Origin of the sequence: Pseudomonas sp. TNT2022 ID1044, assembly GCF_028656895.1 — a bacterium.
GTDB lineage: Bacteria > Pseudomonadota > Gammaproteobacteria > Pseudomonadales > Pseudomonadaceae > Aquipseudomonas > Aquipseudomonas reinekei.
This window is the reverse complement of sequence record NZ_JAMDHB010000001.1, coordinates 288,176-345,846: the sequence shown is the minus strand read 5'-3', so window position 1 is coordinate 345,846 and position 57,671 is coordinate 288,176. Positions and strand designations below refer to the sequence as shown.

Below are 57,671 nucleotides of genomic sequence, written 5' to 3'. Positions count from 1 at the left end.
TGGTGTACCCATGATCCCTAAGCCCAAATCTGAAGCCTGGTTACTCTGCGCAGTCAAAGCGAACCCATACCAACATTGCAATCTGCTTGAGTCCGAGTCAGGCAATGATCGCAGCATGAACCCGCTGAAAGACCAATTGGGGGTCGCGCTTGCTGCGGAAAACAGCACTCAGCAAATAAATCAACGTGTCATCAGCGGCGAGATAGATGCCCAGCGTATTGACATGAACTCCTTCAACGAATTCAAGAATGCCTTACAAATTGCCGTGCATAAGGCGATGAGGCAAGAGAGAGATCTCGTGTGACCAAGGGGTCAAGTCGCTCCGCATCGCTCGGACCAATACATAGGGAAAGTCCATGAACACTGGCAACATCAAGCGGTACGCCCCCAAGGCGCGTACCGCCTTTATCGCCGCAATGACCAAGCGCGCGGCGCTGTTTGGCATCCGCGAATCCAGCATCCCCAGTATGGGCATCGAGCCGCTGGAGCAGAAGGGCGATCTGGCCCTGATCGGCAATCGGCCTTTCCCTGCCAGCATCATCCGGCCTCGCGCCGCGTTGGTAAAAAAGGTCGAGCAAATGGGCTTTGCCCAGGCCATGGAGCAGGCGGCTTACAGCTGGTTCAACCGCCTGTGCGCCATCCGTTTCATGGAGCTCAAGGGCTACCTCGACCACGGCCGCCGGGTTCTCAGCCACCCGGAGCAATCCGGAAGCTTCCAGATCCTCAATGACTGTCTGGATATCGAGCTGGAAGGCCTAGACCACCAGCGCATTGCCGAACTTAAACTCGACGGCACTAAGGATGAAGAGCTGTACCGCGAGCTGCTGCTTGCCCAGTGCCATGCGCTGCACAAGGCCATGCCGTTCCTCTTCGAGGCGGTCGATGACGCCACCGAGCTGCTGCTACCGGACAACCTGACCAAGACCGATTCGCTGATCCGTGAGCTGGTGAGCGCCATTCCCGAGCAGGACTGGCAGGACGTCGAGATCATCGGCTGGCTGTACCAGTTCTACATCTCCGAGAAGAAGGACCAGGTCATCGGCAAGGTGGTGAAGAGCGAGGACATCCCCGCCGCCACCCAGCTGTTCACCCCCAACTGGATCGTTCAGTACTTGGTGCAGAACTCCTTGGGTCGCCAGTGGCTACAGGCCTATCCGGACTCGCCGCTCAGGGCCAAGATGCCCTACTACATTGAATCGGCCGAGCAGACACCGGAAGTGCAGATCCAGTTGGCCGCCATTACACCGGACAGCATCGACCCGAAGAGCATCAAGGTGCTCGACCCCGCCTGCGGCTCCGGTCATATTTTGGTCGTGGCCTATAAGGTACTCAAGGAAATTTACACCGAGCGCGGCCACCGCAGCCGCGATATCCCGAAGCTGATCCTGGAGCACAACCTGTTCGGCCTGGACATCGACGACCGTGCTGGCCAGCTCGCTGGCTTCGCCCTAATGATGCTGGCTCGCGAAGATGATCGCGGGATCTTCGGCCGCACGGTCAATCTCAACGTCCTGTCCCTGCAGGAAAGCCACCATCTCGATCTCGCCAGCCTGTGGCAAGCGCTTAACCTTACCAACGACTGGCAACGTGGCCATTCTCAGAGTTTGTTCGACAATGAACAAACCGATCTCAACATTGCTCAGGCCGACAACCGCTACCAATTGCTGCAAAGAACCTTGGCACGCTTTACCCAGGCTAGAACCGTCGGCTCGCTGATCGAGGTCGCGGTGGAGGATGCTGAGCCTCTTTCCGAGTTGCTGGAGCAACTGCGACAGCTTGGTCGCGAAGGCGACTCCATTCAGAAGCCGACGGCCAAGCAGTTGATTCCTTATGTACAGCAGGCTTGGATGTTGGCCCAGCGCTACGATGCAGTTATAGCGAATCCTCCGTATATGAGCAGTAAGGGAATGAATGCCGATCTAAAATCTTTTGCGGGTAAAAACTTCCCCAGTAGCAAAGCAGATCTATTTGCCGTTTTTATGGAGCGTACTTTCGGCTTACTAAATTCTAACGGCTATAACGCGCAAGTAAATATGCAAAGCTGGATGTTTCTTTCTAGCTACGAAAAGCTTCGCGAATGGTTGCTCAGCTGTAAAACCATCACCAACTTAATGCACATTGGATATAATAGTTTCCCAGAGTTAAACTCTAAAGTCGTTCAGTGCTGCGCCTGGGTATTTAGCAATCTAAAAGTAGAAAACTTCAACGGCAAATATATAGACCTCAATTCAGCTCCGCAATCAGCAAACAAAGCAATTGTATTTAAAGAGATTTCTACAGCCAAGATATACACGAATCGTGTAGATAATTTCAAAGAGATCCCCGGAAAACCATTCGCTTACTGGACAAGCACAACAGCAAGACGATGCTTCAGTTTATACCCACTGCTATCGACTGAAATTTCCGCCAAACAAGGCTTGGCTACCACTAATAATGATTTCTTCACACGCAGATGGTATGAAGTTTCCTACGACCACATTGGATTTGGCTGCGATAGCAGAGACACAGCTGCACTTTCAAAAAAAAGATGGTTTCCGATGGATAAAGGTGGAAATTTTAGAAAGTGGTATGGAAATAATGAGTTCTTGGTTGACTGGGAAAATGACGGAGAAAGAATCAAGTCGAATATAAACACCAAGTACCCATACCTAAATGGAAATCCAGACTTCGTTGCAAAAAACGCATCGGAATATTTCAAGGAGGGAGTTACATGGAGCAAGATAACCTCCGGAAGCTTTTCTTGCCGATACTCCCCCGCAGGGGCCATATTTAGCGATGCTGGAATGAAGGTCATTTGCGCCGGTGATCAAGCGTTGTTTTATCAAGGCTTGCTCTCGTCGAAAGTTTTTTCTTATTTTCTTTCGTGCCTCAGTGAAACATTAAACTATGAAGCAGGAAATATTGGTCGCGTTCCGGTGTCAAAGGTTGACGAAATGGATCTGTGGCTAAGATTGATTGATCTTGCAAAAAGCGACTGGGACAATTGTGAGATATCAGTGGACTTTGTACGCCCAGAACTAATTAAGCGTACAAAAAAACAGTCACCTCTTCCCCTTGTGTACAATGAAATACGTACAGAATGGCGCATTTTGACGAAAGAAATGCAAACTCTAGAAGAGAGGAATAACTCGATCTTTATAGAGCGTTATGGCCTTGGCGACGAATTAAATCACAATGTTCTTGTTAATGAAGTAACTTTGTTTTGCAATCCAGAGTATCGCTATGGTAGTAGCGCAACAGAGAAAGAGCTTGAGGCAAGACTGCAATCCGATACATTATCTGAGCTGATTAGCTACACTATTGGCTGTATCATGGGGCGTTACTCCCTCGATCGCGAAGGACTGGTCTACGCTCATACCAGCAACAAGAGCTTTGCCGAACTGGTCGCCGAAGGCGTATATAAATCCTTCCCCGCTGACAGCGACGGCATTCTGCCGCTGACTGATCTTGAATGGTTCGCCGACGACGCCACCAACCGCTTCCGCGAGTTTGTCCGCACCGTCTGGGGCGATGAGCACATGCAGGAAAACCTCGACTTTGTCGCCGAGAGCCTTTGTCTTCACGCCATCAAGTCGCTAAAAGGTAAATCCAGTGGCGAGTCGTCGCTGGACACGATCCGCCGCTACTTGAGCACCCAGTTCTTCAAAGACCACCTCAAGACCTACAAGAAGCGTCCCATCTACTGGCTGTTCAGCTCCGGCAAGCATAAGGCCTTCGAGTGCCTGGTCTACCTGCACCGCTACAACGAAGGCACCCTTGCGCGGATGCGTACAGAGTACGTCATCCCATTGACTGCCAAGCTCAACACCTACACTAACAAGCTAGCCACGGACATCGAAAACGAATCCGTCACCTCCGAGAAAAAGCGCCTGGAAAAAGAACTCGCCACCCTGCACAACCAACAAGCCGAACTCGCCACCTTCGACGAAAAACTCCGCCACTACGCCGACCAACGCATTAGTCTGGATCTGAATGAGGGTGTGAAGGTGAACTACGGGAAGTTTGGCGACTTGCTGGCTGAGGTGAAGGCTATTACCGGTGGCGCTAGTGATTAATTTTGCACTGGTTTGTGCGTACACCCTCGATTCTTGGATGAGCATTCAATGAACACCAACAACATCAAACCCTACGCTCCCAAGGCGCGTACCGCCTTTATCGCCGCAATGACCAAGCGCGCGGCGCTGTTTGGCATCCGTGAATCCAGCATCCCCAGTATGGGCATCGAGCCGCTGGAGCAGAAGGGCGATATGGCCCTGATCGGCAATCGGCCTTTCCCTGCCAGCATCATCCGGCCTCGCGCCGCGTTGGTAAAAAAGGTCGAGCAAATGGGCTTTGCCCAGGCCATGGAGCAGGCGGCTTATAGCTGGTTCAACCGCCTGTGCGCCATCCGTTTCATGGAGCTCAAGGGCTACCTCGACCACGGCCGCCGGGTTCTCAGCCACCCGGAGCAATCCGGAAGCTTCCAGATCCTCAATGACTGTCTGGATATCGAGCTGGAAGGCCTAGACCACCAGCGCATTGCCGAACTTAAACTCGACGGCACTAAGGATGAAGAGCTGTACCGCGAGCTGCTGCTTGCCCAGTGCCATGCGCTGCACAAGGCCATGCCGTTCCTCTTCGAGGCGGTCGATGACGCCACCGAGCTGCTGCTACCGGACAACCTGACCAAGACCGATTCGCTGATCCGTGAGCTGGTCAGTACCATTCCCGAAGAGGACTGGGCCAACATCGAAATCATCGGCTGGCTGTACCAGTTCTACATCTCCGAGAAGAAAGACCAGATCATCGGCAACGTGGTCAAGTCGGAGGACATTCCGGCGGCGACCCAGCTGTTCACGCCTAACTGGATAGTCAAGTACATGGTGCAGAACTCGCTGGGCGCGCAGTGGCTGGCGACCTATCCCGACTCGCCGCTCAAGACGCAGATGGAGTACTACATTGAGCCCGCCGAGCAGACTGACGAGGTCAAGGCGCAACTTGCCGCCATCACCCCCGAAAGCCTCAACCCCGAAGAGCTAACCCTGATCGACCCGGCCAGTGGTTCTGGGCACATCTTGGTAGAAGCCTACGACCTGTTCAAAGCCATCTACTTGGAGCGCGGTTACCGTCAGCGCGACGTGGCGCAGCTGATCCTGCAGAAAAACCTGTTCGGCCTCGACATCGACGGACGCGCCGCCCAGTTGACCGGCTTTGCCCTGATGATGAAGGGCCGTGCTGATGACCGTCGACTGTTCGAGCGAGGAGTAAAGCTCAATGTGATGGCGCTGGTGGATAGCACGGACTTCGATGCCGAAGTGCTGGCTAACGGCGTTAAGCTGGTGGACTACAGGCTGCAGCTGGGCGACCTAACGGAGCTAAAGCGACTGTTAGAGCACGCCACGACCTTTGGCTCGTTGATTCAGGTGCCTGAAGAGTTGGCGAAGAAGTTACCGGCGCTTAAACAGCTGTGCGAGGCGACCAGCCAGGATCTGTTTGTCGCGGATGAGCTCAAGCACCTGGGGCCGCTGGTGCAGCAGGCTGAGTTGCTGGCGGCGCAGTGCGATGCGGTGGTGGCAAATCCGCCGTATATGGGGAGCAAGTACCACTGTTCGTTGCTCAAGAGATTCGCGAAAGACCACTTTCCGGATGCTAAGAATGACCTCTTCGCCTGTTTCGTTGAGCGTGGTTATTCGCTGGCGAAGAAAACTGGGCGAACCGCTATGGTCACAATGCAGACTTGGATGTTTCTTTCGTCGTTTCAGAACATGCGCGAGCGACTTCTTCGAGAAAAGTCGATCACTACTATGACGCAGATTGGCTACAACAGCTTTCCAACTCTTAATTCAAAAATTGCGCAGGCAACAGTGTTCTCGACATTGAATCGCCGGCTAAGGAATTACCTGGGTTCCTTTGTTGATCTCAATAGCGCACCGCAGTCTGCGGACAAGGAAGCGGTTTTTCTAAAACGCGGCAGGATCAATTGCTTTGAGGTCTCAGCAGAAGACTTCAGTTTGATCCCCGGGAGTCCCGTGGCGTATTGGGTGAGCGAGCAGGTGAGGAAGCTTTATGACGGAAACCGACTCCTGGGTGACGTCGCGCCTTCTCGACCAGGTTTATCAACAACCAACAATGATAAATTTCTTAGGAATTGGTGCGAGGTATCCGTCTCGAAGATTGGATTCGCCTGCCCAAGCAGAGACGTGGCATTGAAGAGCGGATGCACGTGGTTCCCTCACAATAAAGGAGGTGACTCCCGAAAGTGGTACGGAAACAACGAAATCGTTGTCAATTGGCGTAATGATGGTGAGGCGATTCGATCGGCGGCTGAAGGGTCAAGCGGCGGCCGTATCGTAAGTTTGGAGTTTTATTTTCATGAGTCCATTTCGGCCTCGGCAATAACTTCCGGGACGAACGGTTATCGATTCTATCCGGAGGGAGCGCTCTTCGATGTGAACTTTAGAAGTATTTTCGGTCTTTCCAAATCTGCCCAAATGCAATGCCTTGGTCTATTGAATTCTTCGCTTGTTGTCAAGTTTCTCGGCTTCCTTAGCCCTACAGTTGCAATGAATAAGTACGACCTTGATAGAATCCCCTATATGCAACCTGCAGCGTCTTCGATTGAGGTTGTTGGTCGATTGATTTCAATTTCAACTATCGACTGGAACGCATACGAGCGCTCCTGGGGCTTCCAATACCTCCCGATCCTGAAGGGATCCACCGAGCTCAGACCTACACTTGAATCCAGCTACACCACCTGGATAACCCAGAACCGAGACACCATTGCCGAGATGCAAAGCCTCGAAGAGCAGAACAACCACCTCTTCATCGACGCCTACGGCCTGGCGGACGAGCTCACCCCCGATGTCCCCATCGAGCAGATCACCCTCACGGTGAACCCCGCCTACCGCTACAGCGGTAAGCTCAGCGAAGGCGAACTGTGGACGCGCTTTCGCGAAGACAGCATGCAGGAGCTGGTCTCCTACGCCATCGGCTGCATGCTGGGACGCTACAGCCTGGATGAACCCGGCCTGATCTATGCCCATAGCGGCAACCAGGGCTTTGACCCCGGCCGCTACTCCACCTTGCCAGCCGAAGCCGACGGCATCCTCCCGCTCACCGATAAAGAGTGGTTTGCCGATGATACGGCCAATCGCCTGATTGAGTTTGTATCGGTGGCTTGGGATAAGGCCCACCTCGAAGCCAACCTGCGCTTTCTCGCGGACAACCTCTCGCCGAAAAAGACCGAGTCAAGCCGCGAGACCTTACGCCGCTACCTCTGCGACAATTTCTTCAAAGATCACCTGCAAATGTACAAAAAGCGCCCAATCTACTGGCTGTTCAGCAGCGGCAAGCAAAAGGCCTTCCAGTGCCTGGTCTATCTGCACCGCTACAACGAAGGCACCCTGGCGCGCATGCGTACAGAATACGTCATCCCGCTAACCGCCAAGTTCAACACCTATGCCAATAAGCTTGAGCAGGACATCGAGGCCAGTACCAGCACTGCCGAGAAAAAACGCTTGGAAAAAGAGCTCGCCACCCTGCACAACCAACAAGCCGAACTCGCCACCTTCGACGAAAAGCTCCGCCACCATGCCGACCAGCGCATCAACTTGGATCTGGACGATGGCGTGAAGGTGAACTACGGCAAGTTTGGAGATTTGTTGGCTGAAGTTAAGGCTGTAACGGGCGACAAGGGCGACTGACCACCCGCATGGAGCACTACCGATGGCACTAAAAGCATTCCGCGGCAGACCCTTCGAGCATACGCACGAGAATCGAGCCTTCAACGAGCTGTTTGATTTGCTCGACGAACACTGTTCGGTTTCTGGACAGGACTGGTACCTGCTGGGCAATTTCTATGTGGGCAGCCGTGAACTGGATGCCATGGTGATCAAGTCAAATGCGGTGATCATCCTCGACTTTAAGGAGTTCCGAGGAAAATTACAGCTTTCTGAAGAGGGCCCTTGGCTGATTGAGGATGAGGAAACGGGTAGCAATGTCCAAGTAAAGGGCGGCGCCAGCGTCAATCCGCTGCGCCAGTTGCGTATCAATAAAGGGGTCATGCTTGATTTTTTGGGTCGCAATTTTACTGACCTTAATGCGACCTGCAACTGGCGGCATGTCGCAGCTCTGGTAGCCTTTCAGGGGCCGATCGAATTTGATCATCGCCACTTACCCGGTTCGATAAAGCCCTGGTTCCATATCAGCGATATGGGACGGATCGTTCGCGATTTGGACGCCATTGTCAGCAGGGAGATCTTTCTCTCGAGCGAAAACTTGGAACGCCTCACTGCTCAGCTTGGTATTGATCCTTTTGTTCCGGCAGGCGCTCCCAAGCTCAGGCAATTGAATGGCCGGGCGGCTTCAGGACCTGACGAAAGCAAATTGACTCAGCAGCAGAGTCAGGCACTAGGCGAGTTTTCGACCTGGCTGAAATCTAGCAGCGGCGTATTTCGTCTCGCTGGTATGGCCTCAACTGGCAAACGCTTCATCTTCCAGCACCTAGTAGGCGCCTTGGAAGAAGCCGGTATCGAATTGCTTCTATTGACCCCAAGTGCACGGATTTCCTCGACCTATCATCACCCTTTAGCTCAGCCCGTCTCTATCTATACTTGGCTGTACAGCCAACAACCCAATCGTTTTGAGATCAAAGACGGTCGCAAAGTAGGGATTCACGAGATAAGAGAGGATCACCTTTTACATGGAAAAATCCCTGTATTGGTGGATGCCCATCTGCTGAGTGACGAAGAGTTTGATGTGGGGGACCGGCGTTATGGCTCAGGTCGACTGATTCATGACTTTCTCTCGGTTATTGCACAGCAAAAAGCGCCTTTTGTGGTTATCGGCGATCCCTATCAGATGTCTAGAGGATCACTGCAGCGCTCCCTGATCAACGGCAATATGCTGGAGCAGTTGGGGCTCAACGTTGTCAGCTACCTGTTGACCGAACAGATTCTAGATGACGGAAATGACGCGCTAAGCAAGCTGCAGGCGCACCTCGTGAATAGCTTAGACAAAGACCGCTTCAATAAGCTGCCACGCCTGTCAGGCAAGCGTCTTGATATTCTTGAAAACGTCAATTCAAGGGGCTGGGTGCCGGACATATCCAATGTCCGCGCTGAGTCCATCCTGGTTTGTGGCACTCATGAGCAAGCCGCCAAGGTCAATGGCGCGGTGAAAACAAAGATTCTGGGGCATCTCAGTCCGACCAAATTAGCGGCGGGTGACCGGATTGACTTTCACAACCGCACGCCGATCTTGCCGTCCGAGCCTGATGCATTCAATCAAAGTACTATTCGCTGGGTCAGCTCCGGCGAGATCGGTCTTGTCGACTTTGTTGAAGACACAATGGAAACCCACCTGATTCAACTTCGTGGGCGCGAAGAGAAAATCAGCCTTCATTTCCAGCGCGCCAGATGCCGAATTCCAAGCTTTGGAGAGGTGGAGTTCCGTTATTTTGTCGATTACTTTGAAGCTGAACGACCTGACATAACTGGCGACCAGTATCTCGCGCTTCAAGTATTGGCTAGGCAGCTTGCCAAACCAGTGCTTGAGCTGCGTAAGAAACAACTACCGGACAAGAGTGATCCCCTTTACAAGCAAGCAAGGGCGGAGTACGACAGGTTTGAGTATCAGATTTTGCAAACACAAGGATATTCGTCTGCCGCGCTGATCCGTCCGGCCCACGCATTAACCGTGCATCGCGCTCAGGGACGTCACTGGCCGAGTGTCTGGGTTAATGCCTCACGCAGCGCCTCCAGTGAAAAGCCCAATAACTCGGACTATTTCCGCTGGCTGTATACCGCCTCCGTTGGTGCTGACGAGACCTTCACTGTCCGACAGATGCCCTTTCTCAGCCCCCTGAGTAATGCAGTCGTGAGCCGCGCCCATGACTTCGGAATTGGTACCTTCCCGCTCAAGCACGGTCTGTTTTATGACTCATCTCGTCAGCCTACAGAACAGGAAGCCTCGAAGGTTATGCCGTCGGGTTTCAGCGAAATGGCATTGCGCCCGCTGTTTCTTGAGCTAAGCGAACGACTTGCCGATTCAGACTGGAGCCTTAGCGACTGGCGACAGTACAGCTATCAGGTGGTCATCTCGCTCTCTTACCAAACAGCCGCTACAAGCATTCGAGTCAGGCTGCATTACGACAAAAAACTTGCCGTTACCAACGTGGTTTTTCTCGACGGCAGCAATAGTGAAAAGGAAACCATCAGCAGGCTTCTGATGAAGCCTTTCAAGCCACAAAGCGAACCCCTGACTGAAGCTGTCGAGGCACTTCAGGAACGGCTGGCTGCCCACAGGTTCGTGATAGTCGGCGGGGCTGAAACCAGTTATCGAGTGCAGTTGACTCTCGCAGTTGAAAACGACGCCGCTGAAATCCAAGTTAATGCTGACAAAGAAGGAATGATCAGCTCAATCCGAGTCTTAAAAGCGTCCTCAGAAAGCATCGTGCAACAGCTGGAGAAGGCAATGGCGGTGCAGTCATGAGTATTTTTGATGATATTCGGGATCACAAATCGCGTGAGGACTTGGAGGGTGCCTGGCAGGTAGGTTCCAAGGCATTGGAGCAAGATTCTGGTAACGTGTTCCTGAAGACTTCGCTGTTTTGGGTGATTTATGCAGAGCTGAAAAAGCTTCTGGAGCCTATCAAAACACGAGACAACAATATGCCCCATCCCAATGAGCAGCGGATGATTGATCTATGGGCTTCACGCATTCACACGCTCCAATTAGAGCTCCCCAGTGAAAATATTGATTTTCGTCTGTGGAATCTTTTCCGTGAGACCGGAAAATTCTGCGATCCAATCTGTCTCTTCATTTTGCAACGCGGCAGGGCACTGTTTAGTCCAGACGATCACAAACCATTCAGCACAGAAAAAGGAGAGTCACCCAGCGTTGTACTGCGACTGGCACGCATGGTGGCCGTCAATTACCTGCACAAAGGCCTAGACAGTCCCCTTCCTGTAAGTCGAGTCGTCGCATTTTTAAAGTACGCCTTGGATAAAGCAGAAGACTCACCGCAAGGGAAAATATGGCTTGAATACGATAAAGCCAGGATTTTTGTAACTGCCGGCGAGATCGTGAGGGCAAGAGAGGCCTATCTATCTGTGCTTAAAAACAAGCGCGGCGAATCCTGGGCATGGTTTGGCTTGGCCAAGACCTATGAAAACGACCCGGAAAAAGCTATTTGCCTAGTCTCTTTCGGCTTAACCTGCGCTCACGACCCCAAGTTCAGCATCCCCGGACTGGTGCGACTGGCGGAGTTACTTGCCCAGACAGGCGTGCATGATTACGCCTCAAAGGCACTGATAAAACTGACAAAAATCTACAGCGATAATGGCTGGCCGCTTAAAGACAGCATCGTTGAGCTCACGTCATCTGCATGGTTTGACGCATCGCTGGATACTAGTGATCTTGATGCTCATGTAGAGGAACTGGCAATAGGTGCCAATCAGTACGCCATGGCCAAACCGACCTACTTGTCAGGTGTACTTCTTTCAGTACACGAGTCAGGTAAAGGCGCCACAATTTATATCCACAGAGATCTTAAATTTTCTGCGCGAAAGGCTGTATTCGAAAATCGAAAAATCCCTAAGCTTGGAACTCTTGTGAAGATCTTTTGCGACATGGGCTCTGAGAGTCAGGATGTTGTTTCGGTTGAGAACATACAGGTGATTGAGACTCAGGATATCCGTTCATTCAAAGGCAGCTTGAAAGTAAGCGAAAAAGGATTTGGCTTTGTAAATGGCGACATTTTTGTCCCACCAGGTCTGGTTGAAGGCGTACATAGGGACGCAGAGGTTGCCGGCGCAGCCGTCATGTCTTTTGACAAAACCAAGAACAAATACGGGTGGAAAGCTATCACTCTGCTTAACGAAATCGGCTCACCAAACTCAGCCGAACTCGGACCATTGCAGGGCCGGCCATGAATTATAACTATGGCGACAATCTAGGCTTCGCCAGAAATAAATCGCCGGACGTTTTTAAGGAGTACATCTACGCCGAAAAAAACGTACATATCCACCCCTATGTCACGCTCAGCAGGCTCCGAACTATTTATGAGAAGTATACCGATGACATCATTGAGGCCTTACACATCCCATGCCGAGTTTCCGCGCCTTTACAGGAGCAATTGAAGCTTCTCAGAGGGAAAATCCCCGATAACTTCCTGCGCAAACTTGAGGCCATCAGGCCAATTTGCAATTCGGCCGTTCACGAACTGATGACTTCGGGGGATAACAGCAGAGATGAAATCACCAAAACTGCAATGGACGGCTTACGGCTTGCCCGTGACTACGCACATTGGTTTTATGAAAAGGTGGAGAAACACTCCGATCTGAGTCAGGTTGGTGAGTTCGTCGCGCCACCACTCAGCTCTCTTGAAGACGAGCTGCGCTATGCCCATGACGGTGATGGCTGGGCGGCACTTATGGTCGCCAAGCGGCATTTTGCACTAACGCTAGAATCAGCCGAATCAGCCGAATCAGCCGAATCAGCCGAATCATCATTTCACCGTAGGCTCGCGGACACGTTCCTGCAGCACGCCTGTGACAAAGGTTTGTACGAAGCAAGGCGCTTTAAATCCACGCAACTGATCTATAGCGCCGCATCCATGGACGATATCAAGGCCGGCATCGCGATCATTGACGAGTTGATCGACCAGGGAGACGTAGAGGGTCTGTATTGTGACAAAGCCTGCGCTTTTTCAGCGATGAATAGACAACTGACTGGCGTCAGCATTGCGCGCAAAGGTGTAGAGGCAGGGGACCCCTACGCAATGAACTTGCTAGCCCAATGGGCCGGATACCCCGATAAAAAAATAAGCATGACCGATGAGGAGCGCACGAAGCTTCTGGAAAAAAGTCTGGGTATCGCCTTCAACTGCGAGGCGGCCTACTACCTTTCGACGTACTACCAATCACAAGGCAAAGTCAGCGAAGCTATTGCTCTGCTCGAGCAAGCTATACGCTACGGCGAGGATAAACGAGGCTTGGTCGAGTTTGCGCTCGGCTCTATGTTGATAGAGCAGGACAATGATATAGAAAGGGGCTTCGAGCTACTTGCTTACTATGCCAGCAAATCCTATTGGAACGCTCTAAATACTGCAGAGAAGCTAGTCGATATTAGTCGCTATGCCGAGGCCCTAGCGTTTTTCAAAATAGCAGTCACACATGCTACGGATCTGGAAATCCGAGAGGGCATCGCCCACTTCACTGCTGTCAGGGACGCGCTGCAAGAACACGAAAACCTTCAAGACGCTGATTTAAATTTTCTTATTGCATGCTTAGGCGATTGAGTTAATGGACACGCAACAACTGACCCAAGGCCTAAAACAGGCACTCTTCGTTGAGAACCACCGCATCGTGTTTTGGTACGACCCTGAGCAGGGCTTCACGGATGAACTCGGCCAGCTTGATCTGCCTGGCGTTCAGGTGTTAAACATGCAGGGGCATTCCACCTTCGGTACCAAGCTCAAGCTGGAGCTTGAGGACACTGTAGGTAAGTACTTGCTCTATTTCCCATGCGCCGAACCAGACGCGAATGATGACTGGCTGCTGGACATTAAGCTGTACTCGCGCAGTTTCTACGCTGACAAGGTATCACTGATATTCAATGACCTGGGCTTGCACCAGCAGGTGCTCCGTGAACATCTAGCCAAGCGTGAGCGCTTCCTTAGCAGCAAGGCTCGTCTAGCTAGCCTGAAGCGTTTGATCCAACCAACTGACACTGAGCATGAGTTGGATCTGGCGATGATTGCCGTTGTGCTGGGTGCAAATGGCAGTGACGTCATGACGCTGCTTTGCACCTTGGCTGATGGTGCCGTACGTGACGATTTGGGTCTTGAGCAGAATCCAGCGGTCATCGATGAACTGTACAAGTTTGGCCTGATGCCTGCGTTGCTGCAGGCCCTGCGTGACGAGGTAGGCTATCCGGCCTCCATCGAGGAAATCAGTGGTGATAAACCCTTCCGCTTTGGGCATTTCCTAATTCGACTGCTGGCAACCGGATTCTGCGAAAGCATCGGCGATTTACCCAGCTGGGCCTCAGCGATTGCTATTCCCTCAGCCAGCGCACGCGCTACTTCACGTGCACTGCTTTCCCGCTGGCGTGACAGCTCACGGTTTTACCAAGCCTACGATGAGATTTCCGGCTGGGTCGGTGAGGCCCTGCACATCACCCAGAAGATTGGTGAAATTTCGTTGGAGAGCTTGGCCAATGTTGCGACCTTCGAAGCCGTCGAGCGGCAGATCATTGTCGACCTGACCAAGGCTATTCCGGAGGCAGATCCGCGTGACCTTAGTCTGTTTTCGAAGATCATCTCCGAGCGACTGGATAACTACTGGGCGACTCGCCATAAGGACGATGAGACCCGCCGTAAGTACCGGCTGCTATACACGGCGCTGTCGGCTGCAATCAACCTGTTTACGCAGCGTCACCAGCACGCTGCAGGTTTCCACTTCGCCAGTACCGAGGCGCTGTACAAAGCCTATGAGAGCGAGTTGTACCGTTTTGACACGGCTTATCGCCATTATTTCGCCGCCTCTCAGCGCGCCCACGTCGAGTTGCTGAAGAAGCTCGATGAGGCCGTCGAGCAGTGCTATGCGTATTGGTATCTCGATCAGCTCGCACGCTCCTGGGGCGACCGTGTTGAGGCCGAACAGCGCTTGGAACACTGGAAAATACCTGGCGTTCCTAACCAGCAGAATTTCTATGAGCGTTGGGTAGCGCCCTTGTTGGAGGGGCATCGTAGCAAGCGCGTTGTAGTGATCATCAGCGATGCCTTCCGCTATGAAGCCGCCGTCGAGCTGTGCCAGCGCATCAATGAAAAGCGCTACAGCAAGGCCAGCCTGAATAGCCAGTTAGGCGTATTGCCGAGTTACACCACATTGGGCATGGCTTCCCTGTTGCCACACCAGACGCTGGAGTATCGCGAAGGCAGTGATGGTGTGTTCGTAGATGGACTCAATACTGGCAACACCATCGCTCGCGACAAGGTTCTTGCCCAGCATGGCGGTATGGCCGTGACGGCACTGCAGGTCAAAGAGTGGTCCCGTGACGCTGGGCGTGAAGCGCTTAAGGATCAGCAGTTGGTTTACGTCTATCACAACGTGATCGATGACCGCAGTGACAAGGGCGGTGGCTCCGAGGTGGATACCTTCCACCACGTCGAGTTCGCCATTGAGGAGCTGACCGAGCTGACCCGCAAGATCCTCATGCACTTCAACACCAGCACGGTGTTGATCACGGCCGATCATGGGTTCCTCTTCCAGCAGAGCAAGCTTGAGGCGGCGGATCGCACCTCACTCGCAGAGAAGCCGGATAGTGCGATCAAGAGTAAGAAACGCTATGTCATTGGCCATACGCTGCCTGCTGCCAAGGATGTCTGGCAGGGATCGACCAAGCAGACCGCGGGCACAACATCGGACACGCAGTTCTGGATACCCAAAGGCGCGAATCGTTTCCACTTTGTCGGCGGTGCACGCTTCGTCCATGGCGGGGCCATGCCTCAGGAAATCGTTGTGCCTGTGCTGACGGTCAACCAGTTACGCGGTGAGAAAGCGGAGAAACGCACCAAACGCAAAGTCGGGGTGATCTCACCGAAATCAGCCCTGAAGATGGTCACCAATATCCAGCGCTTTGACCTGATCCAGACCGAGTCGGTCAGCGAGCAGGTGCTGCCAGTAACGGTTGCTGTGGCGATCTACGAAGGGGAGCAGCCGGTCTCCAGTGAGGAGGTTGTGACGTTCGACTGCGCGACGGATTCCATGAGCGAGCGCCTTAAACAGGTACGCCTGTCACTATCAGGCAGCGACTTCGACCGGCAGAAAGATTACTTCCTGGTGATCCGCGATAAAGATCTGAACACTGAGCTTGAACGCTACCGTGTGACGATTGATCTGGCCTTCACCGACGACTTTTTTTGAGAGCACGAGACTAAATGGAAACCCAAGTGGATAAAGATCTCGATCAGTTGCTCAACGAGCACTTCGCCGGTCGCGTGGTGCGCAAGGATCTGACCAAGCTGATAAAGGAAGGTGCGAACGTACCGGTTTACGTCCTTGAATACCTGCTGGGTATGTACTGCGCGTCCGATGACTCAGAGGTGATCGAACAGGGCCTGAAGAACGTCAAGACGGTTTTAGCGGAGAACTATGTTCGCCCGGATGAGGCCGAGAAGGTCAAGTCTCTAGTTCGCGAGCGCGGTACGTACAAGGTGATTGACCGGGTCACCGTGCGATTGAATGAGAAAAAAGATCGCTACGAAGCCTCTTTCAGCAACCTCGGCATCAAGGACGCTGAGATCTCTGCCGGCATCGTCAAGGAATATGAAAAGCTCCTTGTGGGCGGCATCTGGGTGATCGCAACCCTGAGCTATTACCACGAGGAAGGCCAATCGGGGTCGCCTTTTGGCGTCACGCTGCTCAAGCCGATCCAAATGCCGAACATGAACATGCAGGAGCTGTTCGCAGGGCGTGCAGCGCTGAATACACTGCAATGGCGCGAAGCTTTGATCCGCTCCATCGGCATGGAGCCCTCGACCCTAGATGAGTCCGTGCAGTGGCATTTACTGGCCCGCATGGTTCCCTTCGTGGAGAACAACTACAACGTCTGCGAACTCGGCCCACGCGGTACAGGCAAGAGCCATATCTACAAGGAGTGCTCACCGAACAGCATGCTGGTGTCCGGCGGCCAAACCACCGTCGCTAACCTGTTCTACAACATGAGCAGTCGCCGCATCGGTCTGGTCGGTCTTTGGGATGTGGTGGCCTTCGATGAGGTGGCCGGCATCAACTTCAAGGACAAGGACGGCGTGCAGATCATGAAGGATTTCATGGCCTCCGGTTCTTTTGGTCGCGGTCGCGAGCAGATGGAAGCCTCAGCCTCCATGGTCTTCGTCGGTAACATTAACCAGAGCGTTGAATCACTGGTAAAAACCAGCCATCTGCTGGCTCCGTTCCCTGAGCAGATGATCGACGCAGCCTTTTTCGACAGATTCCACGCCTACATTCCTGGCTGGGAAATCCCGAAAATGCGCCCGGAATTTTTCACTAACAGGTACGGACTAATCGTCGATTACCTGGCTGAATTTTTCCGCGAAATGCGCAAGCGCAGCTTCGCCGACGCCATCGACAAACACTTCAAACTGGGTAACAACCTAAACCAGCGCGATGTGATCGCAGTACGCAAAACAGTATCCGGTCTGCTCAAGCTGCTTTACCCGCACGATGTGTTCACCAAAGAGGACGTGCGCCAGTGCCTCGAATACGCACTTCAGGTCCGCCGACGCGTGAAAGAACAGCTAAAGAAGATCGGCGGAATGGAGTTCTACGATGTTCATTTTAGCTACATCGACAACGAAACCCTCGAAGAACACTTCGTCACCGTGAAAGAGCAAGGCGGTGGTGGTCTTATCCCTGAAGGGCCAGGAAAGCCCGGTTTTATCCACACTATAGGCTTGAGCGGCAAAGGTATGCCTGGGCTGTATCGGATCGAACTGCAGGTGACCGAGGGTACCGGCAAGCTAGCTACCTCAGGTCTATGGAACTCCAGCTCTGCCAAAGAACAGGTGAAAATTGCCTTTGACTACTTCAAGGCCAACGCCTCGCGCATCAGCGCCTCGGCTAAGGTATTGGAGCACGACTTCCATTTACATGTGGTTGAACTGCAAAACACCGGCCCACTTACTCATATGGCACTACCCAGCCTAGTAGCTTTTGCTTCCGGGCTAATGGGCAGGCCTGCGCAAGGTCAAATGATCGTGCTCGGTGATATGAGCTTGGGCGGCAGCATCACGCCAGTTGAAAGTATCGCCGAGTGCCTGCAAGTGGCTTTCGACGCGGGAGGAAAGCGCGTTGCGCTTCCTATGAGCAGTGCCAAGGACATCCCCAGCATTCCAGCTGAACTGTTCACCAAGTTTCAGACCAGCTTTTATGGCGAACCTGTAGAGGCTGTATTTAAGGCAATGGGCGTGGATTGAAGCGAGTCCATCTATCAGTCCGCTTGCGACTTTGAGGCGGGCTGCTTGCCCCTCCTCGAGGGCCATGTCCTGAAAATATCACGGTAAACCGTTACCTCGCCATTGAGTAGGTGGGGTTTATGGAGCGCATACAATGAATGCAGTATAGGGACAGAAATTTTTTGCGCGTTGCTACTGCAATTGGAGGTATTCAGCTTTATGAGCGACACATTCTTGACTAGAAAAATAAAAGATCTATCAACCATGAAGCCCCCCAGAAGCCTCTATGGATACATCCATTTCATGGGGATTGACCGCAAAGAATTCACCGATTACAGAGAGTGGTTACAGTACTGTGAGCTTTACAAAGCCATGGTTGCCCTTCAAGGCTCAGATGGCTTCGAAGTACTAGCGGCTCGAGTGATTGCCTTTGTAGAAGAAAGCCGACCAAAGGCAGCGAAAACAACCCCTTCACCTACTCAGGCTCGTACCCCCAAGAAGAAGCGCCGCATGAATAGCGAAGAGCGCCGGCGCTTGAGCGAAGAGGAGTTACACCTTCTGAGTTTGGAGGCAAAGAGTAAAACGGAACGTTTTCTCGCAAAAGAACTCCGTAGAGCTAAACCCATTCCAAGCAAAATGATTGAAGACTGGAACGCATTACCGAAAATTGGTCTCGGTATTGAGAGCACGATGCTACCTCTGCCGAAAACTAGACGGGACCAAGTTACATTAGATGCTCACACAACCTCTGCTACTCATCAAAATACCACGCCTCATATCTTGTACGTCCCTGGATGGACAATGGCACAAGATGAAGACTAGCCATGTTTATTCGTTTTTTTCTTTATTTTCAAGGTATTAGAATAATCTCCCTAGCACATCTGGCGCCCAATTCATGATAATCAGCTCACCTGTCACTTCGGCCCTCCCCTGTCGCTGCTTGGGACTTGAACTGTACCCTTCACGACACCAAAGGCTTACGCCTGTTCCTGCTCAGTAATGCTGGCGACATTGAAGTGCTCGCCCCTTCGGTAATACGAGCACGTGCGCGAAACGCTTCGTCGAGCAGCGAGTGTATACGCGGGCGATTAATTGCTCGGACCGCAGATCCGATGCAATTGCGTAAGTGCATTGGACATGACTACCCAAACGTGCTGCCACTGACTAGACATAGGCATTCGGGATGTCGGGTGGACGCCTGGAAGGCTGAGTTTCATGGATTTTGCCCATCCGCCAGTCAAAATGATGGCAATGAGCCGCACTGGGTGATTGAATCCACGCGAAGCGCCAAACATCCCATGCCTACCCAGCACCCGATTCGAGATCGTAAATCATGGAAGAACTTTGCTTGGACTCACACAGTGTCGATTTGACCGCAGCAACGCTGGCTAGCAAATTCGTAGGCGATATTTCTGGTGTTTTCAGGGTGCCTGGATACCAACGTGGCTACCGTTGGGACACTACGGATGTGGACCGCCTGCTGAACGACATCTGGCAGGCGTTGAAAACCGCAGAACTGGACCAGCCCTATAACCTACAGCCCATTGTGGTCAAACAGCACTCACGAGGCTCTACGGCGCAGACATGTCAATGGGAATTGGTCGATGGGCAGCAGCGCTTGACCACGATCTACCTGATACTGCTCTACATGCATAAAACGGGTTTGAACAAGGCCCAGCTGCCCTATTCACTGCACTACGAAACCCGCCCAGGGAGCGCAACATTTCTCGAAAGGCTCGGCGATGAGGAGCTGGACGACTACGACAGCAACATCGATTACTTCCACTTGCACAGGGCGTACCGCTGTATTGGCAAGTGGTTCGATGCCCACGGCGCCCGCATTCAATTCGCGGCTAACAAATTCTATGAAGCGCTGTTCGAGAAAGTAGCGGTGATCTGGTACCAAGCCCCTCAGGACATGGATGCCACGGCCCTGTTCACTCGATTGAACGTCGGCAGGATACCGCTGACGGACGCGGAGTTGGTCAAAGCGTTGCTACTGTCCAGGATCAAGGTCGAGCATGCCCATCGAGCCGCCGAGGTCGCCAGCCAATGGGACATCATCGAGCGCGATCTCCATGCTCCCGAGCTGTGGGGTTTCATCTGTGGCAATTCGCCGAAGGTTGCCGACCGCTACCCGACCAGGATCAGCCTTTTGCTCGATTCCCTGGTACCCGGCAGCCAGTCACGCAAGTCAACGCGCTACCATACCTTCGAGTCTCTGCGGCAGGATATCGAAGCCGACCCTCTAGCATTCTGGCTGCAGGTTCTCAACCTTCATGACCTGATGCTTGGCTGGTTCAACAACCGCAACCTGTTTCATAAGGTGGGTTATCTGGTACTCACAGGGATGGACTTCGGAGAACTGGCTCGCTTGTCCGCAAATCAAAGCAAGCGTCAATTCGAACAGGACCTGGATCACCGCATCAGAAAGTCGTTGGACCTCAAGGCTTCGGACGTGGAAGCGCTCAGCTATGACGACCGAAAGGACTACGACAAGTTGCTGCACCTGCTGTTACTGGTGAATGTCGAAACCATGCGCCGGGTCCCACACGCCAACCAACGCTTCCCCTTCCACATGCACACCGATACTGCATGGTCGCTGGAGCACATCCATGCGCAGGATGCCGAGAACCTGACCAAGGCCGAACAATGGCAAACCTGGTTAAGGCTGCATTTGACCGCGCTCAATGAGCTGGCTCCCAATACCGTCCCGCAACAGTCGCAGCTGCTGGAAGATCTAAAGATAGCGCTTGAGCAGGTCGGCACTGCGCAGAACTTCGGCAATACCTTTCAAGACTTGGCCAGTCGTGTCGTCGCCGCTTTCAATGCGCCCGACGAGCAGACTGCCTCCGCTCATGGCCTGCATTCCATCGCCAACCTAGCCCTGCTGTCGAGGTCGGACAACAGCCTGCTGAGCAACGCGGTGTTCGAGGCCAAGCGGCAAATGCTACTGGATGTAGACCGCAAGGGAGGCTACATACCGGTCTGCACGCGCAATGTCTTCCTCAAGTACTACACCCCGGCGAACGCGCACCAGAACCATTTCTGGGGCCCACAGGATCGCAATCATTACCTCGATACAATCCTCGAGATCGCAAAGCCCTATTTCCTGAACGAAGAGAAAATGGCATGAACCACACGCTCACGTCGTACATTTCACTCTTCGACAATAACTTGCATGCAACTCATGGAATCCGAAGAATCGAAATTCCGCTGATCCAGCGCGATTATGCACAAGGCCGCCATGGTGCATCGGTGGAGCGAATCCGCAAGGACTTCGTCGATGCCTTACATGATGCCGTCATGCATGACGACCGCCCTATTAGCCTGGATTTCATCTATGGCGATGTCGTGGACGGCACCCTCTACCCCTTGGATGGCCAACAGCGCCTGACCACGCTGTACCTGCTGCACTGGTACCTGAGCTGGCAGGCCGGCGAACCCATCGAAGGGCAAGCATGGCGCAACTTTACCTACGCCACCCGCGCCAGTGCCCGTCAGTTCTGCGAGGCATTGGCCAACTATCGACCACCCGCCAGCGAAACCGACCTGAAGGGTTGGGTTGTCGATCAACCTTGGTACTTTCACGGCTGGCAACATGACTCCAGTATCCGCGCCATGCTAGTCATGCTGCAGGCGCTGGAACAGCGCTTTGCCGGCGCCAGCAGCGAAGCATTCGCTGCTGCCTGGGAACGTCTTGCCGCGACCGACCATCCGGCAATTAGCTTCCACCTACTGCCGGTGGTGAAGAACAAGCTCAATGACGACCTCTATATCAAGATGAACTCTCGTGGCAAGCCGCTGACACCGTTCGAAAACTTCAAAGCGCATTTCGAGACGCTGCTCAAAAGCGCTTGTCCTGCACAAGCCGACGATTTCGCACACAGGGTTGATACCGTGTGGACGGATGTCATCTGGGATTACAAGGACGCTGATCAGCTTATTGATGATCAATTCATGCGCTACTTCCGTTTTGTGTTTGACCTTTGCGCCTGGCGCGAGGGCAATCGCACCGACAGCAAGGCCAGCCTCGATCAGTTGGCACAAAGCCTGTTTGCCAGCGACCAAGCGAAGGCGGTCGAGCACCTGAACTTCCTGTTCGCAGCCTTCGATGTCTGGGTCAAACTGGACACGAGGAATACCTTCAACAGCTGGCTGCGTACAGCCGACGCTCGATCCTCATCTGCCCTGCTACTGTTCAATCCTCTGCGCTCCCAGCCCGACCAGAGCCGCATCGACCTCTTCGGTGGTTGCTGCCGGCATTACGGGGATGCCGAGTGGAGTCAATCTCATAGCCTTCTGCTCTACGCAGTGCTATTGCATCGCATGCACAAAACCGCTGATTTCCCTGAACAGTTACGTGTCGTGCGCAACCTGATCGAAGCGTCCGGTGGCGGTGAAATGCGCGCACAGAACATGCCCGCCTTATTGGAAGATGTGCGCCGTGTCATCGTCGACGGAACCCTGGACGGCGTATCGACCTTCAATCAGAAGCAGATAGCGAACGAAAAGGACAAGATCAGCTTCCTTGCCGCCCACCCGTCGCTGCGCGAAGTGGTCTACCGACTGGAAGACAACATCGTGCTGCACGGCGCACTGGCCGTGTTTGACCTCGACCCAGCCCAGGACCCTGCAATTTTTGCCCAACGTGCCTTAGCGTTTCTCACCTTGTTCGAAGATGTGCACTGTTGGCCACAGTTGACCGGCGCACTTCTCTCACTGGGCGATTATTCGCGCAAGCAGGATCGTTATGGCGGCTACCGATTTTTCGATTTCGGCTCGCCGCGCAGCGAAGCAGTCTGGCGAGATCTGCTTGCGAACAGAAAAAGTCCCGAGTTGATACAACCCCTTACCCAACTACTCGATCAGGTCGCGCAAAGCGGTAACGATCTCGCCGTGCTCAAAGAGATTCAGCAGGCGTTCCTCGCCGCGTGCGAACGCGACCATGTGCTGGACTGGCGTTATTACCTGGTCAAGTACCCGCGCATGCGTGAAGGTAACTCGGGCCGCTATGCCATCAGCCAACGTGGCTACAGCATCTGCATGCTGAACTTGACAGTCATGCGCAGTTACTACCGCGACCCCTATCTCTCGGCGGTGGCGACCACGAGCGGCTTGAAGATTCCAGACAACAACCTCTGGTTTATTGGATACGAAACCCTGCGTCGCTGGCTGGAACGAACGGGTGGTACTGTCGCCATCGAAAGTGTCGACGATGGCTGGAAACTCGAAAACTTACCTGACGACCCTGAACTCGTACGGAATATGGAGGACTTACGTGCAAGCTTCAACATCGGCAGTGACCAGATATATCGAGTGCCACAGGAAAACGGCATAGATGCTACTGACCGGATCATGCTGGGTGCCAAGTTGCTCCTTGCACTGGATGAGCTCGGTCTCTAGCGGCAGGATCGGCTCAAGGGTTAGCCGGTTTCTGATTATTAAGATTGTTGACGATGGTTGTCCAAATGTCTGCTTTGCCAAAAGCCGACATCTGCCCCCGACTGATCAGGGACAGAGCAAGTGGACTTTCCGCACCGGAGATTCATTGGTCACGTTGGTGCTATAACGCAGCAATGTTGCTAGGGGCCTCCCGCCCCATTACTAATGAGGATAGATTGATGACCTGGCCCACGAAGCAACGTCCCCTCCGCGGTAGAGCAGCCCTGACTCAATCAGGGGTTTGAAATGTAGGTAACGTCATTGCACAGCTCGCCGTTGCAGCCCTCAACCAATGGAATTCCAAACAGTATTTCAGCATAAAAAAATATTAAATTTCTCTTTTAAATCAATAACATAGAACACAAACTCAGATTACCCCGGCCCATCACTTCAACGGTGGGTTGGTGCCAGCTCAGGCCGAGAAAAACTTAACGTCATGTCCGGAATTAGCTGACCACTACAAACCGGCTTGAGCACCAGTTTTCGAAATACTGGCTTAGCCCATTGATTCACCCTTACAATTCCACTCTAACCAAGGAGTGAAATCGGATGGCGTTTTACATCGAAGGTATGGGTGAGGCTGTGATTAGCCTTCAAAATGAGGAGTTTCGGGTTGACTCCGACACCTTGAAGCAAGGTGATACTGTTCAGACAAGTCAACAAGCCTATGATGAGGACGACGTCGACTTCGAAACTTCGTTCTTCGCTACATCGCGGGGTGAAAACACCGAAGCAAAGCAGCTCTTCACATGGAAGGTGGAGTACACCCAACATTTCAGTACTGGCAAGCTACTTATTAACGCCACTGAATGTGTAACTCCAGGCGTACTAATGATAAAAGACCTCGGTTTCAGTGTAGCCGTGGATGAAAATGAGTAATTAAAAGGAAGTTTGCACCGGGCGCTTTACTTTAAGCGCCCATAGCCTCAGCCATTGCATGCACTTACGATGGATGGGCGCACAGCTACATCGAATCTATTCAATGTAACGAGCTTCGAGAAAGCTTACTTTGCCAGTCGCTTCGAGCTTTGCCTGACTACCCAGTTCGGGCCTGCCTCCGAACACCAGAAAAATCGACCTCTCACAACACTCATCATGCGACGATCTCCGCTCCAGCATTGCAACGTGATGGGTTCGCGCTTGCGCCGCCTCCTGAGACCATCTGACTGGCGCCTCCCACCTTCACTGCTGCGACAGGTACGGGAACTCTGCCGGCTGCAGGACGAAAACACCCACCGTAAGCAGTTGGTGATCGGACTCGCCCTAATTTGTCATATCCTTCTGGTGGCGATCAGAAAAAAATCTGAAGACAGCTCGTCGTGTCGATGTCAGCCAGTGCCCCCCAAGAGAAAGTTCGCGAAAAGGAAAAAATCGCAGCCAATACAATCAGAACTGATCAGCCTTGACAGGTTTCAACGCGACGAAGCCCCGAATGGCACTTTACGAGCTTTTTGCTAACGGTGACCCAACGGTGACCAAAATGATCAAAGCCCGAAAACAACAAAGCCCGGTCGTTTCCGAACCGGGCTAAGTCATTGAAAAATATGGTCGGGACGGAGTGATTCGAACACTCGACCCCTAGCACCCCATGCTAGTGCGCTACCGGACTGCGCTACGCCCCGACTAGGCGTGAAACTGATTCCTCAACCTCGAGGAACGCTCAAGAATATATCGCAAGCTTTTGAAAACTGGAAGTATTTAAAAGCAGGAATTTATTTCTTGAGGACCACCAGAACATCTTCGAGCTCGGCGATCATCTGGCGGATCATTTGCTTGTATTGGGTGGTGTCGTCTTTGGCTTCATCGCCGGACAAACGCAAGCGTGCGCCGCCGATGGTGAACCCTTGATCGTAAAGGAGCGCGCGGATCTGCCGGATCATCAGCACATCCTGGCGCTGATAATACCGGCGGTTTCCGCGGCGTTTGACGGGGTTGAGTTGAGGAAACTCCTGCTCCCAGTAGCGCAATACGTGCGGTTTTACCGCACACAGCTCGCTAACTTCACCAATGGTGAAGTAGCGTTTGCCTGGGATGACGGGTAGCTCGTCGTTATGACTTGGTTCCAGCATAAGCCTCAACTCGGGCCTTCAACTTCTGCCCTGGACGAAAGGTGACCACACGGCGAGCCGTGATCGGGATTTCTTCTCCCGTTTTCGGATTGCGGCCAGGCCGCTGGCGTTTGTCCCGAAGGTCGAAATTGCCGAAACCGGACAATTTGACTTGTTCGTTGTCTTCAAGAGCGTGCCTGATTTCCTCGAAAAACAGTTCAACCAATTCCTTGGCTTCCCGCTTGTTCAGGCCCAGCTCTTCATACAGACGTTCCGCCATCTCAGCTTTCGTCAAAGCCCCCATACGTCACTTCCTTAACGTGGCGTCCAACCTTTGTTCGAGCGAGGTGAGGATGTTTTGCGTCGTGTTATTCACCTCATCGTCATTAAGAGTGCGCGATGGATGCTGCCAGGTCAAGCCAACTGCGATGCTTTTTCTATCAGGATCAATACCTTTACCCTGATATACGTCAAATAGCCTGAGGTCTGTCAGCCATTCGCCTGCATTTTCACGGATTACGTCCAATACAGCCGAGGCTGCAACGTCTTTGTGCGCAATCAGTGCAAGGTCACGACGCACTTCAGGAAAGCGCGACAACTCGTGGAATCTAGGCATTTTGCCGGACGCCACTTCCGCCAGAACCAGCTCGAAAACAAACACCGGACGATCCAGACCCAGGGTTTTCGACAATTCAGGGTGGATAGCACCGACAAAGCCCACCAGACGACCTTCGCGTTCGATGCGCGCGGTTTGACCCGGGTGCAACGCCGGGTGTTTGCCCGGCACGAACGTGAATGCATCCAGAGCACCAGCGAAGCCCAGCACCGCTTCCACGTCAGCCTTGACGTCGAAGAAGTCCACGGTGTCGCGACCCTGCGCCCAGCCTTCCGGCAGTCGGCTACCGCAAACCACACCCGCGAGCATCGGCTCTTGTTTCAGACCTTCGAGCTGGCCGACGAAACGCAGACCGCTTTCGAACAGACGCACGCGGTCCTGTTGACGATTCAGGTTGTGCTGAAGCGCCTTGACCAGACCGGGCCACAGCGACGAACGCATGGCAGCCATGTCGTTGGAAATCGGATTGGCCAGCAGCAACGGCTCTACACCCGGATTAAACAGCTCGAACTGTTTCGGATCGATGAAGCTGTAGGTGATCGCTTCCTGATAACCACGGGCGACCAACAGACGACGCAGTTCCGGCAGGTCACTACGCGCTTCTGCCTTGGCTTGCGGCGCCAGACGCGCTTGCGGGTAACGAACCGGCAGACGGTTGTAGCCGTACAGACGCGCCAGCTCTTCGATCAGATCGACTTCCAGGCTGATGTCGAAGCGATGGCTTGGCACTTCTACGCGCCACTGCCCAGCCCCGTCAGCGGTAATGGTCAGGCCCAGACCGCTGAGCAGACGCTCAACTTCAGCCGAGTCCATTTCCATTCCCAGCATCTGGGTGATGCGTTGAGCGCGCAGGGTCACCGGCGCAATCGACGGCAGGTGCTGTTCGCTCACGGTTTCGATGATCGGGCCGGCTTCGCCACCGGTGATTTCCAGCAGCAGGCCAGTGGCGCGCTCCATGGCTTCACGGGCGAGCTGCCAGTCCACGCCGCGCTCGTAGCGATGCGATGCATCGGTGTGCAGGCCGTAGGAACGGGCCTTGCCAGCGACGGCGATCTGATCGAAGAACGCACTTTCCAGGAAGATATCGCGAGTTGTCTCGGTGTTGACGCCGCTGTGCTCGCCACCCATGACGCCAGCGATGGCCAGTGCGCGGGTGTGGTCAGCAATCACCAGCGTATCGCTACGCAGGCTGACTTCCTGACCGTCGAGCAGCACGAGCTTCTCGCCTTCTTCGGCCATGCGCACGCGGATGCCGCCATTGATTTCGGCAAGATCAAAAGCGTGCAGCGGCTGACCCAGTTCGAGCATCACGTAGTTGGTGATGTCGACGGCTGCATCGATACTACGCACGTCAGCACGACGCAGGCGCTCTACCATCCACAGCGGCGTAGGCCTGGACAGGTCGACATTACGGATCACACGCCCCAGGTAGCGCGGGCAGGCAGCAGGCGCCAGCACTTCAACCGAACGTACTTCGTCGTGGACAGCCGGAACGCTGGCAACCACTGGACGCGTGACCTTGGCGGCATACAGCGCGCCGACTTCACGGGCCAGACCGGCCAGCGACAGGCAGTCACCGCGGTTCGGGGTCAAGTCGACCTCAATGCTGGCGTCTTCCAGGTTCAGGTATTCACGAATGTCCTGGCCCACTGGCGCATCGGCCGGCAGTTCCATCAGGCCATCGTTACCCTCGCCTACTTGCAGTTCGGCTTGCGAGCACAGCATACCGTTGGACTCAACGCCCCGCAGCTTGGCTTTCTTGATCTTGAAGTCGCCCGGCAGTTCGGCACCGATGGTGGCGAACGGAATCTTCAGGCCAGGGCGCACGTTTGGCGCACCGCACACGACCTGGAAGGTTTCCGAACCATTGCTGACCTGGCAAACACGCAGCTTGTCGGCGTCCGGGTGCTGCTCGGTGCTAAGCACCTCGCCCACGATCACACCGCTGAATACACCGGCGGCCGGCGTCACGCTATCGACCTCAAGACCGGCCATCGACAGACGAGCAACCAGCTCATCGCGACTTACCTGCGGGCTAACCCAGCCACGCAGCCATTGTTCACTGAATTTCATCCTGCTCTCCTAAGAATTCGTTACGACTAGCGAAATTGCGCGAGGAACCGCAAGTCGTTGTCGAAGAACAGACGCAAGTCGTTCACGCCGTAACGCAGCATGGCCAGACGCTCAACGCCCATGCCGAAGGCGAAGCCCGAAAACTCCTCCGGGTCGATCCCGGACATACGCAGCACGTTCGGGTGCACCATGCCGCAGCCCATGACTTCCAGCCAGCCAGTCTGCTTGCAGACACGGCAGCCTTTGCCGCTGCACATCACGCATTCCATGTCGACTTCGGCGGATGGCTCGGTGAACGGGAAGTACGAAGGACGGAAACGCACAGCCAGTTCTTTCTCGAAGAACACCCGCAGGAATTCTTCGATGGTGCCTTTAAGGTCGGCAAAATTGATGTCGCGATCTACCAGCAGGCCTTCGACCTGGTGGAACATCGGCGAGTGGGTGATATCCGAGTCGCTACGGTACACACGGCCTGGGCAGACGATGCGGATCGGCGGCTGTTTTGACTCCATGGTGCGGACCTGTACCGGCGAGGTATGGGTGCGCAACAACATGTTGGCATTGAAATAGAAGGTATCGTGCATCGACCGGGCCGGGTGATGGCCTGGGATGTTGAGCGCTTCGAAGTTGTGATAATCGTCTTCGACCTCAGGGCCTTCGGCAATGCCGTAGCCAATGTGGGTGAAGAATTGTTCGATGCGTTCCAGAGTGCGGGTAACCGGATGCAGACCACCGGAGGTCTGACCGCGGCCCGGCAGGGTCACGTCAATGGACTCGGCGGACAGTTTGGCAGCCAGGTCGGCCTCTTCAAACAACGCCTTGCGCGCATTGAGAACGTCTGTGACACGCTCCTTGGCAACGTTGATCAGCGCACCGACTTGCGGACGCTCTTCTGCCGGCAAATTCCCCAAGGTCTTCATCACCTGAGTCAATTCACCTTTCTTGCCAAGGTAGTGAACCCGGATTTGCTCCAGGGCATTGATATCTTCAGCGCTTTGCACAGCCTCTAGTGCTTGAGAGACGAGCGCATCCAGGTTTTCCATGTACAGACTCCAGATACAAAATAGGGGAAGAGCTTGAAGGCTCTTCCCCTATTTATGACGTTTAACACCTGGCCCCACAGAGGTGAGGCCGGGTGACTGTCGGGGGTACTTAAGCCAAGGTGGCTTTAGCTTTCTCGACAATCGCAGCAAACGCCGCTTTTTCGTTCACTGCCAGATCAGCCAGAACCTTACGGTCGATCTCGATGGACGCTTTTTTCAGGCCGGCGATGAAACGGCTGTAGGACAGACCGTTGATACGAGCACCAGCGTTGATACGAGCGATCCACAGAGCGCGGAACTGACGTTTTTTCTGACGACGGTCACGGTAGGCGTATTGGCCTGCCTTGATTACCGCTTGCTTGGCAACACGGAATACGCGGGAGCGTGCGCCGTAGTAGCCTTTAGCAAGTTTCAGAATTTTTTTGTGACGCTTACGGGCAATGACGCCACGCTTTACACGAGCCATGAGTTACTTCCTCTATTCTTGACTAAAATTAACGAAGGCGCAGCATGCGCTCGACTTTTGCCACGTCAGACGGATGCAGCAAGCTGCTACCGCGCAGTTGACGCTTACGCTTGGTCGACATTTTGGTCAGGATGTGGCTCTTGAAAGCGTGCTTGTGCTTGATACCGTTAGCAGTTTTCAGAAACCGCTTAGCAGCACCACTTTTGGTCTTCATTTTTGGCATGTTCGGATACTCCGCATTCAGTTGATAAACATAATCAGAAGGCCTGCCGTGCCCTGTTGATTACTTCTTCTTTTTCGGGGCGATGACCATAATCAGCTGGCGTCCTTCCATCTTAGGATGCTGTTCGACCGAACCGTACTCGAGCAAGTCACCTTCAACTCGCTTGAGGAGTTCCATCCCCAGCTCCTGGTGGGCCATCTCACGGCCGCGGAATCGCAAGGATACCTTGGCCCTGTCCCCGTCACTCAGGAAACGTACCAGGTTGCGCAGTTTTACCTGGTAATCCCCTTCCTCCGTCCCTGGACGAAACTTGATTTCTTTTACCTGAATCTGCTTCTGGTTTTTCTTCGCTGCCGCAATCTGCTTCTTCTTTTCGAAGATCGATTTGCCGTAGTCCATCACCCGGCAAACTGGCGGGACTGCGTCGGCGGAGATTTCTACCAGATCAAGCTTGGCTTCTTCAGCAATACGAAGCGCTTCATCAATCGAGACGATGCCAATCTGCTCGCCGTCAGCGCCAATTAACCGAACCTCGCGTGCCGAGATATTCTCGTTGATCGGGGCTTTCGGTGCAGCTCGTTTATCTTGTCTCATTTCACGCTTAATAATAATTACTCCGAATCTTGGCGACCACGCCGGGAAACCGCTTGCGCGAGGAACTCGGCGAACTGGGCGACGGGCATCGAGCCCAGGTCAGCACCTTCACGAGTACGCACAGCGACAGTCTGCATCTCGACTTCCTTATCCCCAATAACCAAGAGATAGGGAACCTTGAGCAAGGTATGCTCGCGGATTTTAAAGCCGATCTTTTCATTTCTCAAGTCAGACTTGGCACGAAACCCGCTTTCGTTGAGAGTTTTTTCTACTTCGGCAACAAAATCTGCCTGTTTATCAGTGATATTCATGATCACTGCCTGGGTCGGAGCCAGCCACGCAGGGAATGCACCCTCGTAGTGCTCGATCAGAATTCCGACGAATCGTTCGAAGGAGCCCAGGATCGCCCGATGCAACATAACCGGATGCTTGCGGCTGTTGTCTTCGGAGACATATTCGGCGCCCAAACGGACAGGCAGGTTAAAATCGAGCTGCAGGGTACCACACTGCCAGACGCGGCCGAGGCAATCTTTCAGCGAGAACTCAATCTTGGGACCGTAGAATGCACCCTCGCCCGGCTGCAGGTCGTACGGCAGGCCAGCACTATCAAGGGCTGCAGCCAATGCTGCTTCGGCGCGATCCCACAATTCGTCGGAGCCAACGCGTTTTTCCGGACGAGTGGACAGCTTCATCTCGACGTCTTTGAAGCCGAAATCAGCGTAGACGTCCATTGTCAGCTTGATGAACGCAGCGGACTCGGCCTGCATCTGCTCTTCAGTGCAGAAGATGTGGGCGTCGTCCTGAGTGAACGCACGCACGCGCATGATGCCGTGCAACGCACCCGATGGCTCGTTACGGTGGCAGGCACCGAATTCGGCCAGACGCATCGGCAACTCGCGGTAACTCTTCAGGCCCTGGTTGAACACCTGCACGTGGCAAGGGCAGTTCATTGGCTTGATGGCGTAGTCGCGGTTTTCCGACTGAGTGGTGAACATGTTGTCAGCGTAGTTGGCCCAGTGCCCGGATTTCTCCCACAGGCTGCGGTCAACGACTTGTGGAGTCTTGATTTCCAGATAGCCGTTGTCGCGCTGAACCTTGCGCATGTACTGCTCAAGCACCTGGTACAGAGTCCAGCCGTTAGGGTGCCAGAACACCATGCCCGGCGACTCTTCCTGGGTATGGAACAGGCCCAGGCGCTTGCCGATCTTGCGGTGATCGCGCTTCTCGGCTTCTTCAATGCGCTGAATGTAAGCAGCCAATTGCTTCTTGTCCGCCCAAGCGGTGCCGTAAACGCGCTGCAGTTGCTCGTTCTTGGCGTCGCCGCGCCAGTAGGCGCCCGACAACTTGGTCAGTTTGAAGGATTTCAGGAAACGGGTGTTCGGCACGTGCGGACCACGGCACATGTCGACGTATTCTTCGTGATAATACAGGCCCATGGCCTGCTCGTTCGGCATGTCTTCGACCAGGCGCAACTTGTAGTCTTCGCCGCGGGCCTTGAACACTTCGATCACTTCGGCGCGCGGAGTGACTTTCTTGATCACGTCGTAATCTTTTTCGATCAGCTGCTGCATACGCTGTTCGATAGCGGCCAGGTCGTCCGGAGTGAAAGGACGCTCGAAGGCGATGTCGTAATAGAAGCCTTCATCGATGACCGGCCCGATCACCATTTTGGCAGTCGGGTACAACTGTTTGACCGCATGGCCAACCAGGTGAGCGCAAGAGTGGCGAATGATCTCCAGCCCCTCTTCATCCTTTGGCGTGATGATTTGCAGCGTCGCGTCGCTGTCGATGATGTCGCTGGCATCAGCCAGTTTGCCATTGACCTTGCCGGCCACGGTGGCCTTGGCCAGACCCGCACCGATGGATGCGGCGACCTCGGCGATGGAAACCGGGTGATCGAATGAACGTTGACTGCCGTCGGGAAGAGTAATAGTTGGCATGGCGCCTCCTCTCCTAGTGGTGACCCCTACCAAAGGTCACGTGGGTTGGGATGAGCCAGTACAAGATCCGATCCAGGCCATTCAATGACGAACGCCTGCCTTACAGCGGCAGGAGCCTTGCGGCCAACCGGAAAATCGAACCAGAGTGACTGGGATTCAAATCAGGGTTATTCGGGCAGTTGCCGCATCCGGGACTGAAGGTCGACCGAAGCCTGCAAAAGCCTGAGCGGGGCATGCTAGCACAGATGAACGGTCGTGGCTGTGCGCGGGTTTTCTGCCAAGGCAAATCCGCTGTTTTTGTGCCAGAGTGCTGAACTAGATCCGTGCTTTACCCCTCAGATAAAAGACATTGACCCACAAGGAGCATCCCGGCATGCGTCTGAATCGTTTGTTCGCTGTAGTCGCACCTATCGTCCTGCTGTTGCCTCTGGCCGCGCACGCCGAATGGCCCAAGGGCGAGCGCGAAAAATACATGGCTCAGTGCACTGAAGCGGCCACTCCGCAAATCGGTGCTGCGGCTGCGAAATCCCACTGTGCTTGCGGCGCCGATGCAATCAAATCGTACCCGGCCAAGGACCTTCAGTCCTTGATGGACAACACGGCGAGCGACGGGCTGAAACAGCAGGCCCTGACGCAGATTGCCAAGTGCAAAGCCAACGTTCCGGCGAAAAAGTAAGCCTGAAAAAACGCTGAAAAAGCGATTTCAGCGGTTAAAAAGCCTCTGAAAATCGCCTTTTCCTACAATTTATGCAGGTTTTACAGCTTTTTTTATCGTCTTTACTTTCGGGCGAAAGCCTTTTAAATCGGGGCTTTCAGCCATATCAGGCAACAAAGAAAGCGTGACTGTAGGGCAAACAGCACCTGCGGGGGGCTCCCAAAGCGCACATTTCGACTATGATACCCCGGTGTGCCCAGTTGGCCTGAGCAGCACAGTACTACTGAAAATATATGTTTCTTGGAGATACACCATGTCTAATCGCCAAACCGGCACCGTTAAATGGTTCAACGATGAAAAAGGCTTCGGCTTCATCACTCCTCAAGGTGGCGGTGACGACCTGTTCGTACACTTCAAAGCTATCGAAAGCGACGGTTTCAAAAGCCTGAAAGAAGGCCAAACCGTTTCCTTCGTGGCTGAGAAAGGCCAAAAGGGTATGCAAGCTGCTCAAGTTCGCCCAGAGTAATTTCCAGGCGCACTAAAAAAACCCCGTCCAAGTGACGGGGTTTTTTATGGGCGACACAAAAGCCTGAGCGATCAGCCGCAGTTGACGCGGGTGACTACACGATTGGCATCAGTGTTCAGGTTCAGGCGATCGGAGCGATACTCCAGGGTTACCATGTCCGTCGGCAGCAGGAACCGTGCATTCTGCGCGCCAGCACGCGTACGCGCCTGCTCCAGCAACTGGGGCGAAGCTTGTTTGCCGATGGTGAATTCGGCCGCTTTGGCCTCGCAACGGCTGTGACCTGTGTCAGTCGTCGTTACAGGGTCTGTTGCCGACTCGGTGGAGGCAGTGCTGCAACCGGCCAACGTTGCAACGGCCAACAAAGTACCCAATGACGCGAGCTTCCAAGGCATGAAGCCTCCTTTTTTCGGTAGTTAAGCTGAGATCGTGCGACCGCCAATCCGGCGTTTGGTTTCACAGGGCATGCTGTTAAACCGCCCTCGCCGCGCAAAACGGCAAGTTTGCCTGAGCAACACCCTCACCTTCTCTGTTCAATCGTGACTGAATATGAACAGCGCTCAATAGACGTCGATGTAATCGAACGCTGGCTTCGGCCAGTTCTGTTTCAGCGCATTGTAGATCTGCATGACCCAGACTTCGTCGCTCGCAGCCACGCGGCCGACATAACCCGAGCCCTTAGCCCAGGTTTCCAGGCGAAACAGCAACCCGTCGATGTCGCTACCGCCCACCACGCCCGATGAAATATAGGCGATGCCGCCCTTGGTCACACGCAGCTGCGTGTGTTCATCGTCGCTGGCCGCCGCCAACAGCTGGCGTACGGCTTCAAGGGTCAAGCCGTCGGGAGTGTTCAAATCGATCTGCACAGAGCGGTCCTAGAAAATGGATCAAAGACCAAGTGTCGCATAGCCCTCACCTCATGCCTAAGTCGGAGTGCCAAACGCACCGCAAAATGGTTAACTCGAGGTTCAGACTTCCCCGACCGCACGAGCGCAACCATGACCACCATCTCCATCGACGCCGCCATCAATGCCAAGTGGTCAGAAGGTCACAGCGCCTACAGCCCCGGTAGCCCGGAAGAGCTTGCAATCATCAGCATAGACCTACTGGTCAAGGAACTGGGCACCGAGGCCGCCCAGTCCTTTATCGAGCAGATTTTCGAGAAATACCACTGCACTGCACCTGAGTGAGCGCAATACCCCACAAGTGAACACTTGTGAGGCAAGCGTCACTTCAGTCGGGCCAATCGCTCGGTCAACAGATCAAAAAAACCTTGTGCATCGCCGCTTTCAACCCAGAAGGCGTTTTTCGGCGCGTTCAACGTGTCGTACCAATCGACGATGGTTTGACCGAAGGTCGGGCCTTCGCGGCTGTCGACCACCACATTTACCGAGCGCCCGCTGAACAACTCGGGCTTGAGCAGGTAAGCGATCACCGAGGCATCGTGCACCGGGCCACCCGGTATGCCGTAATGCTCCATATCACCCTTGATGTACTCATTCAGGATTTCGCCCACGCGTTTGCTGGCATTGTTGTTCAACGCAGCAATCTGCTTCAGGCGCGCCTCACTGGTGAGAATCTTGTGGGTGACATCCAGAGGCAGGTAAGTCAACTTAACGCCGCTTTTGACCACCACCTCGGCAGCGTGAGGATCGGCAAACAGGTTGAATTCCGCCACCGGGGTAATGTTGCCACCATTGAAGTGAGCCCCCCCCATGATCACCACTTCCTTGATGCCCTGAACGATTCCCGGCTCCTGAATCAATGCCAGGGCCAGGTTGGTCTGCGGCCCCAGCATGGCGATAGTGATGCTGTGGGGTTTGGCTGACATTAGCGTATCGATCAGGTAGTCGATGGCATTGCCCTGCTCCAGACCTTTCTTCGGTTCGTGCACGGTGACACCCGACAGCCCTTCCTTGCCGTGGATATTCTCGGCGTAAATCGGCGTGCGCATCATCGGTTTCGGCGCCCCGGCATAGACCGGCACCTCTTCACGCCCTGCCCACTCGCGGGCCAACCGCGCGTTACGCGAGGTCTTATCCAGTTGTACGTTGCCGGCGACGGTGGTCAACGCCCGAACGTTCAGCTCGTCCGGCGATGCCAATGCGAACAACAGGGCTACGACATCGTCGGCACCGGGATCGGTGTCGATGATCAAATCAATCTTTTCCGCCGCCTGGGCGCCGGTGGCGGTCATTACGGACAAAAGCAGCAAACTCCGAAGCAAGTGGCGCAGTTCAAGAATATAGCGGTACATGGTGCACTCCTTGTGCAAGGTGGATGAGGGAGACAATTGCCAATCAGAACGTTACCCCGGCGATCAGCACGACGTTGCAGTACGGCTGGCACTCGCCGGTACGCACGACCGCTCGAGCCTGTCGAGTGAGGACTTTGAACTGCTCATGGCTGAGCAACTCGCGACGCCCAAGCGCCCCGTCGGCGTTGAGCTGGTCCAGAGTGACCAGTGCCGAGGGTTTCTTCTCGAGAATTTCCTGCGCCAGCACATGGCTTTCAACCTGCATTTCGCTGAGCACAACGTTCAGCGTACAGATGAAATCCGGAATGCCATGGGTCAGGGCCAGGTCGATCAGCTCGACACCTGGCGGCACTGGCAGACCGGCGTCACCGATGACCACCCTGTCGCCATGGCCCAGTGATGCGATCAGGCGCGACAGCGCGACGTTGAGTAGCGGTGTTTTTTTCATGAGGTCTTGAATGCCTGAACGTCGGACAAGAAAGGAATAGAGGGTTGCGCGCCGGCACGGGTCACCGACAACGCCGCGGCAATCTGGCCGAAGCCAATCGCTTCGGCTTCGCTTCGGCCGACGGCCAGTGCGGCAGCAAAACCACCGACGAACGTATCGCCAGCCGCAGTGGTATCGACCGCTTTCACGGCAGGCGCCGGAAAATGCGCGAAGCTTTTTCCATCGGCAAACAGCGATCCTTCGGCACCGAGCGTGATGATCACCTTGCCGGCACCCATTTCGATCAAACGGGTCGCTGCAGCTTCTGCACTTTGTCGAGAGTCCACCGGCAAGCCACTCAATGCCGACGCCTCACTTTCGTTGGGAATCAGGTAATCGATGTTCGCGTACCAATCCGCCGGCAACGGCCGACTGGCGGGGGCCGGATTGAGAATCACGACTTTGCCCAATTCTCGACTGCGCTTGAGCGCGTGGCCAACCGTGGCGTCCGGCACTTCAAGCTGGCAGATGATGACATCGGCGGCTTGCAGCACCGCATCAAAACAACCGATCAGCGCTGGCGTCAGCGCACCGTTGGCGCCAGCGACGATCACGATGGCGTTCTGGCTGTTGTCATCGACCACAATCAGCGCCACGCCACTGGAGCCTTCAACGGCGCTGACCGCCTGACAATCGATCTGCTCGGCCAACAGGGCATCGCGCAGTGCTGTGCCATAGGCATCGCTGCCCACGCAGCCAACCATTGATACCTGAGCGCCCAAGCGCGCGGCGGCCACCGCCTGATTGGCGCCCTTGCCCCCGGAAACCGTGGAAAACGATTCACCGATCAGCGTTTCACCGCCACGTGGCAACCTCGGTGCCCGGGTCACCAGGTCCATATTGAGGCTGCCTATTACCACTACTTTTGCTGGCATACATCACTACTCATAAATTCGATTTCAGCGGCGCGTTGGGTTATCGGAATTGCGCGAACAGACCGGTCAGCGGCGCGGTCGATTCACGCATGACAATGCTCGGTGTAACAATCCGCTGCCGGGTGGCCAGATCCGGCGTAGCGATCCGACGCAGCAGCACTTCAGCCGCCATCTCGCCAAGCTGCAGGATTGACTGGCCCACGGTCGTCAACGCCGGGTAGACATAACGGCTCATCTGGATATCGTCGAAGCCGATGACCGACAACTGCGTCGGCACTCGGATATTGCGCTCGGCCGCCGCTCGCAGCACGCCGATCCCAATCATGTCGTTGGCAGCGAAAATGGCGCTGGGCGGATTGCGCTCAAGCAGGATAGCGGCGGCGTTGTAGCCGCCGGTGCTGGTGAAGTCGCTTTCCAGCATGCGCCCTGCCGGCAAGTCGAGGCCCGCGTCCGTGAGGGCTCGGCAAAAACCGGCCAAACGCAGCTGCGCCACGCTGGTGGTTGCCGGGCCGCTGATGGTGGCGATATCCCGATGCCCTAACTCCAGCAGATGCCGGGTCGCCAGGTAGGCGCCGTACTCGTGGTCGATACGAACCAGGTCCGCATCGACGCCTTCCAGGCTACGGTCGACAATCACCATGGGGGTGCGCACCCCGGCCAGGCCTTCCGCCAAGCCGCTGTCGCCACCCGCCGAGGCGACGATCAGTCCGTCGACACGTTTTTCCAGCAACACACGCAGGTAGCTGCGCTGTTTGTCCGGATTGTCGTCGGAGTTGCAGAGAATCACGCAGTAGCCGTTACGCTCGCAATAATCCTCAATGCCCCGGGCCAGCTCGGCGAAGTACGGGTTGAGGCTGTTGGGTACCAGCAAACCGATGGTGGCTGTTGTTTTTGCCTTCAGGGAGCGAGCCACGGCACTGGGGACGTAGTCGAGGGTCTTGATCGCCTCCTCCACCTTGATCCGCACTTCCTTGCTGACTGGCCGGGTTTTGTTCACCACATGGGAAACCGTGGTGTAGGAGATACCCGCCAGCGCTGCTACATCTTTGATCGTTGCCATGACTCAGGCCCGCCGACTTGCGCGCTGACTGCGGTAAGTATCGAGCACCACCGCCACCACGATGACCGCGCCGGTGATAATGCGCTTGGTCGGCTCGGTTGCGCCGATCTGCGCCAGACCGGCCGCCAATACGGAAATGATCAACACCCCGAAGAAAGTGCTGATGACCGAGCCACGCCCACCCATCAGGCTGGTACCGCCGATGACGACGGCGGCGATCACCTGCAGCTCGAGGCCAGAACCGGCATTCGGGTCCGCCGCTTCCAGCCGCGAAATCTGGAACAGCGCGGCGATACCGGCCAGCAGTCCCATCAGGCTGAACACCAGGATCTTGTAGGGCTTTGGATTGATACCGGCCAGCCGCACCGCTTCTTCATTGGTGCCGATGCCGATCAGGTAGCGACCGAACACGGTACGGGTCAACACCGCCTGAGCGATGAAGATGATCAGCAAGGCGATGATGAACGATGGCGAAATCCCGAAAGCGATCGGGTTGGACAGCCAGGCGAAAGCATCGCCGATGTACGCCGTGCGCGAGCCGGTCATCTGATACGCAACGCCGCGCGCCATTTCCAGCACGCCGAGGGAAACGATGAACGATGGAATGCGCCACGCCACCGTGATCGAACCGGTGATGGTCCCCGCGAGGGCGGCGGCCGCCATGCCGAGCAATGCTGCGGGCACCACGTTCCAGCCCCAGCCGAGAATCGCCACGCTGACCGTCGAGGCGGCCAGCGCCAACACCGAGCCCACCGACAGATCGATGCCGCCGATGATCAGCACGAAGGTCATGCCGACCGCCAGAACCATCAGGTCCGGGATCTGGTTGGCCAGGGTGCTGAAGGTGTCGTAGGACAGGAAATGGCTGCTCAGGAGCGAGAACAGCACGACCATCGCCAGCAAGGCACCGGCCAGGCCCAAATAAGTGCCCAGGCCGTAAAAATTGCCACTGCGTTTGCCGGCGGAAGTTACGGTTTTCATGGAAGGTCCCTAGGCGCGGCTTCGTTGAGCAGCGCATCACGTTTCTGATAGCCGGCAAAAGCAGCGGCAAGCAAGTCATCCTGAGTCCAGCTGTCGCGCTCGAAGGTATCGATCAGACGGCCCGCCGAGAGCACGCCGATCCGGTCGCAGATCAGCATCAATTCGCGCAGGTCACTGGACACCACCACCAGCGCTTTACCCTGTCGGGTCAGTTCACCGAGCAGTGCATAAATGTCGAACTTGGCACCGACATCAATGCCCCGGGTCGGCTCGTCGAACAGCAATACCGAGCAATCGCGCTCCAGCCAACGGCCGATCACCACTTTCTGCTGATTGCCTCCGGACAGCTCGGATACCAATTGCGCCGGGCCGGAACTGCGAATGCGCATGGCGTCGATCTGACGCTGGGCCAGGGACGCTTCGTCGACTTGATTGACGAACCCGCCACTGGAAATACCCGGCATGTTGCCCAGGGCAATGTTGGCGCCGATTGATTGAGTCAACAGCAGACCTTCGCCTTTGCGGTCTTCGGTGATCAGGGCGATACCGTGACCGACCGCGTCCACCGGCGACCGGATGCTGACAACCTGTGCCGGAGAGCCCAGCGCTATGGTGCCGCTGTCCGCGGTGTCGGCACCGAAGATCAGCCGCAGCAACTCGGTGCGCCCTGCCCCGATCAATCCGGAAATGCCAAAGATCTCGCCGGCGCGCACTTCGAAGGACACGTCACGCACCTTGTCGGCGCGGGACAGGCCCTTGACCGTCAATGCCGGAGCACCGATGTTGCGCTGGCCCATGTCGATGTGTTCGCCCAGTTCACGCCCCACCATCAAGGTGACGAGTTGCTCACTGTTGTAATTGGCCATGGGCTCGACGCACACCAGATTGCCATCGCGCAGTACCGCAATACGCTGGGCGACCCGGGCGAGTTCTTCGAGACGATGGGAGATGTAGATGATCGCCACGCCACGGGCTTGCAGGCGGGTGATCTGCTCGAACAGCATCTCGACTTCACGGGCCGTCAGCATCGCGGTCGGTTCGTCGAGGATCAGCACGTGGCAATCGCCGATCAGGTTGCGGGCGATCTCGACCATTTGCTGGTGTCCGATGCCGAGTTCGCCGACCAGCGTGTCCGGGTCGATGGCATCGAGCCCGACCTGGGCCATGGCTTCAACCGCCGCCTTGCGCAGTTGCTTGCGGCTGATCCAGCCGCCATTGCTCGGCAGGTTATCGAGAAACAGGTTTTCCGCCACCGACAAGGTCGGCAGCAGATTGAGTTCCTGCATGACCATGCGGATGCCCAGATCTTCAGCCTGGGTACGGCTGCCCGGCCGATAATCCTGCCCCTGAAATTGCATCTGGCCGGTGGTCGGTGTGACCAGACCGCCAATGATCTTCGACAGCGTACTTTTGCCGGCGCCATTTTCACCGGTCAACGCCAGCACTTCACCGCGCATGAGCGTCAGGTCGATGCCGGACAGAACCGGTTGGGCGTAGGTCTTGCCGATGCCGCTGACCGAAAGGACAGCGTTCGGGTCGCGAACGGACATAAAACTCTCCATGCGCTCGCCCGGACGGGCGAGCGCCGTTGTGTCGCCAGAGGACTACTTTTTGGTAACCAGCTCTACCGGCGTCTCGATCACGCCATTGGCACTGCTGTCGACTTTCTCGCCCTTGATGATTTTCAGCGCAGTCTCGATGCCGAACACCGCTTGCTTGGCGGCAAACTGGTCGGCTGTGGCCAGCACGCGACCGTCGGCGAGCATTGGCTTGATCGCGTTGATGTTGTCGTAGCCGACGACTTCAACCTTGCCCGCCTTGCCCGCGGCGCGTACCGCCGACACCACACCGAGCGCCATGCTGTCGTTGCCGGCCAGCAGAGCTTTGGTTTGCGGGTATTCGCTGAGGATCGACGCAGCAACCTTGTTGCCCTTGTCGATTTCCCAGTCACCGGACTGAACCGACACAACCTTGATCTGCGCCGCTTCCATCGCATCCTTGAAGCCTGCGGTGCGGGCTTGGGCATTGGTGGTCGTGGACACGCCTTCGATGATGCCGACTTCGTCACCCGCCTTGAGCTGCCTGGCCAAGTACTCACCCACCAGTCGCGCGCCTTTGCGGTTGTCCGGGCCAACGAATGGAACATTGATGTTCTTGCTTTTGACTACGGCCGGATCGAGCTGATTGTCGATGTTGATCACGGTGATACCGGCATCGATGGCTTTCTTGATCACCGGAACCATGGCCTTGGAATCTGCGGGAGCGATCACCAGCGCATTGACTTTGGCCAGGATCATTTGCTCGACGATGCGCGTCTGGCCGGCGGTATCTGTTTCGTCCTTGATCCCGTTGGAAATCAGGTCGAACTCACTGGCGTGTTCTTTCTGGTAGGCCTTGGCGCCGTCTTCCATGGTCAGGAAGAATTCGTTGGCCAGGGATTTCATGACCAGGGCGACTTTAGGTTTTTCAGGCGTTTCGGCGAAAGCCGAAGAGACAGGCAGCGCGGCGGAAACGGCAGCCAGCATTGCGACAGCGAGAAGACGTCCAGCGAATGGCAGCTTCATGGGCTTACTCCGATCTTATGATTATTGTGAGCAACGCTTGCGCTGGCGTAAGGTGCGTGGCCTGCGCCGATGGGGTTAACCCATCAGCAGAGCCGCGCAAACGTTTGCGTAGACCGGACTATGCGAATCTTGCCCAGATTTGTCAATGCTGGGAAAGCGATGTTTGAGTGACCGCTCAAGCCGTGGTACTGACCACGTTTCCGGATCCCGTCAGCTCTTTCGCCAGCGCGGCCGCCACTTGCATCAACGCCGCAGACGTATCGGCAATCTGTGCCTGAATCGACATGACGGCAGTGGCCTTGGCTTCCGCCGACTGAAACGACGCAGCCTGGGTTGCCGCCAATTGCTGTTGCTGCTCGCGCAGTTGCTCCTGCAACTCCTGCATGCGCTTGAGCAGCATCTGCACCGCAATGCTTTGCTGGCTGCCGGCGCTTTCGGCTTGTTCGCTACCCTGCGCGCCGCCGAGGCTGACAGACTTTTTATCGTCCCCTTCCAGACCCAGGCGCTGGGTCGATGACTGCGCTGTCGTGTCACTCAAGGTTTCGGCAGACGACGCTGCTTTCCCGCCGATGTTGATCACGGACGCATTTGGAAAACCGATGGTCAACGACATGTGAACTCCCTGAAAAAGATTCCTCAAGGAAAGATCGGCCTGCGTGTAGGTTTCTTTAGCGCTCACAGGGTGAACGCCCTTTCGGAGAGCCGAACGTAAAATCCATATTCCGTCGGAATCCCGGACAGCAGCACAGTCGAATGCGTTGAAACTTCGTTTAAATATCCAAACAAATCAGTGACTTGAACGATTCTCTCAATACGAAGTGTAATTGGTACAGATTCTGCTCTTCTCAGGCACCCCCAGCGTTCAGATCCGCCGGGGGCGCATCTAGATGAACCTGCATCAGCACCGTCACTACTAGAGAGAAAAATAATGACATCTGCTTTCAAGACTTTTGTTCCGGGCGCCTTGGCCCTCCTGCTGCTCCTGCCGACTGCCCTTCAGGCAAAAGAAGTTCAATCCGAACAGAAACTCGCCAACGTGGTGATCCTGGCCACCGGCGGCACGATTGCCGGCGCGGGTGCCAGCGCGGCCAACAGTGCGACCTATCAAGCGGCGAAAGTCGGTATCGACAAACTGATCGCCGGGGTGCCGGAGTTGAGCCAGGTGGCCAACGTTCGCGGCGAACAAGTGATGCAGATCGCATCCGAGAGCATCACCAACGAAAACCTGCTGCAACTGGGTCGCCGCGTCGCCGAACTGGCCGACAGCGATGACGTCGATGGCATCGTGATCACCCACGGCACCGACACCCTGGAAGAAACGGCCTACTTCCTGAACCTGGTGGAAAAGACCGAGAAGCCGATCATCGTTGTCGGCTCCATGCGCCCGGGCACTGCAATGTCGGCCGACGGCATGTTGAACCTGTACAACGCGGTGGCGGTGGCCAGCAGCAAAGAAGCACGCGGCAAAGGCGTACTGGTGACCATGAACGATGAAATCCAGTCGGGTCGTGACGTCAGCAAGATGATCAACATCAAGACCGAAGCGTTTAAAAGCGCCTGGGGTCCACTGGGCATGGTAGTAGAAGGCAAATCCTACTGGTTCCGCCTGCCGGCCAAGCGCCACACCATGGATTCGGAATTCGACATCAAAACCATCAAGAGCCTGCCTGACGTCGAAATCGCCTACTCCTACGGCAACGTCAGCGACACCGCCTACAAGGCGCTGGCCCAGTCCGGCGCCAAAGCCATCATCCACGCCGGCACCGGCAACGGCTCGGTCTCCTCGCGAGTCGTTCCAAGCCTGCAAGCCTTGCGCAAGGATGGCGTACAGATCATCCGTTCTTCCCACGTCAACGCCGGTGGCTTTGTTCTGCGCAACGCTGAACAGCCTGACGACAAGTACGACTGGGTGGTAGCGCATGACCTGAACCCGCAAAAGGCCCGCATCCTGGCGATGGTCGCACTGACCAAGACCAACGACAGCAAAGAGCTGCAACGGATGTTCTGGGAATATTGATTCGCCCTCGCCCGACCGGATCCGGTCGGGCACCCTTCGCAAGAGAAAAAATATCCCTTCGTCCTACACCAAATGGCACAAACCGCTGTCAGAGGATTTTCTTGAATTTTAAGCAGTTGCGAAAATGCCTACAGTTAAATACTGTATGCACGTACAGCTTAATAAGGATAATCCCGTGGACACCACCTCTGCTTCACCTGACTCCTATGTACGCATGGGCACACGCGTTCAGAAAATCATCAATTCCCCCACCGCTCAAAAAGCCAAGGCTGCGCTGATCTTCCGTCTTCCGGATGAGCCCGTGGATGAGTGGGAGCAATTGCTCGAAGAAATCGATGAAAACGACAACGTCACCCTCGCCTATCGCGATGACGGCGGCGTGCAGATTTTCTGGGTTGTGCCGAAGGAAGACTGAGTCAATGAGTGTCCGTTGTTTTGCTTTACTGTTTCTGTTGTTCGCCATGGGCGCCCAGGCCGATGCGCCACGCACCTTCAACGAAGCCAAGAAAGTCGCCTGGAAGCTGTATGCCCCGCAATCCACCGAGTTTTATTGCGGCTGCAAATACACCGGCAATCGAGTGAACCTCGCTGCCTGCGGCTACGTACCGCGCAAAAACGCCAAACGCGCCTCGCGCATCGAGTGGGAACACATTGTGCCGGCCTGGCAAATAGGTCATCAGCGTCAATGCTGGCAGGAAGGTGGACGCAAGAACTGCACACGCTACGACCCCACTTATCAAAAAGCCGAGGCCGACCTGCACAACCTGGTGCCGAGCATTGGCGAGGTGAATGGCGATCGCAGCAATTTCAGTTTCGGCTGGCTGCCGGAGCAATCCGGCCAATATGGTTCTTGCTTGACCCAGGTTGATTTCAAGGCGAAGAAGGTCATGCCGCGCCCATCCATTCGCGGGATGATCGCCCGGACTTACTTCTACATGAGCAAACAGTACGGCTTGCGCCTGTCGAAACAGGATCGGCAACTGTACGAAGCCTGGAACAAAACCTATCCGGTCCAGGCCTGGGAACGTCAGCGCAACCAGAGCGTGGCGTGCGTCATGGGGCGCGGCAATGAATTTGTCGGCCCGGTAGACATGAAAGCCTGCGGTTAAACGCGCGCTGAAATCAAAAAGGCTCCGGACTCAACACCCGGGGCCTTTTTTTAAACCGCCGCCGATTCGAGTGAATCGGGTACTTACTGCGCTGCCGGACGCTCCAACACCAGCACTTCAATGTTCTGTTTCTTTGCCTTGATCAACGCGGCGTTCACTTGCGCCTGCTTGGCGTCGGCTTCAGCCTTCGAGTTATAAGGCCCCATCAGAATCCGGGTCTTGCCATTTTCGCGAATGACATTGGACATGAAGCCGTGCTCGATCAGCCAGCCACTGAGATCGCTGACCGCCTGCGGTGTTTCGCCTCGCACTTCAAGATCCCACTGTGGCCCCGACACCTGCGCTGGGGTCGCCGCTGCTGTAGCCTGCGGCTTTGGCGCATCGACACGTTTGCCTTCACCGCATCCCGCCAGCGCCAATACTGCAATCACCAAGACCATTTTGCGCACTGCGTTTCCCTCTGAATGCTTAAAGCGCGGATTTTAACACTCATGAATAGTTCTCGAGTGCCGCAAAATGGGCTCAAAACAACGAGAATGATGGTTGCGGCCTCTGTATAGTTACGTCTTGGGAATTAATGCTGCATCTGCGCGTCAGAAAGAGGCACCCAAATTGTGAGACTTCGCACTAATCTATACATACCACCGACCTCTGCACTGTCCGAATCAGGTGCCCCAGAAAGCAATCAAGGAGAAGACCATGCTGATACTCACCCGCAAAGTCGGTGAAAGCATAAATATTGGTGATGACATTACGATCACCATCCTCGGCGTTAGCGGCCAGCAAGTCAGAATTGGCATCAACGCCCCGAAAGACGTTGCGGTGCATCGCGAAGAAATTTATCAGCGCATCCAGGCTGGCCTGACCGCCCCGGACAAACCGCAAACTCCCTGAATCCTGATGCAGTCAGTAGCCAGCCCGTTCACCCCCGGAACGACGGCTGGCTAAAGATTCACGGACTGCAACGCCTTTCGCTCGCCCCCTCCTTGTCACCCCTGCACATCTTGAAACACCCCGCGCCTAACCAAACGTCACACCACGCGCCATGCCAGTGGCCGCGATTACCATCAGCAATAGCAACAACGCTTCAACATGACTGATGCGCGCAAACAATTTCGCCCGTCCCGCCTCGATAGCCGCGCCACGCGCGAGCGCTATACGCCATTTGATCAAAGTCACCATGGGCGCGACTTCCAGCAGCAGAATCAGCACGAATAACGTCATCTTCAGATGAAACAACGGCTGCTGCAGGTAATAGTCCGCGCCCTTTTCGAATCCGCCAAACGCCCGCATCCCACCGGTTACCAACAGAACGAGCGCCGAAATCCCCCAAATGTTATCCGCAATCAACACGCTACGAACTTCACCCACGCCAGTCGCCAAGCGTCGAAAGTTCGTGCCACGAACCAAAACCGCCCAAAACCCCAGCACCACCACCAAAAGATGTACGGCTGCAAGAATCCAGTGAATCAGCATCGAGAAACTCCTTTCAGGACGAGTTGAATCAACCTGTCAGTAGTAGCCCATTGATCAATGGATTGCACTGGCGTGAAACGAACGTAATCGCCAGACGCAAAAAGCCCAGCGCAATGGCTGGGCTTTGATTACTTTCTGTTTTCCATCATCTTGTCGGCGAGGGCCTTTGCCCTTTCGATCAACAGATTCTGCCTGTCTTCGTGAGTCGCCCCACCGACAACAGGTGCCGTCAGATTGCTTTCGGCAATCAACGCCGCGCAAAAATATTGATCCCAAACAGCCTTGTTTTCGGATGACTGCTGATTCATTTGATCGGAGATCATTTGCGACTCCTCTGGATCAGATCACGCATGAATCACTGCGCTACAGGATCCATCTCAGAAGTACATGAGAGGCGATCCAGGGGGACGCTTCGACCACAGTCCATTGAAGCAGAAGGCAAATAAACAAGTAAGCCGCAGAGAATCGCATCATCGCCCGCCTCCCCATTTGTTCCTCTTCTGCCTTATGACCCAGTCAAACGCTTGGTCGCCTGTTTTGGTTGGATGCAGTTCGGTGCCCACAGTTCAATGCTGGGTAGAAATGATTTTCATTTGGGTGGCAGGTTAGCTTGAAGTTGCAGCCTGGAAGCCACTTCACCCCACGGAAACAAAGACAATACTGAGGCTTCGATGGATCGCCGAATAAATCCCAGAGAACAAAAAAGGGCCCACCTTTCGGTGAGCCCTTCTAGACCGCCCAGCAGAGCGGATTTTGTTTGGTAGGCGCGATTGGACTCGAACCAACGACCCCCACCATGTCAAGGTGGTGCTCTAACCAACTGAGCTACGTGCCTGCTGTGTGGCGGCATTCTACGGAATTCCGGAGGGGTGTCAACACCTTTTTTCGCGCTAACCCTATGAATATGCAAAATATTTAATTTCGCTGCGGCAAAGAAGATTTTCCGGTGGCTGGCGGTGGTTTTTTAACTCGGGTAGGATCGTCGCACTCGTAAAATATATTAAACAGAGGCTGCAGGATGGCGAACACCCCCTACCCCGAGTCCTACTACGCCGCATCGGCCAATGCGGTTCCTCCGCGCCCGGCGTTGCAGGATGACGTTGAGACTGATGTCTGTGTAATCGGTGCCGGTTATACCGGGCTGTCCTCTGCCCTGTTTTTGCTGGAGAACGGTTTCAAGGTCACGGTGCTGGAAGCCGCCAAGGTTGGTTTTGGCGCGTCCGGGCGCAACGGCGGACAGATCGTTAACAGTTACAGCCGCGATATCGACGTGATCGAGCGCAGTGTCGGCCCCAGGCAGGCGCAGTTGCTCGGGCAGATGGCGTTTGAGGGCGGGCGGATTATTCGTGAGCGGGTTGCCAAATATAATATCCAGTGCGATTTGAAGGACGGCGGTGTCTTCGCCGCCATCACCGCCAAGCAGATGGGCCATCTGGAGTCTCAAAAGCGTCTGTGGGAACGCTTTGGTCACACTCAACTGGAGTTGATGGATCAGCGACGCATTCGTGATGTGGTGGCCTGTGATCAGTATGTCGGCGGCATGCTCGACATGAGCGGCGGTCACATACACCCGCTGAATCTCGCGCTGGGTGAAGCAGCGGCTGTGGAGTCGCTGGGTGGCATCATTTATGAGCAATCGCCGGCGGTACGCATTGAGCGTGGCGCGAATCCGGTGGTGCACACGCCACAGGGCAAGGTCCGGGCAAAATTCATCATCGTGGCGGGCAACGCGTATCTGGGTAATCTGGTGCCGGAACTGGCAGCCAAGTCGATGCCTTGTGGCACCCAGGTGATCACCACCGAGCCCTTGGGTGACGCGTTGGCGAAAAGCCTGTTGCCTCAGGACTACTGCGTCGAGGACTGCAACTATTTGCTCGACTACTACCGCCTGAGCGGCGACAAGCGTCTGATTTTCGGCGGTGGTGTGGTGTACGGCGCGCGCGATCCGGCGAACATCGAGGCAATCATCCGCCCGAAAATGCTCAAGGCTTTCCCGCAACTCAAGGATGTGAAGATTGATTACGCCTGGACCGGCAATTTCCTGCTGACCCTGTCGCGTCTGCCGCAAGTCGGACGTCTGGGCGACAACATCTACTACTCCCAGGGCTGCAGCGGCCATGGCGTGACATACACGCATCTGGCAGGCAAAGTCCTGGCCGAAGCGTTGCGTGGTCAGGCGGAGCGTTTCGACGCGTTTGCCGACCTGCCCCACTACCCGTTCCCTGGCGGGCAGTTGCTACGCACGCCATTTGCGGCATTGGGTGCGTGGTATTACGGGTTGCGGGACAAGTTCGGGTACTAAGCCGCACGCAATACATTGCGGGAGCGAGCCTGCTCGCTCCCGCAGGGTTTGCAGCTAAAGTCGATCCCGCGCGATACCGCTTCGAATGCGCAAGATGTCAGCCAGTACCGCAAGCGCAATCTCCGGCGGCGTCTTGCTGCCCAGGTTCAAGCCGATCGGCGCATGAATCCGCGCCAGTTCGGCATCGCCCAAGCCACCAATGCGTCGCAACCGCTCGAAGCGTTTTTGCGAAGTCTGCTGCGAGCCCATCACGCCGATGTAGAACGCCTCGGTGCGCACCGCTTCCATCATTGCCAAATCGTCGATGCGCGGATCGTGGGTCAGCGCCACCACGGCTGTGTCGCTGTGGCAGCCACCATCGGCAATGAACACTGAGGGCAACTGACGACGAATCTCCACGTTGTCCAACTCGACGCCTACCAGCACTTCGTCTCGCGGATCGCAAAGAATCACTTCGAACCCCAGGCCCACGGCAAATTCCGCACAGGCCTGCGCCACGCTGGAATATCCGGCCAGCAACAAACGCTGGGCCGCACCGATGCGCAGTCGGACCCGGTCAATCTCGCGCTCGACCCGCACGCCCTGATCACGATCATCGACCAGACTGCGCGCACCGCTGGACAGGTCCACTTCACGGATCAACCGACGTCGGCCCAACAGCGCCGACTCCAGTTCCCGCAGGTGCGCCTGAACATCGCAATCCGAATCCAGCTTTTCCACCAGCACGTCGAGTACACCGCCACAGGGCAGGCTGACCCGCGAGCGCGGATCGTCGCCTTCGCCGTAACGCACAACGCTGACGGATTCCTCAAACGCACCTTCGGCGACGCGCTCAAGAAAATCTTCTTCGACGCAGCCGCCGGACAGCGAACCGATCCACTGCCCATCAGCGTTCACCGCCAACAGGGAGCCCGGCGCACGAGGTGCGGAGCCGTAGGTGGCGAGCACCGTGCATAGCCAGACGCGCTGCCCGGTCGTCGACCACTCCAGCGCCCGCCGCACCACTTGCAGATCGAGATGCTGCATGTCAGTGGGCCTTGTGCTCGAGCGGCGGCGCATCGGCCCGCAGCTTCTGCACGTCGCTCACGGCCAGATCCGTCGGCTGACCACCCCAACCCTGACGCAGGTAGTTCAGCAGATCCGTGAGTTGCGCATCGCTGAGTTTCTCGACGAATCCCGGCATCGGTTGCATGTGCTCGAACCCGGAAAACTTCTGCTCGCCGATACCGTCGTCGATCACCCGCACCAGGTTGCGCGGGTCTTCCAGACGCAGCGTCGTGTTGCCACGCATGGCCACGGCGATGTGCGGTTTGCCTTCGCCATCGACCGCGTGGCAACCAGCGCAGACATTCAGGTAATCCTGACGACCGCGCTGGGCGCTGGCACTGAGTTTTTCCAGCGGCACGTCGGTCAGCACTTTCGCCGCTGGCGGTTGATCGCCGAGCAGGAAGGTGGCCATGGCGGCCAGATCCGGATCGGTGAGGCCTTGGGTACTGTTGTGGAAAACCGGGAACATCTCGTTGAACATCGTGCCCTGGGCGCTCATGCCGTGCTTGAGAAACGAGCTCAGGTCCTGATGATTCCAGCCGCGCGCGGCCAGGTCAGTGGCCAGCAGGCTCGGCGCCAGATAGCCATTGAGGACGCCGCCGGTCATGCGCTTGTCCATTTGCATCGCACCGGGCAAGCCGCGAGGCGTGTGGCATTCGCCGCAGTGGCCAAGCACGTCAACCATATACTGACCGCGCTTCCAGGCTTCGCTTTTGCCTTCGGCGGATTCGAGCTTCACGTCCTTGCCGTACATCATGTTCCAGCCCATCAGGCCCGGACGCACGTTGAACGGGAAAGTCAGGCTGGTGACCGGTGCGGCGCGCTCGATCGGCGCGACAGTTTTCAGGTAGGCATGAATCGCATCGGAATCCGCACGCGGGATCAGGTGATACGAGGTGTACGGCATCGCCGGATACAGGTTCGCGCCATCGCGACGTTTGCCCTCAGTCAACGCAGCGAAGAACTCGTCATCGTTGTACAAACCGATGCCGTGCTCTTTGCTCGGGGTGATGTTGGTGCCGTAGATCGTGCCGAACGGCGAGACGATCGGCAGGCCGCCCGCATATGGCGCGCCACCCGGTGCGGTGTGGCATGCCATGCAGTCGGCGGCGCGGGCGAGGTATTCGCCTTGCTTGACCTGCGCCTCGTCGGCATGGGCCAGCAACACAGGCGCAGCCAGACCGACCGCCAGTGTCAGGCGGGAAAGTAGATGCTTCATGCTTAACCCTCCTTGACCAGGCCGAGATCGGTCAGCACGTTGCGCGTGGCGCTGTAATAGCGCACGTAGCCGGTGCAGCGGCAGATGTGATGGCCGAGGCTGTCCTCGATGACTTTTTCCAGTTGGCTTGTGACGATGGGCTGACGCTGCAGCTTCTCCACCAGCACTGTCGCGGCATTGACGAAACCGGGCGCGCAGTAGCTGCACTGGAACGCGAACTCGTCGACGAAGCGTTGCTGGATCGGGTTCAGCTCGGTGACTTTGCCCTGCTCATCGCGGGTCGCGTGGCCTTCGATGGTCCGCACCTTTTTGCCTTCGAAATAGTGCGCGCCAGTGATGCAGGTGCGTACTTCTTCGCTGGTGCCGTCCGGGTTGTCGACGATCACCACGCAGGCGTGGCAGATGCCCTGGCCGCAGCCCAGGCGCGAGCCGGTGAGGTTCTTGTATTCGTGCAGGTAGTCGATCATCGGCAGGTCATCAGGGATGTCCACCGGGCCGACGGATTGACCGTTGAGGGTCAGTTGAAGCGGACGGTTAGCCATTGAGGGCCTCCTTGATGCGTGCAGAAGTGATAGGCAGGTCGCGGACACGTTTGCCGATGGCATGAGCCACGGCGTTACCGATGGCACCGACCACCGGGATCATCACCACTTCGGCGATGCCTTTGGACGGGTCGCTTGGCGACAGTGGCGGCAAGATCTCCGCAGTCTGTTTCCATACCGCCACGTGGCGCGCCATCGGCAAGCGATAACGGTTGAAGTTCCAGTCACCCTCCCCCGGCCCGCCTTCGTACAGCGGCATTTCTTCCATCAATGCGTGGCCGATGCCCATGGCGATACCGCCTTCGAGCTGCCCCTTGACCAGTTCCGGCACCAGCACCCGACCGCACTCGACCCACGAGTGGTGGTTGAGTACCGACACTTCGTTGGAACCCTTGTTGACCTTCACTTCCACCAGCGTCGCCACCGGGCTGTAGTAAGTCACCGCCGCGTTATTCAACTGGGTCGCCGGGTAGGCGATGTTCTGTCGATCGAGCAGGTGGAAGCCGGCGCTGTTCATCTGCGCCTTCTTCGCCTTCGGTGCACCGTCGCCATACTTCACTGCCAGGCCATCGAGCGGCAGACGCTCACGCACGCCATCGATGCTGTACTCAGCCTCGGCCCAGCTCCAGCGGTTGAAGCCGTGAACCGTGGCGCCCGTCACCAGACCGCGCTCGTGGGCTCGTTTGGCCAGCACTGCAAATGACAAAGGCTCCATGCCGTTGGCGGTGAGCTTGCCGTCGACCCAATGGGCGTCTTCGCGGCGCACCACGTAAGGGTTGGCCTGACCGCCAAAAGGGCCTTGTCGCCAGATCTCCAGCGCCGCCGGCCACAAGCCGTGGTTGAACAGCACCCGCGCCGCTTCGCGGGTGGCGTGGCTGAAGTAGTACGCCGAGTTGGTCGCGGACGAGGCCGAAGCAACCTTGCCGACCCAACGCGGGTTGCGCAGGAAGTTGTCCTGCTCAGCCTGGCTCATGATGTACGGGTTGCCGCCGCTGATCAGCTGCAACTCTTGCCATTCGGTCTCGCCAGTTTTCACTTCGTGCGCCGGGAGACCGAGAAAATCGGCCACCACCATCGCCTGGGAAGTGGACATGCCGGTGCCGATTTCGATGCCGATGTGGCGCAGGGTGACGCGCCCGTCAACGGTGTATTCGATGCTCGCCATTGGCGCTTCGGAACCGGTGCCGAAGTCTTTCTGGCAGATGGCGAAACCGACGCCGTACCAGTTATCCGGGTCGGCGGCTTCGCGTTGTTGCTTGATCGCGGCGCGGTTTTTCCAGACTTCGTGGACGGCGGCCTTGTCGAGAATTTCGTGCAGGCGCAAGGCACCGGCAGGCACCGCGCCCTGAGTGTTTTTCATGCCCGAACGCAGGGCATTCTTGCGGCGCAGTTCGATGGCATCGACACCGAGGCGATCGGCGATTTCGTCGACCATCATCTCGGTGGACGCCATGCTCTGCAGGGTGCCGTAGCCACGCATCGACCCGGCTTCCACCGCGCGCGAGTGATAGGCCGTGACCTGCAAATCGTTCTGCGGCATGTAGTAGATCGACTGCGCCGCCGTGGCGCCAACCGCTGCCACGGACGGGCTGTAGTTGACCCGTCCACCGCCGTCGACGCTCATTTCGGCGCGGAAAATCTTGAAGCTGTGATCGGTCTTGTCCACGGCCAGTTGATAGCGGATATCGAACGGGTGACGCTTGACGCCGCTCTGGAATTGCTCGTAGCGGTCGTTGGCCAGACGCACCGGCACACCGGCGCCATACAACGCTGCGAGGGCGGCGTAGTAGACGAAAATGTTGTGGTCTTTTGAGCCGTAGCCGACGGTGTAGCCCGGGTGCATGTTCAGGTTGGCCAGGCCAAAACGCGACGGCGAGATCATCTTCGCGGTCTCGGTCGCGGTTTCCAGCGGGCACTGTGTCGCAACGACAAAATGCAGGGTCTTGGTGGCTGGGTCGTACCAGCCGTTGCCGTTGTCCGGCTCCATCGCGGCCGGTTCGATCGACGGCGTCTTGTAGCGCTCGTCAAACACCAGCCAGTTGTCCGGCGGCGTGTCGATTTGCTGCTTCATGCGCTCGGCGTAGAACAGCCCGCGCTCGGTCAGGTTGCCGTGCAGGTTCGGTTGGGAATTCCACACCGGGCGACGGTTTTTCAGCATCGGGAACAGGATCGAATCCTTGAGGCTGGCGAATTCATCCTCGTCAGCCGAGGTCGCGCCGCCGACGCGTACATAGCGGAAGCTACCGTACGGATCACCTTCGTAGAACGGCGCTTTCTCGCCGTAGCGGATTGCTTTGTCATTGAACTTGAGTTTGGCCTTGGCCTGGCGGAAACGCTCGAAGTCGTTCCAGATCAGGATCGCCACCGGGTGGCCGATGAACATCGGCACCTTGCCAGCCGGCAGCAGCGGATCAGGCGCGTGCTCTTCAGGGAAGACGATACCGTCCTTGACCAAATCTTCGGCGGTGACGATGCGATCCGGTTGCAGTTCGGCACCGAGCCACGACAGGTCGTAGCCGTCATAAATGCGGTCGGCCTTGATGGTTTTCAGCAGCATGGCGTGGCCTTGCTGCTGCGGCCAGCCCGGCATGTCCTTGGCGCGGATGTCGCGGGCAAACACCTTGCTGCCGCAGACCTTGGACAAGGCATCGTTACGGGCGCGGGCCTTGCCGTTGTTGCCCAGCCATTGCTCGGACGGCACGGTCACGCTGTTTTCCATCAAGGCTGCCAGCGCCTGGCTGCTCAAGGGTGCAAGCGTCACGCTCACACCCGCTACCAGCCCGCCCTGAAGGAACGAGCGCCGGGATATATCACGGTTGGACATGGATCATCCTCTGGGCGGTTATGGATCCGCCCTTCTGGTTATGTACTGGGAATCTCGAGTCTTGCAGAAGCCCTTTTTGTCGATGCAAAGGGCCGTGTTGACAGTGCAAAGCTGACCGAAAGGTTAACTTTAAAGGTTTATCCGTTCGCGGAAAACAAAAAACTGACCACAGAATCAAAAAGCCGCGGCTTTTCGACGCAGCAGATCGATGAACAACCCCAGCTCGCGACTGATGTGCTCACCCTTGCGCAACAGCAGCCCGAACGGCGCCAGTTGCACGTCCAGCTCCACCGGCAGTGCAACCACCAGGCCCATTTTAAGGTAGTCGCGCAACGCGGTTTCCGACAGCACCATGATCGCGTCAGTCAACTGAATCAGTTGCTGCATCGAATACACCGAGCTGCATTCGATGATGTCCGCCGGCAACGGCAGGGCCAGGCGCTGCAAGGCTTGGTCCAGACCAATACGCGCCGGGCTGGTTTCCGGTTGCAGGATCCACGGCCAACCGGCAACCAGTTCTGCCATTTCCAGCTTTTTGCGTCGGGCCAGCGGGTGGCCGGCGTGCACCACCACCAGCAACCGTTCGTTGCCCAGTTGTTCAAAGACGTAATGCTCGCTGTCGGTGGCGGCATTGCGTCGGGCGATCGCGAGGTCAATGCGACCCTGCTCCAGCAACTGGATCACTTGATCGCTGGTGTCGCCCATGATGCGAATCCGCAGTTGCGGGTTAAGCGACTTTATTTCGGCAATCGAATCCATGACCAGATCCGGCGCTGCGCCCATGATGGTTCCAATCGACAGATAGCCATAACCGCCCTGCTGCCGCGCCATCAGGTCCTCGGCGCAACGGTCGAGGCCACTGAGGGCCGACTCGGCAAAACGGATCAGCTCCAGGCCCAGGGCCGTCGGCCGCATGCCACGAGGCAGCCGCTCGAACAGGTCGCAACCAAACATGTCTTCAATTTCATGCAGCATGCGAGTTGCCGCCGGTTGCGACATGTTCAGGCTTTGCGAGGCGCGGTGCAGGTTCTGGCTGGCGCTGAGCGTCACCAGCATGTGCAGATGCTTGTAGCGCAAGCGATTGAGCAGGCTGCGAGAGAGGGTCGGCGTGGTCATGACGGGCCTTTTTTATCGATACCCTGAGGGTATCAGTTGTGAGCTAGATTTGATTTGTAACGCATCGATCAGCGGCCGTACAGTCTTCCCCATAAGAACAAATGCCCTACCAAAGGAAAACTGCGATGAAGACTCTACCTGCGCCTCTGCTCGCCAAAATTTCCTGGCGGCTGCTGCCATTTCTCCTGTTGATGTACATCATGGCCTTCCTCGACCGCGCCAACGTCGGGTTCGCCAAGCAAGCCTTCCAGGCCGATACCAACATCAGTGATGCCGCGTTCGCCTTTGGCGCCGGGGTGTTTTTTGTCGGTTACGCCCTGCTCGAAGTGCCGAGCAACCTGATCCTGCACCGCGTCGGCGCCCGTCTGTGGATGTGCCGGATCATGGTCACCTGGGGCCTCGTCTCCGCGGCCATGGTCTTCGCCCACAACGAAACCACCTTCTACGTCCTGCGCTTCTTGCTTGGCGTGGCGGAAGCCGGATTTTTCCCCGGCGTCATCCTTTACCTCACCTACTGGTTCCCCAGCGCCGTGCGCGGCAAGGCCATGGGTTTCTTCTACTTCGGTGCACCGCTGGCCTTCATCTTCGGCAGTCCGTTGTCCGGCCTGCTGCTGGAACTGGACGGCTTCGCCGGGTTCCACGGCTGGCAATGGCTGTTCGCCGTCGAAGGCTTGATGGCGACGGCGGTGGGCATCTGGGCCTACTGGTATCTGGACAATCGTCCGGCCGATGCCAAGTGGCTGACCGTCGAGGAACGCCAGCAGGTGCAAAGCCTGCTCGATCAGGAAGACAGCCATAAACAGAACCACGGCCGCAGCCTGCTCAATGTCATCTGCCAGCCTTCGGTGCTGTACCTGTGCCTGATCTACCTGCTGATCCAGGCCAGCGTCTACGGCGTGGTGTTTTACCTGCCGACCCAAGTCGGTGGGCTGCTCGGCACCAAGGTCGGGTTGATGGTCGGGCTGGTCACGGCGATCCCATGGATCTGCGCCTTGATCGCTGCCTACCTGATTCCTGGTTACAGCGACCGAACCGGTGAACGCCGCCGCACCGCGTGCCTGACGTTGCTCATGGCCGCCGCCGGGATCGCCTGCTCGGTGACCTTCAGCAACCCGCTGCTGGGAATTCTTGCCCTGTGCTTCGCCGCCTCCGGTTTCATCGCCGTGCAACCGGTGTTCTGGACGTTCCCCTCCAGCTACCTCGCCGGCAGCGCCGCTGCAGCCGGCATCGCCCTGATCAACTCGTTCGGCGCCCTCGGCGGCTTCATCGCCCCGGTGCTGAAGAACTGGGCCGAAGGCGCCTTCCATTCCCCGGCAGCAGGCTTGTACGTGCTTGCCGCTACCACCGTCATCGCCGCGTTGCTGGTGCTGGGCGTCCGCGCGCCCGGACATAACGCCTCGAATAAACCGGCCACCGTTTAAACCTGACCGCCGTTAAAAAAGGAGTCACACCATGGGCATTCCAACCATCAAACACGTGCGCGCTTTCACCCTGCGTGGCGGCGGTGCGGATTATCACGATCAGGCGGACGGCCACTGGATCGACGATCACATCGCCACGCCAATGAGCAAATACCCCGAGTACCGCCAGAGCCGCCGCACCTTCGGCATCAACGTGCTCGGCACCCTGGTGGTAGAGATAGAAGCCAGCGACGGCACCATTGGTTTTGCGGTAACCACCGGCGGTGAGCCTGCTGCTTACATCGTCGAGAAACACCTGGCGCGCTTCCTCGAAGGCGCTCGCGTCACCGACATCGAGAAGATCTGGGACCAGATGTACCAGTCGACCCTGTATTACGGGCGCAAAGGCATCGTCATCAACACCCTCTCCGGCGTCGACCTGGCGCTGTGGGACTTGCTCGGCAAGATCCGCCAGGAACCGGTGCACCAGCTGCTCGGCGGTGCGGTGCGCGACGAATTGCAGTTCTACGCCACCGGCGCCCGCCCGGACCTGGCGCAGAAAATGGGTTTCATCGGCGGCAAGATGCCGTTGCACCACGGCCCTGCCGAAGGTGAAGAAGGCCTGCGCAAGAACCTCGAAGAACTGGCGACCATGCGCGAGCGCGTTGGCCCGGACTTCTGGCTGATGCTCGATTGCTGGATGAGCCTGGACCTCAACTACGCCACCAGACTGGCAACCGGCGCCCACGAGCACGGTTTGAAGTGGATCGAGGAAGCGCTGCCGCCGGACGATTACTGGGGCTGCGCAGCGCTGCGCAACAACGTGCC

48 protein-coding genes, 2 tRNA genes and 1 pseudogene (2 of these 51 running past the window's edge) are annotated in these 57,671 nt (G+C 56.2%); 22 read left to right on the top strand and 29 right to left on the bottom strand.

Annotated elements, in window-relative coordinates:
• From M5G20_RS01560 to M5G20_RS01520, 9 genes are all read left to right on the top strand, one after another.
• On the top strand, positions 1–304 hold the final stretch of the coding sequence (locus M5G20_RS01560; RefSeq protein WP_273917576.1) for a hypothetical protein. 449 nt of this gene lie to the left of the window's left edge; only the last 304 of its 753 coding nucleotides appear in the window; the start codon falls outside the window, past its left edge; its stop codon occupies positions 302–304.
• A gap of 52 nt (positions 305–356) precedes the next feature.
• On the top strand, positions 357–4,055 hold the full coding sequence (gene pglX, locus M5G20_RS01555; protein ID WP_273917575.1) for a BREX-1 system adenine-specific DNA-methyltransferase PglX: 3,699 nt from the start codon (positions 357–359) through the stop codon (positions 4,053–4,055).
• Between the two features lie 48 nt (positions 4,056–4,103).
• Complete coding sequence (pglX, locus tag M5G20_RS01550; RefSeq protein ID WP_273917574.1) at positions 4,104–7,682, top strand: BREX-1 system adenine-specific DNA-methyltransferase PglX; 3,579 nt, start codon at positions 4,104–4,106, stop codon at positions 7,680–7,682.
• Between the two features lie 22 nt (positions 7,683–7,704).
• Positions 7,705–10,470 carry an NERD domain-containing protein/DEAD/DEAH box helicase gene (locus M5G20_RS01545; RefSeq protein WP_273917573.1) on the top strand — a complete coding sequence of 922 codons (2,766 nt, stop codon included), beginning with the start codon at positions 7,705–7,707 and terminating at the stop codon, positions 10,468–10,470.
• On the top strand, positions 10,467–11,912 hold the full coding sequence (locus M5G20_RS01540; protein WP_106118098.1) for a tetratricopeptide repeat protein: 1,446 nt from the start codon (positions 10,467–10,469) through the stop codon (positions 11,910–11,912). The genes M5G20_RS01545 and M5G20_RS01540 overlap by 4 nt, the downstream gene beginning before the upstream one ends.
• On the top strand, positions 11,909–13,279 hold the full coding sequence (locus M5G20_RS01535) for a hypothetical protein (protein WP_273917571.1): 1,371 nt from the start codon (positions 11,909–11,911) through the stop codon (positions 13,277–13,279). The genes M5G20_RS01540 and M5G20_RS01535 overlap by 4 nt, the downstream gene beginning before the upstream one ends.
• 4 nt (positions 13,280–13,283) lie before the next feature.
• Positions 13,284–15,908 (top strand): BREX-1 system phosphatase PglZ type A, encoded by a 2,625-nt coding sequence (pglZ, locus tag M5G20_RS01530; RefSeq protein ID WP_273917570.1) that lies wholly within the window; start codon positions 13,284–13,286, stop codon positions 15,906–15,908.
• A gap of 14 nt (positions 15,909–15,922) precedes the next feature.
• Positions 15,923–17,962 (top strand): protease Lon-related BREX system protein BrxL, encoded by a 2,040-nt coding sequence (gene brxL / locus M5G20_RS01525; protein ID WP_273917569.1) that lies wholly within the window; start codon positions 15,923–15,925, stop codon positions 17,960–17,962.
• A gap of 198 nt (positions 17,963–18,160) precedes the next feature.
• A complete protein-coding gene (locus M5G20_RS01520; protein WP_273917568.1) occupies positions 18,161–18,763 on the top strand; it encodes a hypothetical protein in 603 nt (200 codons plus the stop codon).
• Between the two features lie 36 nt (positions 18,764–18,799).
• Here the strand turns inward: M5G20_RS01520 and M5G20_RS01515 are convergent.
• A pseudogene (locus M5G20_RS01515) lies at positions 18,800–18,892 on the bottom strand (DNA adenine methylase); the annotation flags it as partial.
• A gap of 382 nt (positions 18,893–19,274) precedes the next feature.
• Here M5G20_RS01515 and M5G20_RS01510 point away from each other — a divergent pair.
• The 3 genes from M5G20_RS01510 to M5G20_RS01500 all read left to right on the top strand — a co-directional run bounded on the left by M5G20_RS01510 (position 19,275) and on the right by M5G20_RS01500 (position 24,265).
• Positions 19,275–21,077, top strand: a complete 1,803-nt coding sequence (locus M5G20_RS01510; protein WP_273917567.1) for a DUF262 domain-containing protein — start codon at positions 19,275–19,277, stop codon at positions 21,075–21,077.
• A complete protein-coding gene (locus M5G20_RS01505; protein ID WP_273917566.1) occupies positions 21,074–23,347 on the top strand; it encodes a DUF262 domain-containing protein in 2,274 nt (757 codons plus the stop codon). The genes M5G20_RS01510 and M5G20_RS01505 overlap by 4 nt, the downstream gene beginning before the upstream one ends.
• Positions 23,348–23,935: 588 nt before the next feature.
• Entirely contained in the window at positions 23,936–24,265 is a 330-nt protein-coding gene (locus tag M5G20_RS01500) for a hypothetical protein (protein ID WP_273917565.1), read from the top strand.
• 666 nt (positions 24,266–24,931) lie between these two features.
• Here the strand turns inward: M5G20_RS01500 and M5G20_RS01495 are convergent.
• The 9 genes from M5G20_RS01495 to thrS form a co-directional block, all read right to left on the bottom strand.
• Positions 24,932–25,008 (bottom strand) — tRNA-Pro (locus M5G20_RS01495).
• Between the two features lie 90 nt (positions 25,009–25,098).
• The gene (locus tag M5G20_RS01490; RefSeq protein ID WP_003179985.1) at positions 25,099–25,455 is read right to left on the bottom strand and encodes a MerR family transcriptional regulator; all 357 of its coding nucleotides are present in this window, start codon (positions 25,453–25,455) and stop codon (positions 25,099–25,101) included.
• Complete coding sequence (ihfA, locus tag M5G20_RS01485; RefSeq protein WP_002553164.1) at positions 25,436–25,738, bottom strand: integration host factor subunit alpha; 303 nt, start codon at positions 25,736–25,738, stop codon at positions 25,436–25,438. The genes M5G20_RS01490 and ihfA overlap by 20 nt, the downstream gene beginning before the upstream one ends.
• A gap of 3 nt (positions 25,739–25,741) precedes the next feature.
• Positions 25,742–28,123 carry a phenylalanine--tRNA ligase subunit beta gene (gene pheT, locus M5G20_RS01480; RefSeq protein ID WP_273917564.1) on the bottom strand — a complete coding sequence of 794 codons (2,382 nt, stop codon included), beginning with the start codon at positions 28,121–28,123 and terminating at the stop codon, positions 25,742–25,744.
• A 26-nt stretch (positions 28,124–28,149) separates the two neighbouring features.
• Positions 28,150–29,166: a phenylalanine--tRNA ligase subunit alpha gene (pheS, locus tag M5G20_RS01475; RefSeq protein ID WP_056853666.1), complete on the bottom strand. Its 1,017-nt coding sequence runs from the start codon at positions 29,164–29,166 to the stop codon at positions 28,150–28,152.
• Between the two features lie 109 nt (positions 29,167–29,275).
• Positions 29,276–29,632 (bottom strand): 50S ribosomal protein L20, encoded by a 357-nt coding sequence (gene rplT / locus M5G20_RS01470; RefSeq protein WP_007905879.1) that lies wholly within the window; start codon positions 29,630–29,632, stop codon positions 29,276–29,278.
• 28 nt (positions 29,633–29,660) lie between these two features.
• Positions 29,661–29,855: a 50S ribosomal protein L35 gene (gene rpmI, locus M5G20_RS01465; RefSeq protein WP_002553160.1), complete on the bottom strand. Its 195-nt coding sequence runs from the start codon at positions 29,853–29,855 to the stop codon at positions 29,661–29,663.
• Positions 29,856–29,915: 60 nt separating this feature from the next.
• Positions 29,916–30,467, bottom strand: a complete 552-nt coding sequence (infC, locus tag M5G20_RS01460) for a translation initiation factor IF-3 (RefSeq protein ID WP_169843736.1) — start codon at positions 30,465–30,467, stop codon at positions 29,916–29,918.
• A complete protein-coding gene (thrS, locus tag M5G20_RS01455) occupies positions 30,467–32,389 on the bottom strand; it encodes a threonine--tRNA ligase (protein ID WP_150705194.1) in 1,923 nt (640 codons plus the stop codon). The genes infC and thrS overlap by 1 nt, the downstream gene beginning before the upstream one ends.
• Positions 32,390–32,762: 373 nt before the next feature.
• On the opposite strand from thrS, the gene M5G20_RS01450 reads away from it, so the two are divergent.
• Together M5G20_RS01450 and M5G20_RS01445 are read left to right on the top strand one after the other, a co-directional pair.
• A complete protein-coding gene (locus M5G20_RS01450) occupies positions 32,763–33,065 on the top strand; it encodes a hypothetical protein (RefSeq protein WP_150733414.1) in 303 nt (100 codons plus the stop codon).
• Between the two features lie 292 nt (positions 33,066–33,357).
• Positions 33,358–33,570 (top strand): cold-shock protein, encoded by a 213-nt coding sequence (locus M5G20_RS01445; RefSeq protein ID WP_003179963.1) that lies wholly within the window; start codon positions 33,358–33,360, stop codon positions 33,568–33,570.
• Between the two features lie 71 nt (positions 33,571–33,641).
• Here the strand turns inward: M5G20_RS01445 and M5G20_RS01440 are convergent, their stop codons facing one another.
• Both M5G20_RS01440 and M5G20_RS01435 read right to left on the bottom strand, forming a co-directional pair.
• Positions 33,642–33,962: an I78 family peptidase inhibitor gene (locus M5G20_RS01440; protein ID WP_273917562.1), complete on the bottom strand. Its 321-nt coding sequence runs from the start codon at positions 33,960–33,962 to the stop codon at positions 33,642–33,644.
• 165 nt (positions 33,963–34,127) lie between these two features.
• On the bottom strand, positions 34,128–34,433 hold the full coding sequence (locus M5G20_RS01435) for a hypothetical protein (protein ID WP_273917561.1): 306 nt from the start codon (positions 34,431–34,433) through the stop codon (positions 34,128–34,130).
• A 132-nt stretch (positions 34,434–34,565) separates the two neighbouring features.
• Between M5G20_RS01435 and M5G20_RS01430 the strand changes: the two genes are divergently transcribed.
• Positions 34,566–34,757: a hypothetical protein gene (locus M5G20_RS01430; RefSeq protein WP_273917560.1), complete on the top strand. Its 192-nt coding sequence runs from the start codon at positions 34,566–34,568 to the stop codon at positions 34,755–34,757.
• Positions 34,758–34,795: 38 nt separating this feature from the next.
• Here the strand turns inward: M5G20_RS01430 and M5G20_RS01425 are convergent, their stop codons facing one another.
• From M5G20_RS01425 to M5G20_RS01390, 8 genes are all read right to left on the bottom strand, one after another.
• Positions 34,796–35,824: a nucleoside hydrolase gene (locus M5G20_RS01425; RefSeq protein WP_273917559.1), complete on the bottom strand. Its 1,029-nt coding sequence runs from the start codon at positions 35,822–35,824 to the stop codon at positions 34,796–34,798.
• 43 nt (positions 35,825–35,867) lie between these two features.
• The gene (rbsD, locus tag M5G20_RS01420; RefSeq protein WP_273917558.1) at positions 35,868–36,272 is read right to left on the bottom strand and encodes a D-ribose pyranase; all 405 of its coding nucleotides are present in this window, start codon (positions 36,270–36,272) and stop codon (positions 35,868–35,870) included.
• Positions 36,269–37,186 carry a ribokinase gene (rbsK, locus tag M5G20_RS01415; RefSeq protein WP_273917557.1) on the bottom strand — a complete coding sequence of 306 codons (918 nt, stop codon included), beginning with the start codon at positions 37,184–37,186 and terminating at the stop codon, positions 36,269–36,271. The genes rbsD and rbsK overlap by 4 nt, the downstream gene beginning before the upstream one ends.
• Before the next feature lie 40 nt (positions 37,187–37,226).
• Positions 37,227–38,246 (bottom strand): LacI family DNA-binding transcriptional regulator, encoded by a 1,020-nt coding sequence (locus M5G20_RS01410; RefSeq protein WP_273917556.1) that lies wholly within the window; start codon positions 38,244–38,246, stop codon positions 37,227–37,229.
• 3 nt (positions 38,247–38,249) lie between these two features.
• Positions 38,250–39,227 (bottom strand): ABC transporter permease, encoded by a 978-nt coding sequence (locus M5G20_RS01405; protein ID WP_273917555.1) that lies wholly within the window; start codon positions 39,225–39,227, stop codon positions 38,250–38,252.
• Positions 39,224–40,777 carry a sugar ABC transporter ATP-binding protein gene (locus M5G20_RS01400; RefSeq protein WP_273917554.1) on the bottom strand — a complete coding sequence of 518 codons (1,554 nt, stop codon included), beginning with the start codon at positions 40,775–40,777 and terminating at the stop codon, positions 39,224–39,226. Before M5G20_RS01400 ends, M5G20_RS01405 begins: the two co-directional genes overlap by 4 nt.
• A 54-nt stretch (positions 40,778–40,831) precedes the next feature.
• Positions 40,832–41,791, bottom strand: coding sequence for a sugar ABC transporter substrate-binding protein (locus M5G20_RS01395; protein ID WP_150733405.1), 960 nt, complete (start codon positions 41,789–41,791; stop codon positions 40,832–40,834).
• Positions 41,792–41,966: 175 nt separating this feature from the next.
• The gene (locus tag M5G20_RS01390) at positions 41,967–42,404 is read right to left on the bottom strand and encodes a hypothetical protein (protein ID WP_273917553.1); all 438 of its coding nucleotides are present in this window, start codon (positions 42,402–42,404) and stop codon (positions 41,967–41,969) included.
• Between the two features lie 315 nt (positions 42,405–42,719).
• On the opposite strand from M5G20_RS01390, the gene M5G20_RS01385 reads away from it, so the two are divergent.
• The 3 genes from M5G20_RS01385 (at position 42,720) to M5G20_RS01375 (ending at position 44,917) form a co-directional block, all read left to right on the top strand.
• Positions 42,720–43,808, top strand: a complete 1,089-nt coding sequence (locus tag M5G20_RS01385; RefSeq protein WP_150733403.1) for an asparaginase — start codon at positions 42,720–42,722, stop codon at positions 43,806–43,808.
• 124 nt (positions 43,809–43,932) lie between these two features.
• Positions 43,933–44,223, top strand: a complete 291-nt coding sequence (locus tag M5G20_RS01380; RefSeq protein WP_150705180.1) for a DUF1654 domain-containing protein — start codon at positions 43,933–43,935, stop codon at positions 44,221–44,223.
• Positions 44,224–44,227: 4 nt separating this feature from the next.
• On the top strand, positions 44,228–44,917 hold the full coding sequence (locus tag M5G20_RS01375) for an endonuclease (protein ID WP_150733402.1): 690 nt from the start codon (positions 44,228–44,230) through the stop codon (positions 44,915–44,917).
• Positions 44,918–45,000: 83 nt separating this feature from the next.
• Here the strand turns inward: M5G20_RS01375 and M5G20_RS01370 are convergent, their stop codons facing one another.
• Entirely contained in the window at positions 45,001–45,366 is a 366-nt protein-coding gene (locus M5G20_RS01370; protein ID WP_273917552.1) for an SPOR domain-containing protein, read from the bottom strand.
• A gap of 250 nt (positions 45,367–45,616) precedes the next feature.
• On the opposite strand from M5G20_RS01370, the gene csrA reads away from it, so the two are divergent.
• Positions 45,617–45,811 carry a carbon storage regulator CsrA gene (csrA, locus tag M5G20_RS01365; RefSeq protein WP_007938114.1) on the top strand — a complete coding sequence of 65 codons (195 nt, stop codon included), beginning with the start codon at positions 45,617–45,619 and terminating at the stop codon, positions 45,809–45,811.
• A gap of 126 nt (positions 45,812–45,937) precedes the next feature.
• Here the strand turns inward: csrA and M5G20_RS01360 are convergent, their stop codons facing one another.
• The 3 genes from M5G20_RS01360 to M5G20_RS01350 form a co-directional block, all read right to left on the bottom strand.
• Positions 45,938–46,393 carry a DUF2214 family protein gene (locus tag M5G20_RS01360; protein ID WP_273917551.1) on the bottom strand — a complete coding sequence of 152 codons (456 nt, stop codon included), beginning with the start codon at positions 46,391–46,393 and terminating at the stop codon, positions 45,938–45,940.
• 128 nt (positions 46,394–46,521) lie between these two features.
• Positions 46,522–46,716, bottom strand: coding sequence for a hypothetical protein (locus M5G20_RS01355; protein WP_273917550.1), 195 nt, complete (start codon positions 46,714–46,716; stop codon positions 46,522–46,524).
• Between the two features lie 435 nt (positions 46,717–47,151).
• Positions 47,152–47,228: transfer RNA gene (locus M5G20_RS01350), tRNA-Val, on the bottom strand.
• Between the two features lie 183 nt (positions 47,229–47,411).
• Here M5G20_RS01350 and M5G20_RS01345 point away from each other — a divergent pair.
• The gene (locus M5G20_RS01345; protein WP_273917549.1) at positions 47,412–48,695 is read left to right on the top strand and encodes an NAD(P)/FAD-dependent oxidoreductase; all 1,284 of its coding nucleotides are present in this window, start codon (positions 47,412–47,414) and stop codon (positions 48,693–48,695) included.
• A gap of 54 nt (positions 48,696–48,749) precedes the next feature.
• Here the strand turns inward: M5G20_RS01345 and M5G20_RS01340 are convergent, their stop codons facing one another.
• The 5 genes from M5G20_RS01340 to M5G20_RS01320 all read right to left on the bottom strand — a co-directional run bounded on the left by M5G20_RS01340 (position 48,750) and on the right by M5G20_RS01320 (position 55,443).
• Positions 48,750–49,721 carry an XdhC family protein gene (locus M5G20_RS01340; RefSeq protein WP_273917548.1) on the bottom strand — a complete coding sequence of 324 codons (972 nt, stop codon included), beginning with the start codon at positions 49,719–49,721 and terminating at the stop codon, positions 48,750–48,752.
• Position 49,722: 1 nt separating this feature from the next.
• The gene (locus M5G20_RS01335) at positions 49,723–50,961 is read right to left on the bottom strand and encodes a c-type cytochrome (RefSeq protein ID WP_273917546.1); all 1,239 of its coding nucleotides are present in this window, start codon (positions 50,959–50,961) and stop codon (positions 49,723–49,725) included.
• A gap of 2 nt (positions 50,962–50,963) precedes the next feature.
• The gene (locus M5G20_RS01330) at positions 50,964–51,503 is read right to left on the bottom strand and encodes a (2Fe-2S)-binding protein (RefSeq protein ID WP_273917545.1); all 540 of its coding nucleotides are present in this window, start codon (positions 51,501–51,503) and stop codon (positions 50,964–50,966) included.
• A complete protein-coding gene (locus M5G20_RS01325; protein WP_273917544.1) occupies positions 51,496–54,327 on the bottom strand; it encodes a xanthine dehydrogenase family protein molybdopterin-binding subunit in 2,832 nt (943 codons plus the stop codon). The genes M5G20_RS01330 and M5G20_RS01325 overlap by 8 nt, the downstream gene beginning before the upstream one ends.
• Positions 54,328–54,501: 174 nt before the next feature.
• Positions 54,502–55,443, bottom strand: a complete 942-nt coding sequence (locus tag M5G20_RS01320) for a LysR family transcriptional regulator (protein WP_273917543.1) — start codon at positions 55,441–55,443, stop codon at positions 54,502–54,504.
• Between the two features lie 125 nt (positions 55,444–55,568).
• On the opposite strand from M5G20_RS01320, the gene M5G20_RS01315 reads away from it, so the two are divergent.
• On the top strand, positions 55,569–56,864 hold the full coding sequence (locus M5G20_RS01315) for an MFS transporter (RefSeq protein ID WP_273917542.1): 1,296 nt from the start codon (positions 55,569–55,571) through the stop codon (positions 56,862–56,864).
• Between the two features lie 31 nt (positions 56,865–56,895).
• Positions 56,896–57,671: the 5' portion of an L-rhamnonate dehydratase gene (gene rhmD / locus M5G20_RS01310; protein WP_273917541.1), read on the top strand. The gene runs 409 nt beyond the window's last position; the window shows 776 of its 1,185 coding nt (coding positions 1–776); it begins with the start codon at positions 56,896–56,898; the stop codon falls past the right edge of the window.

Bases quoted from the DNA above. Each gene is read 5' to 3' on its own strand.
- M5G20_RS01400 (WP_273917554.1), bottom strand. From the start codon at position 40,777: ATGTCCGTTCGCGACCCGAACGCTGTCCTTTCGGTCAGCGGCATCGGC.
- ihfA (WP_002553164.1), bottom strand. From the start codon at position 25,738: ATGGGGGCTTTGACGAAAGCTGAGATGGCGGAACGTCTGTATGAAGAG.
- brxL (WP_273917569.1), top strand. From the start codon at position 15,923: ATGGAAACCCAAGTGGATAAAGATCTCGATCAGTTGCTCAACGAGCAC.
- csrA (WP_007938114.1), top strand. From the start codon at position 45,617: ATGCTGATACTCACCCGCAAAGTCGGTGAAAGCATAAATATTGGTGAT.
- M5G20_RS01425 (WP_273917559.1), bottom strand. From the start codon at position 35,824: ATGTACCGCTATATTCTTGAACTGCGCCACTTGCTTCGGAGTTTGCTG.
- M5G20_RS01385 (WP_150733403.1), top strand. From the start codon at position 42,720: ATGACATCTGCTTTCAAGACTTTTGTTCCGGGCGCCTTGGCCCTCCTG.
- M5G20_RS01375 (WP_150733402.1), top strand. From the start codon at position 44,228: ATGAGTGTCCGTTGTTTTGCTTTACTGTTTCTGTTGTTCGCCATGGGC.
- pheS (WP_056853666.1), bottom strand. From the start codon at position 29,166: ATGGAAAACCTGGATGCGCTCGTCTCTCAAGCACTAGAGGCTGTGCAA.
- M5G20_RS01340 (WP_273917548.1), bottom strand. From the start codon at position 49,721: ATGCAGCATCTCGATCTGCAAGTGGTGCGGCGGGCGCTGGAGTGGTCG.
- rbsK (WP_273917557.1), bottom strand. From the start codon at position 37,186: ATGCCAGCAAAAGTAGTGGTAATAGGCAGCCTCAATATGGACCTGGTG.
- M5G20_RS01325 (WP_273917544.1), bottom strand. From the start codon at position 54,327: ATGTCCAACCGTGATATATCCCGGCGCTCGTTCCTTCAGGGCGGGCTG.
- pheT (WP_273917564.1), bottom strand. From the start codon at position 28,123: ATGAAATTCAGTGAACAATGGCTGCGTGGCTGGGTTAGCCCGCAGGTA.
- M5G20_RS01335 (WP_273917546.1), bottom strand. From the start codon at position 50,961: ATGAAGCATCTACTTTCCCGCCTGACACTGGCGGTCGGTCTGGCTGCG.
- M5G20_RS01410 (WP_273917556.1), bottom strand. From the start codon at position 38,246: ATGGCAACGATCAAAGATGTAGCAGCGCTGGCGGGTATCTCCTACACC.
- M5G20_RS01440 (WP_273917562.1), bottom strand. From the start codon at position 33,962: ATGCCTTGGAAGCTCGCGTCATTGGGTACTTTGTTGGCCGTTGCAACG.
- M5G20_RS01380 (WP_150705180.1), top strand. From the start codon at position 43,933: ATGCCTACAGTTAAATACTGTATGCACGTACAGCTTAATAAGGATAAT.
- thrS (WP_150705194.1), bottom strand. From the start codon at position 32,389: ATGCCAACTATTACTCTTCCCGACGGCAGTCAACGTTCATTCGATCAC.
- M5G20_RS01330 (WP_273917545.1), bottom strand. From the start codon at position 51,503: ATGGCTAACCGTCCGCTTCAACTGACCCTCAACGGTCAATCCGTCGGC.
- M5G20_RS01510 (WP_273917567.1), top strand. From the start codon at position 19,275: ATGGAAGAACTTTGCTTGGACTCACACAGTGTCGATTTGACCGCAGCA.
- M5G20_RS01540 (WP_106118098.1), top strand. From the start codon at position 10,467: ATGAGTATTTTTGATGATATTCGGGATCACAAATCGCGTGAGGACTTG.
- M5G20_RS01430 (WP_273917560.1), top strand. From the start codon at position 34,566: ATGACCACCATCTCCATCGACGCCGCCATCAATGCCAAGTGGTCAGAA.
- rbsD (WP_273917558.1), bottom strand. From the start codon at position 36,272: ATGAAAAAAACACCGCTACTCAACGTCGCGCTGTCGCGCCTGATCGCA.
- M5G20_RS01390 (WP_273917553.1), bottom strand. From the start codon at position 42,404: ATGTCGTTGACCATCGGTTTTCCAAATGCGTCCGTGATCAACATCGGC.
- rpmI (WP_002553160.1), bottom strand. From the start codon at position 29,855: ATGCCAAAAATGAAGACCAAAAGTGGTGCTGCTAAGCGGTTTCTGAAA.
- M5G20_RS01450 (WP_150733414.1), top strand. From the start codon at position 32,763: ATGCGTCTGAATCGTTTGTTCGCTGTAGTCGCACCTATCGTCCTGCTG.
- M5G20_RS01405 (WP_273917555.1), bottom strand. From the start codon at position 39,227: ATGAAAACCGTAACTTCCGCCGGCAAACGCAGTGGCAATTTTTACGGC.
- M5G20_RS01545 (WP_273917573.1), top strand. From the start codon at position 7,705: ATGGCACTAAAAGCATTCCGCGGCAGACCCTTCGAGCATACGCACGAG.
- M5G20_RS01505 (WP_273917566.1), top strand. From the start codon at position 21,074: ATGAACCACACGCTCACGTCGTACATTTCACTCTTCGACAATAACTTG.
- M5G20_RS01490 (WP_003179985.1), bottom strand. From the start codon at position 25,455: ATGCTGGAACCAAGTCATAACGACGAGCTACCCGTCATCCCAGGCAAA.
- M5G20_RS01320 (WP_273917543.1), bottom strand. From the start codon at position 55,443: ATGACCACGCCGACCCTCTCTCGCAGCCTGCTCAATCGCTTGCGCTAC.
- M5G20_RS01500 (WP_273917565.1), top strand. From the start codon at position 23,936: ATGGCGTTTTACATCGAAGGTATGGGTGAGGCTGTGATTAGCCTTCAA.
- pglX (WP_273917575.1), top strand. From the start codon at position 357: ATGAACACTGGCAACATCAAGCGGTACGCCCCCAAGGCGCGTACCGCC.
- M5G20_RS01445 (WP_003179963.1), top strand. From the start codon at position 33,358: ATGTCTAATCGCCAAACCGGCACCGTTAAATGGTTCAACGATGAAAAA.
- pglX (WP_273917574.1), top strand. From the start codon at position 4,104: ATGAACACCAACAACATCAAACCCTACGCTCCCAAGGCGCGTACCGCC.
- M5G20_RS01355 (WP_273917550.1), bottom strand. From the start codon at position 46,716: ATGATCTCCGATCAAATGAATCAGCAGTCATCCGAAAACAAGGCTGTT.
- M5G20_RS01395 (WP_150733405.1), bottom strand. From the start codon at position 41,791: ATGAAGCTGCCATTCGCTGGACGTCTTCTCGCTGTCGCAATGCTGGCT.
- pglZ (WP_273917570.1), top strand. From the start codon at position 13,284: ATGGACACGCAACAACTGACCCAAGGCCTAAAACAGGCACTCTTCGTT.
- M5G20_RS01315 (WP_273917542.1), top strand. From the start codon at position 55,569: ATGAAGACTCTACCTGCGCCTCTGCTCGCCAAAATTTCCTGGCGGCTG.
- rplT (WP_007905879.1), bottom strand. From the start codon at position 29,632: ATGGCTCGTGTAAAGCGTGGCGTCATTGCCCGTAAGCGTCACAAAAAA.
- M5G20_RS01535 (WP_273917571.1), top strand. From the start codon at position 11,909: ATGAATTATAACTATGGCGACAATCTAGGCTTCGCCAGAAATAAATCG.
- M5G20_RS01345 (WP_273917549.1), top strand. From the start codon at position 47,412: ATGGCGAACACCCCCTACCCCGAGTCCTACTACGCCGCATCGGCCAAT.
- M5G20_RS01520 (WP_273917568.1), top strand. From the start codon at position 18,161: ATGAGCGACACATTCTTGACTAGAAAAATAAAAGATCTATCAACCATG.
- M5G20_RS01360 (WP_273917551.1), bottom strand. From the start codon at position 46,393: ATGCTGATTCACTGGATTCTTGCAGCCGTACATCTTTTGGTGGTGGTG.